51 protein-coding genes (1 of these 51 only partly in view) are annotated in these 56,754 nt (G+C 68.7%); 35 read left to right on the top strand and 16 right to left on the bottom strand.

All coding sequences use genetic code 11. The features are described 5' to 3' along the window. The 15 genes from atpA to V5F74_RS20700 form a co-directional block, all read left to right on the top strand. A protein-coding gene (gene atpA, locus V5F74_RS20770; RefSeq protein ID WP_250165366.1) for a F0F1 ATP synthase subunit alpha crosses the window boundary here: on the top strand, positions 1-562 show its end. Its footprint begins 971 nt before the window's first position; the window shows 562 of its 1,533 coding nt (coding positions 972-1,533); its start codon lies beyond the left edge, outside the window; it ends in the stop codon at positions 560-562. Between the two features lie 36 nt (positions 563-598). After that, positions 599-1,474: a F0F1 ATP synthase subunit gamma gene (locus tag V5F74_RS20765; RefSeq protein ID WP_029556132.1), complete on the top strand. Its 876-nt coding sequence runs from the start codon at positions 599-601 to the stop codon at positions 1,472-1,474. Between the two features lie 33 nt (positions 1,475-1,507). Then, the gene (gene atpD, locus V5F74_RS20760) at positions 1,508-2,944 is read left to right on the top strand and encodes a F0F1 ATP synthase subunit beta (protein ID WP_029556131.1); all 1,437 of its coding nucleotides are present in this window, start codon (positions 1,508-1,510) and stop codon (positions 2,942-2,944) included. Positions 2,945-2,971: 27 nt separating this feature from the next. Beyond that, a complete protein-coding gene (locus V5F74_RS20755; RefSeq protein WP_024276755.1) occupies positions 2,972-3,205 on the top strand; it encodes a hypothetical protein in 234 nt (77 codons plus the stop codon). A gap of 131 nt (positions 3,206-3,336) precedes the next feature. Next, a complete protein-coding gene (locus V5F74_RS20750; protein WP_029556130.1) occupies positions 3,337-3,759 on the top strand; it encodes a F0F1 ATP synthase subunit epsilon in 423 nt (140 codons plus the stop codon). A gap of 237 nt (positions 3,760-3,996) precedes the next feature. Then, positions 3,997-4,521, top strand: coding sequence for a nucleoside deaminase (locus tag V5F74_RS20745; protein ID WP_394009889.1), 525 nt, complete (start codon positions 3,997-3,999; stop codon positions 4,519-4,521). 80 nt (positions 4,522-4,601) lie between these two features. Continuing rightward, the gene (locus tag V5F74_RS20740) at positions 4,602-5,378 is read left to right on the top strand and encodes a Crp/Fnr family transcriptional regulator (protein ID WP_029556128.1); all 777 of its coding nucleotides are present in this window, start codon (positions 4,602-4,604) and stop codon (positions 5,376-5,378) included. Between the two features lie 169 nt (positions 5,379-5,547). Then, the gene (locus V5F74_RS20735; protein ID WP_029556127.1) at positions 5,548-6,978 is read left to right on the top strand and encodes an ABC transporter substrate-binding protein; all 1,431 of its coding nucleotides are present in this window, start codon (positions 5,548-5,550) and stop codon (positions 6,976-6,978) included. 146 nt (positions 6,979-7,124) lie between these two features. Continuing rightward, positions 7,125-7,949 carry an ABC transporter permease gene (locus V5F74_RS20730; protein WP_051679388.1) on the top strand — a complete coding sequence of 275 codons (825 nt, stop codon included), beginning with the start codon at positions 7,125-7,127 and terminating at the stop codon, positions 7,947-7,949. Positions 7,950-7,956: 7 nt separating this feature from the next. Next, on the top strand, positions 7,957-8,832 hold the full coding sequence (locus tag V5F74_RS20725; RefSeq protein WP_250165362.1) for an ABC transporter ATP-binding protein: 876 nt from the start codon (positions 7,957-7,959) through the stop codon (positions 8,830-8,832). A 314-nt stretch (positions 8,833-9,146) separates the two neighbouring features. Next, positions 9,147-9,482 carry a ferredoxin FdxA gene (fdxA, locus tag V5F74_RS20720; RefSeq protein WP_024276762.1) on the top strand — a complete coding sequence of 112 codons (336 nt, stop codon included), beginning with the start codon at positions 9,147-9,149 and terminating at the stop codon, positions 9,480-9,482. 7 nt (positions 9,483-9,489) lie between these two features. Next, positions 9,490-10,263 carry a ferredoxin--NADP reductase gene (locus V5F74_RS20715; RefSeq protein WP_394009888.1) on the top strand — a complete coding sequence of 258 codons (774 nt, stop codon included), beginning with the start codon at positions 9,490-9,492 and terminating at the stop codon, positions 10,261-10,263. Between the two features lie 85 nt (positions 10,264-10,348). After that, positions 10,349-10,906 (top strand): SH3 domain-containing protein, encoded by a 558-nt coding sequence (locus tag V5F74_RS20710; protein ID WP_197022944.1) that lies wholly within the window; start codon positions 10,349-10,351, stop codon positions 10,904-10,906. An 87-nt stretch (positions 10,907-10,993) separates the two neighbouring features. Next, on the top strand, positions 10,994-12,067 hold the full coding sequence (locus V5F74_RS20705) for a YeiH family protein (RefSeq protein WP_029876558.1): 1,074 nt from the start codon (positions 10,994-10,996) through the stop codon (positions 12,065-12,067). Positions 12,068-12,148: 81 nt separating this feature from the next. After that, positions 12,149-13,093 carry a LysR substrate-binding domain-containing protein gene (locus V5F74_RS20700; RefSeq protein WP_394009887.1) on the top strand — a complete coding sequence of 315 codons (945 nt, stop codon included), beginning with the start codon at positions 12,149-12,151 and terminating at the stop codon, positions 13,091-13,093. On the opposite strand, the gene V5F74_RS20695 is transcribed toward V5F74_RS20700, so the two are convergent. Beyond that, positions 13,062-14,939: an ABC-F family ATP-binding cassette domain-containing protein gene (locus V5F74_RS20695; protein ID WP_394009886.1), complete on the bottom strand. Its 1,878-nt coding sequence runs from the start codon at positions 14,937-14,939 to the stop codon at positions 13,062-13,064. The two genes, V5F74_RS20700 and V5F74_RS20695, sit on opposite strands and share 32 nt — an antisense overlap. Positions 14,940-14,993: 54 nt before the next feature. Then, positions 14,994-16,295: a ubiquinone biosynthesis hydroxylase gene (locus V5F74_RS20690; RefSeq protein ID WP_394009885.1), complete on the bottom strand. Its 1,302-nt coding sequence runs from the start codon at positions 16,293-16,295 to the stop codon at positions 14,994-14,996. A gap of 206 nt (positions 16,296-16,501) precedes the next feature. Here V5F74_RS20690 and tesB point away from each other — a divergent pair, with 206 nt between their 5' ends. The 9 genes from tesB (at position 16,502) to V5F74_RS20645 (ending at position 28,440) form a co-directional block, all read left to right on the top strand. Continuing rightward, positions 16,502-17,377 carry an acyl-CoA thioesterase II gene (tesB, locus tag V5F74_RS20685; protein WP_394009884.1) on the top strand — a complete coding sequence of 292 codons (876 nt, stop codon included), beginning with the start codon at positions 16,502-16,504 and terminating at the stop codon, positions 17,375-17,377. Positions 17,378-17,706: 329 nt separating this feature from the next. Next, positions 17,707-18,045 (top strand): P-II family nitrogen regulator, encoded by a 339-nt coding sequence (locus V5F74_RS20680; RefSeq protein WP_024276769.1) that lies wholly within the window; start codon positions 17,707-17,709, stop codon positions 18,043-18,045. Positions 18,046-18,074: 29 nt separating this feature from the next. Further along, a complete protein-coding gene (locus tag V5F74_RS20675) occupies positions 18,075-19,571 on the top strand; it encodes an ammonium transporter (protein ID WP_024276770.1) in 1,497 nt (498 codons plus the stop codon). 330 nt (positions 19,572-19,901) lie between these two features. Continuing rightward, positions 19,902-22,931, top strand: coding sequence for an isoleucine--tRNA ligase (gene ileS / locus V5F74_RS20670; RefSeq protein WP_394009883.1), 3,030 nt, complete (start codon positions 19,902-19,904; stop codon positions 22,929-22,931). 105 nt (positions 22,932-23,036) lie between these two features. Continuing rightward, positions 23,037-23,567 carry a signal peptidase II gene (gene lspA / locus V5F74_RS20665; protein ID WP_024276772.1) on the top strand — a complete coding sequence of 177 codons (531 nt, stop codon included), beginning with the start codon at positions 23,037-23,039 and terminating at the stop codon, positions 23,565-23,567. 52 nt (positions 23,568-23,619) lie between these two features. After that, positions 23,620-24,354 carry a hypothetical protein gene (locus V5F74_RS20660; RefSeq protein ID WP_051678871.1) on the top strand — a complete coding sequence of 245 codons (735 nt, stop codon included), beginning with the start codon at positions 23,620-23,622 and terminating at the stop codon, positions 24,352-24,354. Positions 24,355-24,481: 127 nt separating this feature from the next. Further along, a complete protein-coding gene (locus tag V5F74_RS20655) occupies positions 24,482-25,891 on the top strand; it encodes a M16 family metallopeptidase (protein WP_051460529.1) in 1,410 nt (469 codons plus the stop codon). 113 nt (positions 25,892-26,004) lie between these two features. Beyond that, positions 26,005-27,297, top strand: a complete 1,293-nt coding sequence (locus tag V5F74_RS20650) for a M16 family metallopeptidase (protein WP_250165352.1) — start codon at positions 26,005-26,007, stop codon at positions 27,295-27,297. Between the two features lie 282 nt (positions 27,298-27,579). After that, complete coding sequence (locus V5F74_RS20645) at positions 27,580-28,440, top strand: hypothetical protein (protein ID WP_394009882.1); 861 nt, start codon at positions 27,580-27,582, stop codon at positions 28,438-28,440. A 76-nt stretch (positions 28,441-28,516) separates the two neighbouring features. Here V5F74_RS20645 and V5F74_RS20640 read toward each other — a convergent pair whose 3' ends face one another. Beyond that, positions 28,517-29,638, bottom strand: a complete 1,122-nt coding sequence (locus tag V5F74_RS20640) for a linear amide C-N hydrolase (RefSeq protein ID WP_394009881.1) — start codon at positions 29,636-29,638, stop codon at positions 28,517-28,519. A 310-nt stretch (positions 29,639-29,948) separates the two neighbouring features. On the opposite strand from V5F74_RS20640, the gene V5F74_RS20635 reads away from it, so the two are divergent. Further along, a complete protein-coding gene (locus V5F74_RS20635) occupies positions 29,949-30,341 on the top strand; it encodes an acyl-CoA thioesterase (RefSeq protein WP_250165349.1) in 393 nt (130 codons plus the stop codon). A gap of 66 nt (positions 30,342-30,407) precedes the next feature. Here the strand turns inward: V5F74_RS20635 and hrpB are convergent, their stop codons facing one another. Then, the gene (gene hrpB / locus V5F74_RS20630; RefSeq protein ID WP_394009880.1) at positions 30,408-32,909 is read right to left on the bottom strand and encodes an ATP-dependent helicase HrpB; all 2,502 of its coding nucleotides are present in this window, start codon (positions 32,907-32,909) and stop codon (positions 30,408-30,410) included. Positions 32,910-33,058: 149 nt separating this feature from the next. On the opposite strand from hrpB, the gene V5F74_RS20625 reads away from it, so the two are divergent. The 3 genes from V5F74_RS20625 to V5F74_RS20615 all read left to right on the top strand — a co-directional run bounded on the left by V5F74_RS20625 (position 33,059) and on the right by V5F74_RS20615 (position 36,180). Further along, the gene (locus V5F74_RS20625; protein ID WP_394009879.1) at positions 33,059-34,063 is read left to right on the top strand and encodes a WD40 repeat domain-containing protein; all 1,005 of its coding nucleotides are present in this window, start codon (positions 33,059-33,061) and stop codon (positions 34,061-34,063) included. A 147-nt stretch (positions 34,064-34,210) separates the two neighbouring features. Next, positions 34,211-34,960, top strand: a complete 750-nt coding sequence (locus V5F74_RS20620) for an acetoacetate decarboxylase (protein ID WP_374252801.1) — start codon at positions 34,211-34,213, stop codon at positions 34,958-34,960. A gap of 68 nt (positions 34,961-35,028) precedes the next feature. Then, positions 35,029-36,180 carry a patatin-like phospholipase family protein gene (locus V5F74_RS20615; RefSeq protein WP_029556109.1) on the top strand — a complete coding sequence of 384 codons (1,152 nt, stop codon included), beginning with the start codon at positions 35,029-35,031 and terminating at the stop codon, positions 36,178-36,180. Positions 36,181-36,208: 28 nt separating this feature from the next. On the opposite strand, the gene V5F74_RS20610 is transcribed toward V5F74_RS20615, so the two are convergent. Both V5F74_RS20610 and V5F74_RS20605 read right to left on the bottom strand, forming a co-directional pair. Continuing rightward, positions 36,209-36,997 carry a sulfite exporter TauE/SafE family protein gene (locus tag V5F74_RS20610; RefSeq protein WP_245279288.1) on the bottom strand — a complete coding sequence of 263 codons (789 nt, stop codon included), beginning with the start codon at positions 36,995-36,997 and terminating at the stop codon, positions 36,209-36,211. Between the two features lie 19 nt (positions 36,998-37,016). After that, entirely contained in the window at positions 37,017-37,667 is a 651-nt protein-coding gene (locus tag V5F74_RS20605; RefSeq protein WP_024276784.1) for a glutathione S-transferase family protein, read from the bottom strand. A 398-nt stretch (positions 37,668-38,065) separates the two neighbouring features. On the opposite strand from V5F74_RS20605, the gene V5F74_RS20600 reads away from it, so the two are divergent. From V5F74_RS20600 to V5F74_RS20585, 4 genes are all read left to right on the top strand, one after another. Then, complete coding sequence (locus V5F74_RS20600; RefSeq protein WP_029556107.1) at positions 38,066-39,283, top strand: polyhydroxyalkanoate depolymerase; 1,218 nt, start codon at positions 38,066-38,068, stop codon at positions 39,281-39,283. Positions 39,284-39,527: 244 nt separating this feature from the next. Beyond that, the gene (locus V5F74_RS20595) at positions 39,528-40,772 is read left to right on the top strand and encodes an MFS transporter (protein WP_394009878.1); all 1,245 of its coding nucleotides are present in this window, start codon (positions 39,528-39,530) and stop codon (positions 40,770-40,772) included. A 241-nt stretch (positions 40,773-41,013) separates the two neighbouring features. Then, positions 41,014-42,444 (top strand): homospermidine synthase, encoded by a 1,431-nt coding sequence (locus V5F74_RS20590; protein WP_250165343.1) that lies wholly within the window; start codon positions 41,014-41,016, stop codon positions 42,442-42,444. Positions 42,445-42,481: 37 nt separating this feature from the next. Next, the gene (locus tag V5F74_RS20585; RefSeq protein WP_374252796.1) at positions 42,482-42,820 is read left to right on the top strand and encodes an MmcQ/YjbR family DNA-binding protein; all 339 of its coding nucleotides are present in this window, start codon (positions 42,482-42,484) and stop codon (positions 42,818-42,820) included. An 80-nt stretch (positions 42,821-42,900) separates the two neighbouring features. Here V5F74_RS20585 and V5F74_RS20580 read toward each other — a convergent pair whose 3' ends face one another. Beyond that, entirely contained in the window at positions 42,901-43,455 is a 555-nt protein-coding gene (locus V5F74_RS20580) for a GNAT family N-acetyltransferase (protein ID WP_394009877.1), read from the bottom strand. A gap of 271 nt (positions 43,456-43,726) precedes the next feature. Then, on the bottom strand, positions 43,727-44,857 hold the full coding sequence (locus tag V5F74_RS20575; protein ID WP_029556102.1) for a type III PLP-dependent enzyme: 1,131 nt from the start codon (positions 44,855-44,857) through the stop codon (positions 43,727-43,729). Positions 44,858-45,686: 829 nt separating this feature from the next. Here V5F74_RS20575 and hemA point away from each other — a divergent pair. Beyond that, a complete protein-coding gene (gene hemA, locus V5F74_RS20570) occupies positions 45,687-46,970 on the top strand; it encodes a 5-aminolevulinate synthase (RefSeq protein ID WP_029556101.1) in 1,284 nt (427 codons plus the stop codon). Between the two features lie 58 nt (positions 46,971-47,028). On the opposite strand, the gene V5F74_RS20565 is transcribed toward hemA, so the two are convergent. The 7 genes from V5F74_RS20565 to V5F74_RS20535 all read right to left on the bottom strand — a co-directional run bounded on the left by V5F74_RS20565 (position 47,029) and on the right by V5F74_RS20535 (position 53,465). Next, entirely contained in the window at positions 47,029-47,853 is an 825-nt protein-coding gene (locus V5F74_RS20565) for a phosphodiesterase (RefSeq protein ID WP_394009876.1), read from the bottom strand. Between the two features lie 3 nt (positions 47,854-47,856). Then, positions 47,857-48,897 (bottom strand): ABC transporter ATP-binding protein, encoded by a 1,041-nt coding sequence (locus V5F74_RS20560; protein ID WP_394009875.1) that lies wholly within the window; start codon positions 48,895-48,897, stop codon positions 47,857-47,859. Further along, on the bottom strand, positions 48,894-49,685 hold the full coding sequence (locus tag V5F74_RS20555; protein WP_374252786.1) for an ABC transporter permease: 792 nt from the start codon (positions 49,683-49,685) through the stop codon (positions 48,894-48,896). The genes V5F74_RS20560 and V5F74_RS20555 overlap by 4 nt, the downstream gene beginning before the upstream one ends. 24 nt (positions 49,686-49,709) lie before the next feature. Next, positions 49,710-50,528, bottom strand: a complete 819-nt coding sequence (locus V5F74_RS20550) for an ABC transporter permease (protein WP_394009874.1) — start codon at positions 50,526-50,528, stop codon at positions 49,710-49,712. A 21-nt stretch (positions 50,529-50,549) separates the two neighbouring features. Then, positions 50,550-51,578, bottom strand: a complete 1,029-nt coding sequence (locus tag V5F74_RS20545) for an ABC transporter substrate-binding protein (protein WP_394009873.1) — start codon at positions 51,576-51,578, stop codon at positions 50,550-50,552. Between the two features lie 8 nt (positions 51,579-51,586). After that, positions 51,587-52,648 (bottom strand): substrate-binding domain-containing protein, encoded by a 1,062-nt coding sequence (locus V5F74_RS20540; RefSeq protein ID WP_394009872.1) that lies wholly within the window; start codon positions 52,646-52,648, stop codon positions 51,587-51,589. Between the two features lie 181 nt (positions 52,649-52,829). Beyond that, on the bottom strand, positions 52,830-53,465 hold the full coding sequence (locus V5F74_RS20535; protein WP_394009871.1) for a hypothetical protein: 636 nt from the start codon (positions 53,463-53,465) through the stop codon (positions 52,830-52,832). A gap of 199 nt (positions 53,466-53,664) precedes the next feature. On the opposite strand from V5F74_RS20535, the gene V5F74_RS20530 reads away from it, so the two are divergent. Together V5F74_RS20530 and V5F74_RS20525 are read left to right on the top strand one after the other, a co-directional pair. Beyond that, entirely contained in the window at positions 53,665-54,387 is a 723-nt protein-coding gene (locus V5F74_RS20530) for a response regulator (protein ID WP_394009870.1), read from the top strand. Next, positions 54,384-55,745 (top strand): ATP-binding protein, encoded by a 1,362-nt coding sequence (locus V5F74_RS20525; protein WP_394009869.1) that lies wholly within the window; start codon positions 54,384-54,386, stop codon positions 55,743-55,745. Before V5F74_RS20530 ends, V5F74_RS20525 begins: the two co-directional genes overlap by 4 nt. 42 nt (positions 55,746-55,787) lie before the next feature. Here V5F74_RS20525 and V5F74_RS20520 read toward each other — a convergent pair whose 3' ends face one another. Next, the gene (locus V5F74_RS20520) at positions 55,788-56,669 is read right to left on the bottom strand and encodes a 3-hydroxybutyryl-CoA dehydrogenase (RefSeq protein ID WP_029556091.1); all 882 of its coding nucleotides are present in this window, start codon (positions 56,667-56,669) and stop codon (positions 55,788-55,790) included. Between the last annotated feature and the right edge of the window lie 85 nt (positions 56,670-56,754).

Below are 56,754 nucleotides of genomic sequence, written 5' to 3'. Positions count from 1 at the left end.
CCTCCCGGTCATCGAGACCCAGGCGAACGACGTGTCGGCCTACATCCCGACCAACGTCATCTCCATCACCGACGGCCAGATCTTCCTTGAGTCCGACCTGTTCTACCAGGGCATCCGCCCGGCGGTGAACGTCGGCCTCTCGGTGTCGCGCGTGGGCTCCTCGGCCCAGATCAAGGCGATGAAGCAGGTCGCCGGCAAGATCAAGGGCGAGCTCGCCCAGTATCGTGAGCTCGCGGCCTTCGCCCAGTTCGGCTCGGACCTCGACGCCTCCACCCAGAAGCTGCTCAACCGCGGCGCCCGCCTGACCGAGCTTCTGAAGCAGAGCCAGTTCGCGCCGCTGAAGGTCGAGGAGCAGGTGGCGGTGATCTATGCCGGCACCAACGGCTATCTCGACCCGCTGCCGGTCTCCAAGGTCCGCGAGTTCGAGCAGGGCCTGCTCTTGGCGCTGCGCTCGCAGCATCCGGAGATCCTGGAGGCCATCCGCACGTCCAAGGAACTGTCCAAGGACACGGCCGAGAAGCTGACGAAGGCCCTCGACGCCTTTGCCAAGAGCTTTGCCTGAACGGCGCCTGTTCCTCGAACCTGACGGACGGGCACGATGGCGAGCCTGAAAGACCTACGAAACCGCATCGCCTCGGTGAAGGCGACGCAGAAGATCACCAAGGCGATGCAGATGGTCGCCGCGGCGAAGCTGCGTCGCGCCCAGATGGCGGCGGAAGCGGCCCGTCCCTATGCCGAGCGCATGGAGACGGTGCTGGGCAATCTCGCCGCCGGGATCATCGGCGGCGGGCAGGCGCCCGTCCTCATCGCCGGCACCGGCTCCGACCAGAAGCAGCTGCTCCTGGTCGCGACCGGCGAGCGCGGCCTGTGCGGCGCCTTCAACACCTCCATCGTCCGGCTCGCCCGCGAGCGGGCGCAGCAGCTGCTCGGCGAAGGCAAGGACGTCAAGTTCTTCTGCATCGGCCGCAAGGGCTATGACCAGCTGCGCCGGATCTATCCCGACCGCATCATCGAGCTGGTGGACCTGCGCTCGGTGCGGACGCTCAGCTTCAAGGATGCCGACGCCATTGCGTCGAAGATCCTTTCGCTGCTCGACCAGGGTGCGTTCGACGTGTGCACGCTCTTCTACGCCCAGTTCAAGAGCGTGATCTCGCAGGTGCCGACCGCCCAGCAGATCATCCCCGCCACCTTCGAGGCGCGGGACGCGGATGCGGCCGGTCCGGTCTATGAATACGAGCCGGCCGAGGAAGACATCCTCGCCGACCTCCTGCCCCGCAACATCGCGGTGCAGATCTTCCGCGCCCTCCTGGAAAACCAGGCGTCGTTCTACGGCTCGCAGATGAGCGCCATGGACAACGCGACGCGGAATGCGGGCGACATGATCAAGAAGCAGACGCTGATCTACAACCGGACGCGTCAGGCCATGATCACGAAGGAACTCATCGAAATCATCTCCGGCGCCGAAGCGCTCTGACCACGGCCTGGACGAGGACAAAGGACGACGAACATGGCGAACCCCACCGGACGCATTACCCAAGTCATCGGCGCCGTTGTCGACGTGCAGTTCGACGGCCATCTGCCGGAAATCCTGAACGCGCTCGAGACCACCAACCACGGCAACCGCCTGGTGCTCGAGGTGGCCCAGCATCTCGGCGAGAACACCGTCCGCACCATCGCGATGGATGCCACCGAGGGTCTGGTGCGTGGCCAGGGTGTCACCGACACCGGCGCGCCCATCCAGGTGCCCGTGGGTGATGCCACCCTCGGCCGCATCATGAACGTGATCGGCGAGCCGGTGGACGAGCTCGGCCCGGTGGTCGGCGACGGCCTGCGCGCCATCCACCAGCCTGCTCCGTCCTATGCGGACCAGTCCACCGAGGCGGAAATCCTCGTCACTGGCATCAAGGTGGTGGACCTGCTCGCGCCCTACTCCAAGGGCGGCAAGATCGGCCTGTTCGGCGGCGCCGGCGTGGGCAAGACCGTGCTCATCATGGAGCTCATCAACAACATCGCGAAGGCGCACGGCGGCTACTCCGTGTTCGCCGGCGTCGGTGAGCGCACCCGTGAGGGCAACGATCTCTATCACGAGATGATCGAGTCCAAGGTGAACGTGGACCCGCACGAGCATGGTGGCTCGGCCGCCGGCTCCAAGTGCGCCCTCGTGTACGGCCAGATGAACGAGCCTCCGGGCGCCCGCGCCCGCGTCGCGCTCACCGGCCTCACCGTCGCCGAGCACTTCCGCGACCAGGGCCAGGACGTGCTGTTCTTCGTGGACAACATCTTCCGCTTCACCCAGGCCGGCTCGGAAGTGTCGGCTCTGCTCGGCCGCATTCCCTCGGCGGTGGGCTACCAGCCGACGCTGGCCACCGACATGGGCGCCCTGCAGGAGCGCATCACCACCACCACCAAGGGTTCGATCACCTCGGTGCAGGCCATCTACGTGCCCGCCGACGATCTGACCGACCCGGCGCCCGCCGCCTCCTTCGCCCATCTCGACGCGACGACCGTGCTCTCGCGCTCCATCGCCGAGAAGGGCATCTATCCGGCGGTGGACCCGCTGGACTCCACCTCGCGCATCCTCTCTCCGCTGGTCATCGGCGAGGAGCACTACAACGTGGCGCGTCAGGTGCAGCAGACCCTCCAGCGCTACAAGGCGCTGCAGGACATCATCGCGATCCTGGGCATGGACGAGCTCTCCGAAGAGGACAAGCTCACCGTGGCCCGCGCCCGCAAGATCGAGCGCTTCCTCTCCCAGCCCTTCCACGTCGCGGAAGTGTTCACCGGCTCCCCGGGCAAGCTCGTGGACCTGAAGGACACCATCTCCGGCTTCAAGGGCCTCGTCGAAGGCAAGTACGACTACCTGCCCGAGCAGGCCTTCTACATGGTCGGCTCCATGGAAGAAGCCATCGAGAAGGGCAAGAAGCTGGCCGCCGAGGCGGCCTGATCCCAGCTACGCGGCGGAGCGATCGCGATGAATATCAAGATCGTCTGCCTCGTCCTCGGGCTGCTGGCCGGTGGCATCACCGGCTGGCTCACCCGGCCCCAGGTGGCGGAACTCCGCCTCCCGGGCATCGACATTCGCGTTCAGGGAGAGGGGCCGCGCGGCGGCCTCACCTCCGAGCAGACCCGCCACATCCTGCTTGCGGCCGTGGTGGGCGCGATCATCGGCCTGGGCGTCGGCTTCGTCGCCGAGCGCCGCCGCTGATCGGACCGAAGATTTCACGGAGCCATCCGGCTCCCACCGATGGCGGAGCCGTTCCGCCGGCCTGATCCTCCCGAGGGTAGCCGGCAGGCTCCCGCGGGACCCCCGGCGGGGACGACCCGGAGATTGAACAGATGGCGACCTTACCTTTTGAGCTGGTCTCCCCCGAGCGCCTCGTCTTTTCCGGCGCCGTGACCGAGGTGATCGTGCCGGGCGCGGAAGGCGAGTTCGGCGTGCTGGCCGGCCATGCGCCGTTCATCGGCATGCTCAAGCCCGGCATCCTCACCATCAAGGCCGATGGTGCCGCTCGCCGCTATTTCGTCCGCGGCGGCTTCGCCGAGGTGAATCCGGCCGGCCTCACCATTCTCGCCGAAGAGGCGAAGCCGCTGGAGGAACTGGACCTTGGCGCGCTCGCCCAGCAGATCCAGGACGCCCGCGAGGACGTGAACGACGCCACCGGCGACGATGCCAAGCAGCGCGCGTCCCGTCACCTCGCCGACCTCCAGCAGGTCTATGAGGCGCTGGAGCGCGACCGGACCGGCGCCACCACGCACTGAGCACCGATACCAGCGCGACATTTCGGGAGGGCCCGGGCCAAAAGCCCGGGCCTTTTCTTTGCCCGGACCTCTGCCTCGCGCGGTCTCGCGCCCGAGCCCGGTTGCCCTCGTCCATGCCGCGTGCTCAGCTTCCCCGAGGGGGGCGACACCATGACCGTCGGAGACGCGATGCGGACCGAACGACAGCCGGCCATTGCGCATGCCCCGAGCCGGCGGAGCGTTCTCGCAAGCCTCGCAGTGGCGGCCAGCAGCGTTCTGTCGCTCTTCCCATCCGAGTCGCGCGCCGAGGCGGTGCTGGGGCCGCCGCGGCCTGAGGACGAAGGGCTGATGCGCGAGGCCATCGCGCTCGCGGCCCAGTCCGACTTCCCGTTCGGCGCGGTGATCGCGCGGGGCGGGGAGGTTCTCTCCCGGGGACCGAATCTCGGCCGGCAGCTGAACGATCCCACCGCCCATGCCGAGATGGTCGCCATCCGCCGCTTCCTCGCCGCGCGGTCGGCGGACGAACTGAAGGGCGCGACCATCTACGCCTCCGCCGAGCCGTGCCCCATGTGCATGGGGGCGATTCTCTGGTGCGGGCTCAGTCGCGTGGTCTTCGGCGCCTCGCTGGAGCAGGTGGCGGCCAAGTATGGCCGGCAGCTGCAAATCGGAATGCCGGCGCTGGATGTGGCTCGGACCATGGCCGAGGCCGCGCCGTTCCTGAAGGTGGAGATCACCGGCGGCGTCCTTGCGCCGGAGGCCCTCGCCCTGTTCGACAAAAAATGAATTAATACGATCGATTTAATATCAAAAATGCTGGTATGCTTCTTGCCGCTTGGAAGCCGTCCAAACGGGAGATATCCAGCATGCAGACTGCCCCCCTGCACGCCAAACCAGTGCCCCCAGCCTCACCCCTTCTGGCCGGGTCCAACCCGGCGCAGGCGCTGCTCCTCACCGAAAATGCCGCGCTGACCAACGGGCCGCCGCTGCTGTTCCAGCGCCTCACGGCCAAGGAGCGGGAGGAGGTGCTGAGGGAAGGGCAGAAACGCGTCGTCTATCGCGGGAAGATGCTGTTCTCCCAAGGCACGCCGCACGATGGCATCTTCCTCATCGAGAGCGGTCGCATCCGGGTTTTCTACATCGCGCCGTCGGGCCGGGAGATCACGCTCGCCTACTGGAGCGCGGGGAATTTCGTGGGCGGGCCGGAGCTGTTCGGGCAGGGCCAGCATGTCTGGTCCGGGGTCGCGGCGACCAACAGCGTGGTGGTCCACCTGACCGGAAAGACCCTGCGCCGGCTGATCGCCCAGATACCGGGCTTCGCCATCGGCCTCATTGAGGGGCTCACCTTCAAGGGCAAATGCTATTCGGCCCTTGCCCAGATGCTGGGCACCCGATCCGTCACCGAGCGTCTCGCACACCTGCTCATCCATCTCGCCGACACCTATGGCGTGAAGGAAGAGGGCGCCATCGCCATCGGCTCGGCCTTCACCCACGCGGATCTTGCGCACATGGTGGGCGCCACCCGCCAGTGGGTGACGATTAGCCTCAAGCGCTTGCAGGAGCAGGGGGTTCTGAAAGCGGAGAAGGCCAAGATCGTGGTCTACGACCTGGACGCGCTGCACGTGATGCGCGGCGACCGGTGAGGCCGGGGGCCGTCCGGCGACCCGGAGATGTGCGGTTTGATGAAAAATCAGGCGGGTCCGCAAAGGAGGCAACTAATCGACACCTCGGCCGCATCTTCCTTTGAACGGATCGAACCTGACGCCTGAAGATCACCGTCGAGAGCCGTCTTAGCCCCGAGAGGTGGATCTGATGAACCCGTTTCGCCCGAACGTTCTTCGCAGCATTGCCGTCGCCCTCGCAACCTCCTGCGCCGTTGTTCCGGCCGCAGCCGAAACCATCAACATCGGCATCGGGACGCAGGACACCACGACCAACACGGTGACCACCGGCGTCGTCATCAAGGAGCTGAAGCTTCTCGACAAATATCTGCCGAAGGACGGCAAATATGCCGGCGCCACCTACAACATCGAGTGGCAGAACTTCACCTCCGGCCCGCCCGTCACCAACGGCATGATGGCCGACAAGCTCCAGTTCGGGGGCATGGGCGATTATCCGCTGGTGGTGAACGGCTACACCTTCCAGTCCAATCCCCAGTCCAAGTCCCAGCTCATCGCGGTCGGTGCCTACAACATCTACGGCTCCGGCAACGGCGTGGTCGTGAACAAGGAGTCGCCCTATTATGAGCTGAGCGACCTGAAGGGGAAGGTGGTGAGCGTGCCGTTCGGGTCGGCGGCCCACGGCATGATCCTCAAAGCCATGCAGGACAAGAACTGGCCGGCCGATTACTTCCGGCTGGTGAGCCAGTCGCCCGAGGTGGGTTCCACCAACCTCCAGGAAAAGAAGATCGACGCCCACGCCGATTTCGTCCCCTTCGCCGAGCTGCTGCCGTTCCGCGGCTTCGCCCGCAAGATCTTCGACGGCGTGGAGACCAACGCCCCCACCTGGCATGGCGTGGTGGTGCGCACGGACTTTGCCGAGAAGTATCCGGAGGTCGTGGTCGGCTACATCAAGGCGGTGATCGAGGCCAATGACTGGGTGCGCAAGAACCCGAAGGAAGCCGCCGAGAAGATCGCCAAGTGGACCGGCATCGACAAGGAAGTCGTCTACATCTTCCTCGGCCCGGGCGGCATCATGACCATGGACCCCACCATCAAGCCGCAGCTGGTGGAAGACGCCGCGCAGGACGCCGCGGTGCTCCAGAAGCTCGGCCGCATGAAGGAGTTCGACGTCAAGGCCTGGGTGAACGACACCTACGTCCGCCAGGCCTACAAGGAACTCGGGCTTGATTACGAGGCGCAGCTGAAGAGCCTCGCGAACTACGAGATCGCCGGCGACGACAGCTTCTGCAAGGTCAAGATTTCCGAGCCGCGCAAGGCGGGCGAAATCTGGGTGGATGGCGAGGGCATCAAGCCCTATTCCAGCGCCGCCTGCACCCTCGGGGCGCTCGCCGAGCTGAATGCGGCCGGCAAGAAGGTCAGCATGACCTATCTGTTCGACACCGCCCGCGGCATCAAGCTGTTCGCGACCGATGCCTTCTATGCCGTCTCCACCAAGGACGGAAAGACCGAGATCCAGCCCTTCATGCTGAAGGCCGATGCCGAGGCGGCCGCGGCCAAGGCCGGCGGCAAGGTGCTGCCCTTCACTGATGCGCTGAAGGCGGCGTCCGGGGCCCGCGGGTGAGCGCCATGAACAGCATTGCCATGAAGCCCGCGGCGAAGTCCGCGCCCATCGCCGCCCCGTTCCACCTCGCCGGCGACGGCGGGGTGCACCGGCCAGCCGCGCCCGGTCACATCGTGCTGCGGCCGGAGCGGGACGCGGTGGCGGCGATGCCGGTGCCGGACCGGTCCTTCGCCGGGCGCGCGCGGCGCTGGCTGAAGCTCAACGCCCACACCATCCGCGCCATGCTGCTCGGGGCGCTGGCCATCGGTCTGTTCATCCTCGCCTGGCATGTGGTGACGGTGAACCGCATGACCTTCTACGTGCGGTTCCTCAACGTGCCCTCGCCCGAGCAGGTGCTGGAGAGCGCCCGCACGGCGTTCTCCACGGGTGTTTTCCTCAACCACATCTACATTTCCTGCCGGCGCATCTTCATCGGCTTCGCGCTGGCCGCTGTGGTGGCGGTGCCGCTGGGCCTGCTGATGGGGCGCTTTCAGCTGCTGAAGGAATTCGTCTTCCCCGTCTCGGAAGTGCTGCGGCCCATCCCGGCCATCGCCTGGGTGCCCATGTCCATCATGCTCTGGCCGACCAACGAGGAAAGCATCGTCTTCATCACCTTCCTCGGCTCGTTCTTCCCCATCCTCCTCAACACGCTGCACGGCATGGCGAACGTGGATGAGGTGCTGGTGCGCGCCGCCCGCTGCCTCGGCGCCACCGAGCGGGCGACGTTCCGCGAGGTCTATTTCCCCGCCGTGCTGCCGCAGGTCTTCACCGGCCTCACCGTGGGCATGGGCGTCGCCTGGGTCTCGCTGATCGCGGCGGAGATGATCTCCGGCCAGTTCGGCATCGGCTATTTCACCTGGGAGGCCTATTCCCTGGTGCAATATCCGGACATCGCGCTGGGCATGATCACCATCGGCGTGCTCGGCCTCGCCTCCTCGTTTCTCATCCGCATCGCGGGCCGGGCCGTGACGCCCTGGTCGCGCGCCAAGTGAGGCCATTATGGCGATCCCCGCGACCGCGCCGACGAGGACTGGCCTCATCGAGGTCTCCGACTTCAACCTCGCCTACGATACCATCGACGGCGCCGTCATCGCGGTGCGCGATGCGGACCTCGTGGTGAATCCCGGCGAGTTCGTTTCCATCATCGGGCCGTCGGGCTGCGGCAAGTCCACGTTCCTCAATGCGGTGGCGGGCTTCCTCAAGCCCACGTCCGGCACGGTCACGGTGGATGGCGAGCCGGTGAAAGGCCCCTCCGCCGACCGGGGCATGGTCTTCCAGCAATATTCGCTCTTCCCCTGGAAGACGGTGCGGGAGAACGTGGAATTCGGCCTGAAGATGCGCGGCATGGGCAAGTCCGAGCGGGCGGTCGCCGCGCGAACGCTGCTCGGCCTCGCCGGCCTGTCCGCCTTCGAGGACCATTATCCCGATCGCCTCTCCGGCGGCATGAAGCAGCGCGTGGGCATCGTCCGCGCGCTCGCCACCGGGCCGAAGGTGCTGCTGCTGGACGAGCCGTTCGGCGCGCTCGATGCGCAGACGCGGGTCATCATGCAGCAGATCCTCACCAACCTCTGGCAGCGGCTGGGCATCTCGGTGCTGTTCGTCACCCACGACATCGACGAGGCGATCTTCCTCTCCGACCGCATCTACGTGATGACCGCCCGCCCCGGCACCATCAAGGCCGAGGTGACGGTGCCCCTGCCGCGTCCGCGCGATGCAGCCCTCCAGCTCTCGCCGGAATTCGTGCAGCTCCGGGCCGATCTGGGCGCGCTCATCCGCGAGGAAAGCCTGAAGGCCATGGGCGGCGAGCTGAACGAGGATGCGCTGAAAGGCCTCGCAGTGAACCTCAACGGCGCAAATCTGGCCGAGGTGGTGTGAGGCGGCGCGCTTCGGTGGGCGGGGTTAGGACTCGCGCGAGGATTTTCGCATTTGTCCCAATCGTCATGGCCGGGCTTGTCCCGGCCATCCACGTGGTCGGGCCGGGAGCATAACTCTCGGAGCCGCTCCGTCGGGTCGACGTGGATGACCGGGACAAGCCCGGGGATGACGGCAGGTAGATATGATGGAGCAGGTTCTCGATCCGATTACCCTTCCACAAAATCCGCAATTAATTGACCCTGCAAGGCCTTAGCGCTCAAAGCATCGTCCCTATCCGGCTAAAATAAAGATCGAACAACAACCGGACCTGCCCCATGGCCTACGTCGTCACCGACAAGTGCATCCGCTGCAAATTCATGGATTGCGTCGCCGTCTGCCCGGTGGATTGCTTCTATGAGGGCGAAAACATGCTCGTCATCAAGCCCGACGAGTGCATCGACTGCGGCGTCTGCGAGCCCGAATGCCCGGCGGCCGCCATCTCCGCCGACAGCGATCCGGCGGCCGCGCCGTGGATCGCGCTCAATGCCGAATATGCGGCCCTGTGGCCGAACATCGCCGAGAAGAAGGAGCCGCCGGCGGATGCCGCGCAGTGGATGAACGTGGACGGCAAGTTCGAGAGCGCCTTTTCCCCGGCACCGGCTGAGGCGTGAGGCGACCATGAGTAACCTGAACACCGAGACCGTGCTCGAGGTCCGCCACTGGACCGACCGCCTCTTCTCCTTCACAGCCACCCGCGACAGCGCCTTCCGCTTCAAGAGCGGCCAGTTCACCATGATCGGCCTCGACGTGAACGAGAAGCCGCTGCTGCGCGCCTATTCGCTCGCCTGCGCGCCGCACGAGGAGCAGCTGGAATTCTTCTCCATCAAAGTGCCGGACGGCCCGCTCACCTCCCGCCTCCAGATGCTGAAGCCGGGCGATCCCATCCTCGTCGGCCGTCGGCCCACGGGCACGCTGCTGCTGGACAATCTCAAGCCGGGCAAGCGGCTCTATCTGCTCGCCACGGGCACCGGCCTCGCGCCCTTCGTCTCCATCGCCAAGGACCCGGAGGCCTACGAGCGGTTCGAGCGCATCATTCTGGTCCACGGCTGCCGCGAGGTGGCGGAACTCGCCTATGGCGAGCAGGTGGTGGCGGATCTCAAGGCGCACGATTTCCTTGGCGAATACGCACAGGCCCAACTGCTGCATTATCCCACCGTCACCCGCGAGCCGTTCCGCAATCGTGGCCGCGTCACCGACCTCATGGAGAGCGGCCAGCTCTTCGCCGACCTCGGCCTGCCGGACCTCGACGCCGAGCACGACCGCGTGATGCTGTGCGGCTCGCCGCAGATGATCGCGGACACCAAGACACTGCTCGAATCCCGCGATTTCGTGGAAGGCGCGGGCAACCGGCCCGAGACCTACGTGGTGGAGAAGGCCTTCGCCGAGCGCTGAGCGTTGCACATTGCAAAATCGTGCAACGGGCCGGTAACGATCCGAAGCTAGGCTGTCGCGCCAGATCCCGATGATGGAGATGCTGGTGTCGATACGTGTCGAACTTGGATCGCGCCTGCGCGCAGTGGCCGGAGCGGCCGTCATGCTGGCCGGCGTCCTCGCCGCCGGCGCCGCCGCGGCGGCCCAGCCGGCGGTGGCCGTGACGAATGTGAATCTGCGGGCCGGCCCCAGCACCAGCTTCCCCACCGTTGTCACGGTGCCGGCGGGCGCGGCGCTCGCGACCTACGGCTGCCTTGCGGACTATTCCTGGTGCGATGTCGCGCTGGGCAACGTGCGCGGTTGGATGGCGGCGCAGTACATCAAGGTCGTGCCCTCCGCCGGCGCCTCGCCGGTGGTGATGACCGCTGCGGTCGCGGCAGGCCTCGGCATCGCCGCAGTGGCGTTCAACCAGTCCTACTGGAACACCCATTATGTGGGTCGTCCGTGGTATGGCCAGTGGAACCGCTATTACGGCCCCTACGCGCGCGGCCCGGTCGGGCATGTGGGTGCCACCCGCTGCTACAACGGCGCCTGCCGCCACGTGGGCGCGACGCGCGGCCCGGCGGGCAACACGGTGGTGCGGCGGGGCGTGGTGGTCCGATAATCGGATTCATCGATCAATTGTAGAAAAACAACTCGTTTGATCGATCCATGGCCGGGGGCCATCCTCGTTTCAAGAGGACCCCCTGCCATGACCGACAAGCACCTGACCGATCCCGCTCTCATTCCCCCCGCGCCCGCAGTGTCCGCGTCCGCCGCTGGCGGCCCGCTCGTGACGGCCTTCGGCGGCATCCTGCCGGGCCTCGCCTACACGGTGGTGATCGCTGCGGCGGCCTATGCCATCCGCCAGGTTCCGGGCATGGGGCTCGTCAGCCCGCTCATCCTCGCCATCGTCATCGGCATGGCGCTGCACAACATCTTCGGCACGGCGGCCATCATCAAGCCGGGCGTGAAGTTCGCGCTCCGGCGCATCTTGCGCTTCGCCATCGTGCTGCTGGGCCTGCAGCTCACCTTCGAGCAGGTGCGCTCGGTGGGCGTGGTAGGCTTCTCCATCGTCGCCTTCACCCTGTTCGCCACCTTCTTCGTCACCCGCTGGATCGGCCGCGCCATGGGCGTGGACCGGCAGCTCTCGGAGCTGATCGCCGCCGGTACCGCCATCTGCGGCGCCTCGGCGGTCATCGCCACCAACACGGTGACGCGCGGCTCGGACGAGGACGTGGCCTATGCGGTGGCCTGCGTCACCATCTTCGGCTCGCTTTCCATGCTGCTGATGCCGGCGCTGATGCCCTTCACCGGCTTCGACCCCCATGCCTTCGGCCTGTGGACCGGCGCCTCCATCCATGAGGTGGCGCAGGTGGTGGCGGCGGCCTTCCAGGGCGGCCAGCAGGCCGGCGAGTTCGGCACCGTGGCGAAGCTCTCGCGGGTGATGCTGCTGGCGCCCCTCGTCATCGGCCTCGGCGCGGCGGCGGTGATGCGGGCGCGCGGCGACAAGTCGGCCGGCCATGCCAGCCCGCCCATGCCGTGGTTCGTGTTCGGCTTCATCGCCATGGTGATGGTCGCATCCAGCGGCTATGTGCCGCCCGAGGTGAAGATGCCGGTGGCTACCACCACCACCTTCCTCCTCGCCGTCGCGCTGGGCGCCATGGGGCTGGAGACCGACATGCGCAAGCTGCGGCTGAAGGGCATCAAGCCGCTCCTGCTCGGTGCCGCCGCCTGGCTCTTCATCTCGGCGCTGAGCTTTATCCTCATCAAGACCTTCATGTGATAGCAAAGGCCCGAGAGCTTGCCTCCCGGGCCTTTTTCCAAGCCCGCGCGGCGTTTGAGCGGGGCGAGGTGATCGGGCGGGATGACGCTGGAGCAACTGAAGGTCTTCGTCGCCGTCGCCCGTGCGCTCCACATGACCCGCGCGGCCGAAACGCTGAACATGACCCAGTCGGCGGTCAGCGCTTCCGTCGCCGCCCTCGAGGCCTCCTGCGGGGTCGCCCTCTTCCATCGCGTCGGACGCCGCATCGAGCTGACCGAGGCCGGCCGCGTCTTCGTCCCCGAAGCGGAAGCGGTCCTGGCCCGCGCCGGGGCGGCCGAGACCATCCTTGCCGATCTGTCCGGCCTCAGGCGCGGCCGGCTCTCTCTCCACGCCAGCCAGACCATCGCCAATTACTGGCTCGGCCCGCTGCTCAACCGCTTTCACGAGCTTTATCCCGACATCGCGCTGGAAGTGGTGATCGGCAACACCGCGCAGGTCGCCGCCGCCGTGCGGGCGGGCGAGGCGGATGTGGGTTTCGTGGAAGGCGAGGTGGAGGAAGCGCTGCTGGCGCGGGTCGCGGTGCCCGGCGACCGGCTGGTGCTGGTGGTGGCGGCCCATGATCCGCGCGCCGAGCTCAAGGCGCTGACCCCGGCCGATCTCCTCGACATGCCCTTCGTGCTGCGCGAGCCGGGCTCGGGCACGCGGCAGGTGTTCGAGGATGCCCTGCGCGCTTCGGGCCTCGATCCGTCCCAGCTGAAAGTGGTGCTGGAGCTGCCGTCCAACGAGGCGGTGGTGAGCGCGGTCGCGGCCGGGGCGGGCGCGACGGTGATCTCCGATCTCGTCACCGCCTCGGGCCTCGCCATGGGCACGCTGAAACAGCTGCCGCTCACCCTGCCGGCCCGCCGCTTCTACGCTTTGCGCCACGCCGACCGCTACAATTCGCGGGCGGCGCAGGCCCTGCTGGCGCTGGTGCGCGAGCCGGAGGCGGTGCCCGGGATCGCGCCGGCCGCGCCCGTCAGCCGCCCGCGGCCTCGAGCTCGGCGCTGACCTCCAGCCATTCCTCTTCCGCCTGCGCCAGCTTTTCGGCCGCCTCGGCCCGCTCCTTGGCGAAGCGGGCGGCGTCCAGGGGCTTGGCGGCATGGAGGCCGGCGTCGGAGAGTTTCGTGTCCAGCCCCTCGATCTGCTTCGTCAGCTTTTCCACGGCCCCTTCCAGCTCGCGGATGCGCTTCTTGAGCGGGCCGGTGGCGATGCGGCGCGGGGCAGGGGTGGCTTCCGCCTTGGTCTCGGAGCGGTCCTTGCGCCCCTTGTCGGTCATGCGGTCGCCGTCAGAGCGGGAGAGGACCTCACTCTTGTACTGGTCGAGATCGCCATCATAGGCCTTCACCGTGCCGCCCGAGACGCGCCACAGCCGTTCCGCGCAGGCCTCCAGCAGATGCCGGTCGTGGGAGACGAGGATGACGGCGCCGGGGAAGTCGTTGATGGCCTCGATGAGGGCCGCGCGCGCCTCGATGTCGAGGTGGTTGGTGGGCTCGTCGAGGATGAGCAGATGCGGCCCGTGGAAGGTGGCGAGCCCCAGCAGCAGGCGCGCCTTCTCTCCGCCCGAGAGGGACGACACCTTGGTGTCGGCCGCCCCGCCGGAAAAGCCCATCTCCGCCGCGCGCGCCCGCACCCGCGCCTCGGGCGCGTCGGGCATGAGGCGCCGCACGTGCTGGGCGGGGCTGTCGCCGGGGATCAGTTCGTCGATCTGGTGCTGGGCGAGATAGGCGACTTCCAGCTTGTCGGCGCGCACCACCCGACCGCTTTCCTCCTTCAGCCGGTCGGCGAGAAGCTTGGCGAAGGTGGACTTGCCGTTGCCGTTGGGCCCGAGGAGGGCGATGCGGTCGTCCTCGTCGATGCGCAGATTGAGGTTCTGGAGGATCGGCCGGCCCGGCACATAGCCCACCGCCACCTTCTCCAGCACCACGATGGGCGGGGAGAGCAGCTTTTCCGGATGGCGGATGGAGATGGCCGCCGCCTCCTCGCTCACCTGCGCGGCCAGGGGCTCCATGCGGGCGAGGGCCTTGAGGCGCGACTGGGCCTGCTTCGCCTTGGTGGCCTTGGCGCGGAAGCGGGCGACGAAGGATTCCATGTGGGCGCGCTGCATCTCCTGCTTCTTGCGCGCCTTCTGGTCCAAAAGCAGCCGCTCGCGCCGCTGCCGGTCGAAGGAGGAGAAGCCGCCCTTGTAGAGGGTCAGCTTCTGCCCGGTCAGATGGAGGATGTGGTCGACGCTCTCGTCCAAAAGGTCGCGATCATGCGAGATCAGGATCACCGTGCGCGGATAGTGCGCGAGGTAGTCCTGGAGCCACAGGGTGCCTTCAAGGTCGAGATAGTTGGTGGGCTCGTCCAGCAGCAGCAGGTCCGGCTCGGTGAAGAGCAAAGCGGCGAGGGCCACGCGCATGCGCCAGCCGCCGGAGAATTCCGAGCAGGGCCGCTGCTGCGCGCTCTCTTCGAAGCCGAGGCCGGCGAGGATGGTGGCCGCCCGCGCCGGCGCCGCATGGGCGCCGATGTCGAGGAGCCGCATCTCGATCTCGCCCATGCGGTTGGGGTCCTGCGTGGTCTCGCGCTCCTGGAGCAGCTCGGCGCGCTCCGTGTCGGCGGCCAGCACGCGCTCGATCAGGCTGTCCGGCCCGGCCGGCGCCTCCTGCGCCACGCGGCCGATGCGGGTGCGGTTGGGCAGGCGGACGGCGCCGGATTCCAGCTCCAGCTCGCCAATGAGCGCCTTGAACAGGGTGGTCTTGCCCGAGCCGTTGCGGCCGACCACGCCCACGCGCGCATTCTCGGGGAGGGCGACGGAGGCGTGGTCGATGAGCAGGCGCCCGGCAAGGCGCAGGGAAATATCGTCGAGAACGATCATGCCGGGCTTTTCGCAGGCGGGGCCGGGCAGGGCAAGATGGGGAAGCGTCCCGCCTCAGAGCGTCTCGCCGCGCAGCAGCTTGGGCACCTCGCCGGTGAGGCCGGCCGCATCCTTGATGAACAGGCTCTTGAGGCGGGGCAGGCGGTCCACCAGCCCGAGGCCCACGTCGCGGATGGCGCGCAGGGCGTCGGAATGGTTGGAGAACAGGCGGTTGAGACCATCCGTCGCGACACCCATGGCCAAGGTGTCGAACCGCCGCCAGCGCTGGTAGCGCTCCAGCGTGGTGGGCGAGGCGAAGTCGAGGCCGACCCGCGCCGCGTCCGTCACCACCTCGGCGAGAGCCGCCACGTCGCGCAGGCCCATGTTCAGGCCCTGCCCGGCGATGGGATGGATGACGTGGGCGGCATCGCCCACCAGCGCGAGGCGGTCGCCGATGAAGGCGCGGGCCATGGCGAAGCCGAGGGGATAGGCGCGGGGCTTCGTCACCGGCTTCACCCAGCCCAGGCGATGGCCGAAGCGCTGCTCCAGCTCCTCCTGGAAGATGGCGGAGGGCAGGGCGAGGAGACGTTCCGCATCGGCGGTGCGCTCGGTCCACACCACCGAGCAGCGGTTGCCCGGCAAGGGCAGGATGGCGAACGGGCCGGCGGGCAGGAAATGCTCCTCGGCGCGGCCCTCGTGCGGGCGCTCGTGCTCCACCACGAAGGTGATGCCGCTCTGGCCATAGCCCCACGACACCGTGGAAATGCCAGCCATCTCCCGAATGCGCGAACGCGCGCCGTCGCACGCCACCAGCAGACCGGCGCGCAGCGGCACGCCCGAGGCGGAGGCCAGCTCGACCCCGCCGCCCTCGCTGCGGAAGGACGTCACCGCCTCTTCGCGCAGGTCGATGCCGGCGGAACGGGCGGCTGCCACCAGCGCCTGCTGCAAATCGAGGTTCGGCACCATGAAGGCGAAGGGCTCGCCCGGCTCCACATCGCCGTCGAAGGTGAGGAAGGTGGGCCGCGCCACGTCCTTGGTGCGGCTGTCTGTCACGACCATGGTGCGCATGGGCTCGGCCCTGGCGGCGATCTCGTGCCAGACACCGAGGCTGGTGAGCATGCGCCGGGCGCAGGCGGCGATGGCGGAGCAGCGCCCGTCATCGAGACCGGCGCGGGAAAGGGTCGGGTCGTAAAGGGCGATATCCGCATCCGGGCCGAGGCCTTGGCGCAAGGCGAGGGCGAGGCTCAGGCCCGCGAGGCCGCCGCCGACGATGGCGACATCAGCCCGCTCCGCTTGTGCCCGTTCCGGCGCGCGATCGGCCGCGGCCGGGTTTGCGGACCAGCCGGTCTCCGGAAGCGGTGCGTTCGGGGAGCCCATGACCTTCACTCCTGATGATCGTTCGTCGTTCTACGCTGCCGGGGGGCGATTGGCTCGCCTATAGGGGAGTCGGCTGACGTTTTGGGGTTGACGGTCGAGGCGTGGGCGTGGCGTCCTGCCCTCGACTGAACCGTGCGACCCGCATCCCGTTCCACCTTCTTTGATGCTGCCGCCCGCAGGGTGCGCAGCCATCGGCGAGCCCCTGAATGACCGCCCAGAATCCCGACGTGGAGAAGCTCCTCGGCATCCTTGACCTCGAACCGCTCGAGATCAACCTGTTCCGGGGTCGCAGCGTATCGCCCACCGGGGGACGGGTGTTCGGTGGCCAGGTGATCGCCCAGGCCCTCGTCGCCGCCCGCCGCACGGTGGAGGAGGCGCGCGTCACCCACTCCCTGCACGGCTACTTCCTGCTCGGCGGCGACCCCACCGTTCCGATCATCTACGACGTGGACCGCATCCGCGACGGCCGCTCCTTCACCACCCGCCGGGTGGTGGCGATCCAGCATGGCGAAGCCATCTTCAGCATGTCGGTGTCGTTCCAGAAGCAGGAGGAGGGCTTTACCCATCAGAGCCAGATGCCGGACGTGCCCCAGCCCGAGGATCTGCCCGGCGACGACGTGTGGCGCGAGCGCCTGCTGGCGCGCTTCCCCGGCGCCTCCGGCCGCGACTGGATGGCGCACCGGCCGCTGGAGGTGAAGCCCACCAGCCTGGACATGGCCTATCTCGGGTCGCCGGGGGCGCGGCCGAGCATCTGGATCCGCGCCCGCGGCCCGCTGCCGGACGATCTGCCCATTCATCAGGCGGTGCTCGCCTATGCATCCGACCTGTCGTTGCTGCAGGCGGCGCTTCTGCCCCACGGCAAGTCCGTGTTCGACAAGGACGTGCAGGTGGCGAGCCTCGACCACGCGCTGTGGTTTCACCGCCCGTTCCGCGCCGACGATTGGCTGCTCTACACCCAGGAGAGCCCCGCCGCCTCGGCCGGGCGGGGATTCTGCCGCGGCGAGCTGTTCACCCGTGACGGGATTCTGGTCGCTTCTGCGGCACAGGAAGGCCTCATGCGGCCGGTCACGCCGCGCGCCTAGGCAGGCCCCGCATTGCGCGCTGCAATGCGTCATCACGCAAGTGCGAACGAGATGTGTCGCTCTCGTGGGCGTTGAGATTAAAAAATAGGCACAAAAAGCGGCGAGCAGGCGGCGGAGCCCCTGCAAAGCGCGCCGTGGCGGAAAAATATGCACGGGACTCCCGGCATCCGCCGCAGTCCTCCTCTCTTGGCACGGTACTTGATTCCTCTGTCCGCAGGCTTGCCAGCCGCGGCGCGGATCTCCCCGACCCGCTCGGCGAAGCCGCCGCGAAAAACACCGCTCGGGCTTCATCGGGAAGCGCAGCGGCATCAGGGGACAGGGACCGATCCATGAAGATCGTCATGGCCATCATCAAGCCATTCAAGCTGGAGGAGGTGCGCGACGCCCTCACCGGTATCGGTGTGCACGGTCTCACCGTGACCGAGGTCAAGGGCTACGGGCGTCAGAAGGGCCACACCGAGATCTACCGCGGCGCCGAATATGCCGTGAGCTTCCTGCCGAAGCTGAAGATCGAGGTCGCTGTGTCCGCCGACCAGGTCTCCAAGGTGGTGGAGGCGATCACCGCGTCTGCCAAGACCGGCCAGATCGGCGACGGCAAGATCTTCGTCATCCCGATCGAGCACGCCGTGCGCATCCGCACCGGCGAGACCGACGCCGACGCCCTTTGAGCCTCATCTCTTTCACGGAGCATTCATCCATGACGTCCAAGACGTGGTCCCGCGTGGGGGTTCCCGCGCTTCTTCTGGCGCTGGCGGTAGCCGCGCCGGTACTGGCCCAGACGGCGCCGCCTGCGACTGATGCCGCAACCGCCGTTCCCGCCGCAGTCGCCGCCCCCACCGTGAACAAGGGCGACGTCGCCTGGATGCTCACGTCCGCGCTGCTGGTGCTGATGATGTCGGTGCCCGGCCTGTTCCTGTTCTACGGCGGCCTCGTGCGCGCCAAGAACATGCTCTCCGTGCTGATGCAGGTCGCCTACAGCGTGTGCATCGTCGGCCTCATCTGGGTGCTCTACGGCTACTCGCTCGCCTTCACCGGCGGCTCTCCCTTTGTCGGCGGCTTCTCCAAGGCGTTCCTCTCCGGCGTCACCGGCGAATCCCTCGCCGCCACCTTCTCGGTGGGCGTGGCCATTCCGGAGTGGGTGTACATCGCCTTCCAGATGACCTTCGCCATGATCACCCCGGCCCTCATCTTCGGCGCCTTCGCCGAGCGCATGAAGTTCTCCGCCGTGGTGCTGTTCGTGCCGCTGTGGGTCACCTTCGTGTACTTCCCCATCGCCCACATGGTCTGGTACTGGGCCGGCCCGGATGCGATCGACGCCGCTGCCAAGGCCCTCGCCGCCGCCACTGACGGCACCGCCAAGGCTGCCGCGCAGGCCGCGCTCGACGCCGTGAACGCGGACTCGGGCTACATCTTCCAGCTCGGCGCCATCGACTTCGCGGGCGGCACCGTGGTGCACATCAATGCCGGTATCGCCGGCCTCGTGGCCTGCATCATGGTCGGCAAGCGTCTGGGCTTCGGCAAGGAGGCGCTCTCGCCCCACTCGCTGACGCTCACCATGGTCGGCGCCTCCCTCCTGTGGGTCGGCTGGTTCGGCTTCAACGCCGGCTCCAACCTCGAGGCCAATGCCACCACCGCCCTCGCGATGATGAACACCTTCATCGCCACCTGCGCGGCCGGCATGTCCTGGATGTTCGTGGAATGGCTGGTGAAGGGTAAGCCCTCCATGCTCGGCCTCGCCTCGGGCATCGTCGCCGGCCTCGTCGCCGTGACCCCGCCGTCGGGCTTCGCCGGCATCATGGGCTCGCTGGTCCTCGGCCTCGTCGTGTCGCCGATCTGCTTCATCTTCTGCACCGCCGTGAAGAACGCCCTGGGCTATGACGACGCCCTCGACGTGTTCGGCGTGCACGGGATCGGCGGCATCGTCGGCGCCATCGCCACCGGCATCCTGGTGAGCCCCTCGCTGGGCGGCACGGGCATCTACGACTACACCACCGGTGCGGTCGCGGCCTACGACATGACCGCCCAGGTCATCGCCCAGCTCAAGGCTGTCGGCGTGACCGTGGTGTGGTCGGGCGTCGGCACCGCCGTCATCCTGTTCGTGATCTCGGTCATCGTCGGCCTGCGTCCCTCCACGGACGTGGAGCGCGAGGGTCTCGACATCAACGAGCACGGCGAGCGCGCGTACCACTCGTGATCCTGGCGGGGCGGCCTCGTCGCCGCCCCGTGGTTCTTTAAAAGAGGGGAACCAAGAAGAGCCCCGGCACCGTTGGTGCCGGGGTTTTTCTTTGCCCGCCGCAATCGGAGGGCGCTGGCGCTGCGCCGATCTGCGGGCTTTTCCCGGCCCTCCGCGCCTGATAGAAGCCGCACCATGAGCGGATTTTCTCATTATCGCGGGGTCCTGCCTCGCCGCAGCCGCCCCCTCGCGGCGCGAATTATCGGCCCGGCCCCCCGCCGGCGCGGCTGAGCGCGCGGGGGCTGCCGGGATTTTTCCGCCCCGACCCTGCCTTCATCCCCCGAGCGTTCCATGACCGAGAAGTCCGAGAGCAAGCCGTCCGCCGAGGCGTCCGCCCCCGATTATTCCAAGACCCTGTTCCTGCCGGAAACCGCCTTCCCCATGCGCGGCGGCCTGCCCCAGAAGGAGCCGGAGCTGCTCGCCCGCTGGGCGCGCATCGATCTCTACGGCCGCCTGCGCGAGGCCGGGCGCGGTCGCGACCGCTTCGTGCTGCATGACGGCCCGCCCTATGCCAACGGCAACATCCACATCGGCCACGCGCTCAACAAGATCCTGAAGGACGTGGTGACGCGCTCCCAGCAGATGCTGGGCTATGACTCGAACTACGTGCCCGGCTGGGACTGCCACGGCCTGCCCATCGAGTGGAAGATCGAGGAAGAGAACTACCGCAAGAAGGGCAAGCAGAAGCCCGACTTCTCCGACGCCGCCGCCATGGTCGCCTTCCGCCAGGAATGCCGCGCCTATGCCGAGCACTGGCTGAACGAGCAGCGCACCGAGTTCAAGCGCCTCGGCGTCGAGGGCGACTGGGATCATCCCTATACCACCATGGCCTTCATGGCCGAGGCGCAGATCGCCCGCGAGATCATGAAGTTCGCCGAGAACGGCCTGCTCTATCGCGGCTCCAAGCCGGTCATGTGGTCCGTGGTGGAGAAGACCGCCCTCGCCGAGGCGGAGGTGGAGTATCAGGATTTCACCTCGGATACGGTGTGGGTGAAGTTCCCGGTGGTGTCGGAAGGCGACCTCAAGGGCGCGACCGTCGTCATCTGGACCACCACCCCCTGGACCATGCCGGGCAACCGGGCCGTCACCTACGCGCCGAAGATCGCCTATGGCGTCTATGAGGTCACGGACGCCCCGGCCGACAACTGGGCCAAGGCCGGCGACCGGCTGATCCTTGCCGACAAGCTGGCCGACGACGTGTTCAAGGCCGCCCGTGTCACCGCCTTTGAGCGGCGCGGCGATGTTCCCGCCGATGTGGTGGGCAGCCTCATCCTCGCCCACCCGCTCGCGGACCTCGGGCTCGGCGGCTACACCTTCAAGGTGCCGCTGCTGGAAGCCGAGCACGTCACCGATGACGCCGGCACGGGCTTCGTCCACACCGCCCCCGGCCATGGCCGCGAGGACTTCGAGGCGTGGGTGAACCATCGCCGCTGGCTGGAGGAGCGCGGCATCAATCCCGCGATCCCCTACACGGTGGACGAGGACAGCTTCTACACGTCCCAGGCGCCCGGCTTCGAGGGCAAGCGCGTCATCACCGAGAAGGGCGAAAAGGGCGATGCCAATACCGCCGTCATCGATGCCCTCATCAAGGCGGGCAATTTGCTCGCGCGCGGCCGGGTGAAGCATCAGTATCCCCACTCCTGGCGCTCCAAGAAGCCGGTGATCTTCCGCAACACGCCGCAATGGTTCATCGCCATGGACCAGGACATCCGCGCCGCGGACGGCAAGGCGGCGCCCCGCCCGGCGACGCTCCCCGGCAACGTTCCTGACACCCTGCGCGCCCGCGCGCTCGCCGGCATCAAGACGGTGGAATGGGTGCCGGCAGCGGGCGAGAACCGCATCACCGGGATGATCGAGAACCGGCCGGACTGGGTGGTCTCGCGCCAGCGCGCCTGGGGCGTGCCCATCGCCGTGTTCGTGAAGGACAAGGGCGACGGCGAAGTCGAAATCCTCAAGGACGCCGCCGTCAACGCCCGCATCGCCGAGGCCTTCGCGGCCGAGGGCGCCGACGCCTGGTTCAAGGAGGGGGCCAGCGCCCGCTTCCTCGCCGAGCGTGCCGCCGAGGGCTGGCAGAAGGTGGATGACGTCCTCGACGTGTGGTTCGATTCCGGCTCCACCCACACCTTCACGCTGGAGGTCCGCCCCGACCTCAAGGCGGAGCGTCCGCCCGCGGGGCGCGACAAGGTGATGTATCTGGAGGGCTCGGACCAGCATCGCGGCTGGTTCCATTCCTCGCTGCTGGAGAGCTGCGGCACCCGCGGCCGCCCGCCCTATGACGTGGTGCTGACCCACGGCTTCGTCCTCGACGAGGACGGCCGAAAGATGTCCAAGTCGCTGGGCAACGTCACCTCGCCGCAGGACGTCATCAAGCAGTCGGGCGCCGACATCCTGCGCCTGTGGGTGTGCGCCTCCGACTATGCGGACGACCTGCGCATCGGCCCGGAAATCCTCAAGACCACGGCCGATACCTACCGCAAGCTGCGCAACACCATCCGCTGGCTGCTCGGCTCGCTGCACCATTACCGGCCGGAGGAGAAGGTGGCGGTGGCCGACATGCCGTCGCTGGAACGCTTCATCCTCAACCGCCTCGCGGAGCTGGACGGGGAGATCCGCGCCGCCTACCGCGCCTTCGACTACAAGAAGGTGCACGCGGCGCTCACCCAGTTCATGAACATCGAGCTGTCGGCCTTCTATTTCGACATCCGCAAGGATGCGCTCTATTGCGATCCCTTCTCCTCGCCGACGCGGCGCGCCTGCCTGACCGTGCTGGACGAGGTGTTCAACCGCCTCATCACCTGGCTCGCGCCCATCCTCGCCTTCACCTGCGAGGAGGCCTACATCGCCCGCACGGGGGATGAGGAGGGCTCGGTGCATCTCCTCGCTTTCCCGGAGACGCCCGCCGCGTGGCGCGACGAGGCGCTGGCGGAGCAGTGGCGCAAGGTGCGCCTCATCCGCCGCGTGGTGCTGGGCGCACTGGAGGTGGAGCGCGCCGCCAAGCGCATGGGCTCCTCGCTGGAGGCCGCCCCCGAGGTTTATGTGACCGACGATGCGCTGGCCGAGGCCCTGTCCGGCCTCGACCTCGCCGAGATCGCCATCACCTCGGATGCGAAGCTGATCCGCGGCGAGGGGCCGGCCGATGCCTTCCGCCTGCCGGACGTGCCCGGCGTCGCCGTGGTGCCGGCCCGCGCGGAAGGCACCAAGTGCGCCCGCTCGTGGAAGGTCTCGCCCGCGGTGGGCACCGACCCGGAATTCCCTGATGTCACGCCGCGCGATGCCGCCGCGCTGCGGGAGTTCTATGCCGCCCACGCTGCGGCGGAGTGAACCGAACCCCGCCCGCCCTCGCGTTGCCGGGGCGGGCGGCCTCGTCTATGAACGGCGGATCGCGTCCGGCCATCGGCCAGAGCGGCCGTTCCTGAGAGAGGCCCCTTGCAGCGCCGTCCCATCTTCTTCGGTCTTCTCGTCGCTCTCGCTGTGCTGGTGGCGGATCAGGCCTCCAAGGGCCTCGTGCTCGCCTGGTCGGCGTCCTGGGACGGGCAGATCAAGCCCGTCGCGCCCTTCGTCGACTTCGCCGCGCTGTGGAATTACGGCATCAGCTACGGCCTGTTTCCGCAGGGCGAGACCGGGCGCTGGGTGCTGGTGGCCATCAAGGTGGCGGCGGCCATCCTGTTCGCCGTGTGGCTGGCCCGCGCCCGCAGCCGTTTCGAGGCGTTCGCGCTGGGCCTGCTCATCGGCGGTGCCATCGGCAATGCGGTGGATCGGGTGGTCTATGGGGCGGTGTTCGATTTCGTGTCGCTGCACGCCTTCGGATACCGCTGGTACGTGTTCAACCTCGCCGATGTGGCGGTTGTTGTCGGCGTGGGCCTGCTTCTTTACGATGCATTTCTCGGCGGCGCCTCAAAATCGCCGCCCTCGGCCGCGCCAATGGCGCCCCGGTCCGAAGCTGAGCGCGAGCCGTGAGCGCGCACGCTTTGAGAACGCATCAGAGGATGGCATCGAGGACGTGAGACCCATGCGAGAGATTTCCCTTTTCCCGCATAGCGCTGATGCCGCGCCGCGCGCGGCCGGCACCGTTCTGTCCCCCGCACTTCGCCTCATCCCGCTGCGCTTCGGGGGCGGCGCGCTGCTCGCCGCCTTTGCCCTGACGCTCGCCGCGCCCGCCCCGGCCGCCGCGCAGAACCTCGACGGCAGCACCAATATCTTCGAAAGCGCCATGCAGATTCTTGGGCTGAAGGAGGAGGACGAGAAGCCGGAAATCGACTACCGCGAGCGCGCCCCCCTCGTGGTGCCGCCGCGCGTGCCCGATGCCCTTCCCCCGCCGCAGAAGAGCGCTGCCGAGGCCAATCCCAACTGGCCCAAGGATTACGACCTCCAGCGCCGCGCCGCCGCGGCGCAGGCGGCGAAGGCGCCGATCGTGCGCGACGATCCGGGCCGGCCGCTCATGCCGTCCGAACTCAACCGCGGCAAGAAGCGGGCGGTGGGCAACAGTTCCTCGCCGACCGAGCCGGTCGGCGCGGGCTCCCAGCGCGACGTGCTGCTGCCCAGCCAGCTCGGCTCCTCCGGCTTCCCCGGGCTCGGCGGCCTGACCGGCAAGCAGGAACAGCTCACCTTCAACGGCGAGCCCACCCGCGAGAACCTGATCCAGCCGCCCACCGGCTACCAGACGCCCGCCCCCAATGCTCCCTATGGCGTGGTGGAGGAGAAGAAGGAACCCTGGAAGCTGCCGACCCTGTTCGATCGCCAGTGACGGCGTCTGCGCTCCGGCGCAAGGGCGGACCGAGGGTGGGCACGGACGGAAACCGCAGTCGCCCGTCCTTTTCTGCGGCGGCGGGCACCCTATCTTTCCTTGACGGACGCGTCTTCGGGCGCGTCGAATGCCGAAAGATCGTCACGTGCAGATGAGCCGTCTCGCCATGGTTGCCATTCTCGCCGCTGGAGCGGCCGCATTTTCTCCCCGCCTTGCTGATGCGGCGGGCCCCGAAGTCACCGAATTCAAGCTCGCCAACGGCCTTCAGGTCATGGTCATCCCCGATCACCGGACCCCGGTGGTCACCCACATGGTGTGGTACAAGGTGGGATCGGCCGACGAGCAGCCGGGCAAGTCCGGCATCGCTCATTTCCTCGAGCATTTGATGTTCAAGGGCACCGATGCGCACCCGCAGGGCCAGTTCTCGGCCGAGGTGGCGCGCCTCGGCGGCCAGGAGAACGCCTTCACCTCGCAGGATTACACCGCCTATTTCCAGCGCGTGGCGAAAGAGCACCTCGAGACCGTGATGGGCTTCGAGGCCGACCGCATGCGCGGCCTCAAACTGTCCGACGAGGTGGTGCTGCCTGAGCGTGACGTGGTGCTGGAAGAGCGCCGCATGCGCACGGACAATGATCCCGGCGCGCGCCTCTCCGAGGTTTTGCAGGCCACGACCTACGTCAACCATCCCTACCAGCACCCGATCATCGGCTGGGAGCACGAGATCAAGGGCCTCAACCGCGAGGATGCCCTGGCCTTCTACCGCCGCTTCTACGCCCCCAACAACGCCCTGCTCGTGGTGGCCGGCGACGTCGATCCGGCCGAGGTGAAGGCGCTGGCGGAAAAGACCTACGGCAAGGTCGCCCAGGCCGATACCCCGCCGCGCAACCGCCCGCAGGAGCCCGAGCCGCGGGCCCACCGGCGGGTGTCGCTGGCCGACCCGCGCGTCGCGCAGCCGAGCTTGCAGCGCTCCTACCTCGTGCCCTCGGCCCGGACCGCTGCGCCGGGCGATGCGGAGGCGCTGGAAGTGCTCTCGCACATTCTCGGCGGTGGGCAGACCAGCCGCATGTACCGCACCCTCGTGGCCGAGAAGGGTCTCGCGGCCGGGGCTGGCTCCTGGTATCAAGGAACCGCCTACGACGCGACCCGCTTCGTCGCTTATGCGTCCCCGCGTCCGGGCGTGAGCCTTGAGACGCTGGAGGCGGCGGTGGATGCGGTGGTTGCCGAGCTGCAGGAGAAGGGCGTGGACGATCTGGAGCTGGCCCGCGCCAAGACCCGGCTCATCGCCGACACCATCTATGCGCAGGACAACCAGGCGACGCTCGCCCGCATCTACGGCGCCTCCTGGGCCACCGGCCTTTCCGCCAAGGACGTGCGCGAATGGCCCGAGCGGCTCAAGGCCGTGACCGCCGATCAGGTGCGTGACGTGGCCCGTCGCTACCTCGTCACCGACCGGGCCGTGACCGGCTACCTCAAGCAGACCGAGCCCAAGGCCGGCGACGCCGGTAAGGCGGACGGCAAGAAGGACAATCGCTCGTGACGGCGACCGTCACGGCTTTCGTGTTCCGTTCGCCGGCCCGTTCGGGCCGGCGCGCCTTTTTCGCGGGCGCGGGCCTTCGCCCTGCCGCCCGGCTCTTTCTTGCGATGGTTACGATGGCCCTTTCCCTTCTCGCCGCCGATACGGCGCAGTCCCAGTCGAGCCGCATCACCGAGGTGACGAGCCCCGGCGGCATCAAGGCCTGGCTGGTCCACGACACCACGCTCCCGCTCATCGCCTTCGAGTTCGCCTTCCTCGGTGGCGCGGCTCAGGACGGCCCCGAGCATGCCGGCCTCGCCAACCTTGCGTCCTCCCTGCTGGACGAGGGCGCCGGCGCGATGGATTCCGACGCCTTCCAGCGGGCGCTGGCCGATCATGCGGTGGAGCTGCATTTCGACGCCGGCCGCGACGAGATGCGCGGTTCCCTGCGCACCCTCTCGGAAAACCGCGACAAGGCCTTCGAGCTGCTGCGCCTCGCGGTGAACGAGCCGCGCTTCGACAGCGAGGCGGTGGAGCGCATCCGCGCCTCCCAGCTCGCCATGCTGCGCCGCCGCTCCACCGAGCCCAATGCCATCGCCAACGACCGCTGGTTCGCGCTCGCCTTCCCCGGCCATCCGTATGGCCGGCCGGTGGACGGCACGCTGGACAGCGTCGCCAAGCTGACCCGCGAGGACATCGCCGGCTTCATCGGCAAGACCTTCGCCCGCTCCAACCTGCGTGTCGCCGTGGTGGGCGACATCAGCGCCGAGGAACTGGGCAAGCGGCTCGACGAGGTGTTCGGCAAGCTCCCGGCCCAGGCGACGCTGACCCCCGTCGCCAATGTGACGCCCCAGAAGATCGGCACCGTGGAGGTCATCCCCCTCGACGTCTCGCAGTCGGTGGTGGTGATGGGCACCGGCGGCCTGGAGCGGCGCGATCCGGACTTCATCCCGGCCTATGTGCTCAACCACATCCTCGGCGGCAGCGCCTTCTCCTCGCGCCTGTTCAAGGAAGTGCGCGAGGCGCGGGGGCTGGCCTATTCGGTCTATTCCTATCAGGTGGCGCTCTCCCATGTCGGCCTCTGGTTCGCCGGTACGGCGACCAAGAACGAGCGGGCGGCGGAATCCATCTCCCTCATCACCCATGAGTTCGGCCAGATCCTGAAGGACGGGCCGACCGCCAAGGAGCTGGAGGAGGCAAAGAGCTATCTGATGGGCAGCTATGCCCTGCGCTTCGACACCTCGTCCAAGGTTGCCGGCCAGCTGTTGCAGATCCAGCTCGACGATCTCGGCATCGACTATATCGACCGTCGCAACGCCCTGATCGCCGCCGTCACCCTCGACGATCTCAAGCGCGTCGCCGGCCGGCTGGCCACGGCGAAGGACGCGCTGACGGTGGTGGTGGGCAAGCCGGTGGGCCTCGGAGGCTGATCGGCCTGCGGTAACCTTACTTTCACGGAGCCGGCGCCGGGGACCCGCAGGGGCGGGCGGGGAGTCCTCATGCCGGCTTCCCTTTGCTATAAGCGCGCGATCCAGGGCGCCCATGGAGTTGAAGATATGGCGGGTGCAACACGGACGGTCGCGCAGATCCGGGCCACCGACGGGCCCGCGATGGCAGCTTCACGCGTGTGCGCACCCCTGTCGTCTCTGACGGCGCGCCGCGGTTTCACGTTTTCCCGGCATTCCCTCGCGCGGCTTGTGCTCCCCGGCCTGATGGCGGCGGTCCTTGCCGGTTGCGCCGGTGGTGAAGGCCTCGACGGCTCCTTCGGCGCGCAGGATACGGGCGTCGCCGGCGGCACCGCCATTGCAACGCCGGTGGCGGGCGGCACCTCTGCCGGTGTGGTCAACAGTGCCAACTCCGGCTCGCTCGTCGTCGGCGCCGGTCCGGACCAGCTGTCCTATGACTGCCCCATGCTCACCGTGCGCACCGGCGCCGGCAGCTGGCAGGTCACGACCGGCGGTGGGCTGCGCTATCAGGCCACCATCGGCCGCCTCGCCCGCGAATGCACCATCGCCAACGGCATGATGATGGTGAAGGTGGGCATCGAAGGTCGCGTCCTGATGGGCGAAAAGGGCAGCCCCGGTCAGGTGAAGGTGCCCGTTCGCATCGCCGTGGTGAACGAGGGTCCCTCGCCCAAGACCGTCACCACCAAGTTCTTCGCCATTGCCGTCGACGTTCCGGCCGATCCGGGCCACGCGCCCTTCACCGTGGTGGAGGACCAGATCGCGTTCCCGCTGCTGAAGCCGAACGAGATGGAGCGCTACATCATCTATGTGGGCTTCGACCCGCAGGGCACGCCGGAAGTGCGCGAGCGGCCCAAGCCGTCCGCCTCGCGGCCGAAGCCGAAGCCGGCGCCCGCCGCCGCGCAGCCCGCCCCGGCACCAGCAGCCGCCAGCGCGCCGCCCCCGGCAAGCTCTTCGTCCTCCAGCTCGTCGTCTTCGGGCTCGAAGGACGTGTTCGGACCGCCCCCCTCCAGCGGCGGCACCAGTGGCGGCAGTTTTGCGCCACCCCCATCGAGCGGCGGTTTCGCCCCGCCGCCCTCCACCAACACCTTCGCGCCGCCGCCCAAGTAGGGGCGCGTCAACACGTAGGGGCGCGTCAACAAGTAGGGGCGCGTGACGATCCGCGCAGGCTCGCTCCGCGAGCGGCTCAGTCCAGCTTGACGGGCAGGAAGGTGAAGGGCTGCGCCGGCACGAACCGCGCGGCCGCGTTGCCGCCATAGACCTTGCCGCCGGTGAGATCGAGCTTCTTCACCGGCGCGCCCACCTTCAGGTCGAGGTCGGCGATGGGCACCCAGAAGGTGTTCGGGCTGGTGGCGGAATCGAAGAAATAGACCCTGTCCTTCTGGTCGCTCACCGTCCGCCACAGGGTGGAGGCGATGTTCGGCTCGCCCGGCGTCGAGAGACCGAGCGGCACGCTCACCGAGCGCATCACGCTGGCGACGCTCGCCACCGCCTGGTTGGCGTAGGTCTGGTCCGGAACGGCGGACAAAATTTCCGGCGCCGCCTTGGCGGGGATGGCCTTAATGAAGAAGCTGGCGCGGGCGAAGCGGTCCGCCGCGCGGTTGGTGCCGGGCAGGAACACCGTGCCGCCGATGTCCTGCCAATAGGCGTTGAGCGCCAGCTGCTGGTCGTAGCTGGGTGAGTTGGTCATCACCTGGTACTGGCGGCCGTGATGCACCACCAGCTTGCCGCCGAGATACTCGAAGATGGCGCTGTCGCCGGAGGGATCGGAGATGGCGAGGTGGAGCTGGGCGCCGGAGCCGTTGGGCAGGTTCGCCGTCACCACCACGAACGGCTCGGCGGAGAGCGCCGTGACCGCCTCGGCGACGGTGGCGAAATTGTCGAGCACGTATTGCGCCCACACGCTGATGGAGAGGGCCGGCTTGCCGTTGGGCTTCGCGTATTCGGATTCGGCGAGGTACAGCAGGTTGGCGACGAGGCCCTTCTCGTTCATGCCGTCGGCCGAGCCCACGTCATAGCCCGAGGCGATGACGCTGCCGTATTTCGACACCCATTTCGGCGTGTTGGCCCCCGCCGCCCCATCGCGCGCCATGCCGGCCGGGAAGGCCCACAGGTTGGTGCGCATGTCCTCCATCCAGTCCATGGACCGGCCGGTGATGACGACGCCGTCGGAGCCGAGATAGACCGCGCGGGTGCAGGCCTGCGCCACGGGTGCGAGCGCGGAGGCGAGCGCCCCGGCCAGCACTGTGGCGGCGAGGGCGCGGCGGCGGATGCGGGAGATGCGGCGTTCGGGACGGGTCTGGACCATGGCGGCCTCCGATGCGACCGGCCCAAAATGAAAACCGCCGGTAACGAGGTCAGCCTCGTTCCGGCGGAATCATGTGCCGGCCTTCTGAAAAGGTTCGGCTGAAAGAGATACCGGCTCCGCCCACACAGCAAGGCGGAGCCGGTCATCCATGCCCTGTCTGCCCCGAAAAGACATGGACAAGCGTTAGAAACCACACCCCCGGTCCCGATTCTCTGAGATGGATCAAATTTGGCGGCGCTGCGGCGAAATTTTGCTATCAGCTTCGGCGGAACGTTGCGCAGAGCACGCCTCAGGCGTGCGGGGAGAAGGGATGCACGACAAGGAGTCGCAGATGCCGGATGGCATTCCGGTCATCCGGACCATCGCCATGCCGGCCGATACCAATCCGAGCGGGGATATCTTCGGCGGCTGGCTGATGTCGCAGATGGACCTTGCCGCCGGAAACGTGGCGGCGCGCCGCTCGCGGGGCCGCGCGGCGACGGTGGCGGTGGAGGCCATGAGCTTCCTGTCTCCGGTGGCGGTGGGCGACGAGGTGAGCCTGTTCGCCAACATCGCGCGGGTGGGACGCAGCTCGCTGCGCATCGAGGTCGAGGCGTGGCGCCGGGCGCGCGAGAGCGAGCAGTCCACCAAGGTGACGGAGGCCGTCTTCACCTTCGTCGCCATCGACGGCGAGGGCCGGCCGCGGGCCATCCCGGCGGAGTAGCGGGGCGGGCCCCGAAGGGCGCGCACAGCCCGCGCGGCGCCTGAGCGAAGGCGGGAAACGCCCCCCTCACGTCCCGCGCGGCTTCGCCCGCGTGGTCGGTGGGGCGGCGGCGGGGTCTTCCGGCCAGGGATGCTTGGGGTAGCGGCCGCGCATGTCGGCGCGAACATCCCGCCACGAGCCGCGCCAGAATTGCGGCAGGTCCTTTGTCACCTGGATCGGCCGGTGCGCGGGTGAGAGCAAAGCGAGGGTGAGGGGCACCCGCCCGCCGGCGATAGCCGGATGGGCGGTGAGGCCGAACAATTCCTGTACCCGCACCTCCACCGCCGGCCCGCCCTCCGCGCCATAGTCGATGGCGAGGCGCGAGCCGGTGGGCGCGGCGAAATGAGTGGGCGCCTCCGCCTCCAGTCGGGCGGTGAGCTCATAGGGCAGCAAGGCGTGAAGGGCGTTGCCCACGTCCGCGCCCGAGATGTCGGCCAGCGACGTGCGGCCGGTGAGAAACGGCGCCAGCCATGTCTCCGCCGATGCGGCCAGCGCCGCATCGGAGAGGTCCGGCCAGGGCTCGCCCTCGGCGGCGCGCAGGAACATGACGCGTTCGCGCCATTGCCGGAAGGCGGCGGAGAAGGGCAGGCGCCCGATGCCCGCATCCGCAATGCCACGGGCGAGCGCGCGCGCCGTCTTCGCGTCCGCCGGAACCGGCTGGGGCCGTGCCGCGAGCACCAGCGCCCTGAGCCGCCGCACCTCCCGCGCCCGCACTGCCATGGCGGCGGGGTCGAACGCGACTTCGAGGCCGGAGGTGACGTCGTTGGCAAACAAGGCTTCCACCTCGTCCGCTGACAAAGCGGCCGCGAGGGTGATGCGGGCGCCCTCGGCGCGGCCGGAGGCTTCCGCCACCGCGAGGAAGGGCGCGCGGGCGAGCGGGGATGTCCCCTCCAGCACCGCACCGCGACCGTTGGCCATCAGGAAGCGCACCTGGGTCTCCCCGGCCCGGCCCTCGCGGGCCTTGGCCACCCGGTCGGGAAAGGCGAGCGCCAGCAGGGCGGCGGGGGAGGGAGGCGCACCGTCCGCCGGTTCTTCCGCCGTAGCCTCCCGCGCCGCCATCTCCGCCCATCGCCCGGCAAGGCGGCGGGACTCCTCCGCACGGCGGGAGCGGTCGCGGCGGAAGCCGTCGAGGCGGGCAAGCAGGTCCGCGCTGTCGCCGCCAAGCCCGCGCTCCACCAGCAGCGCGGCGATCTCCGCACCGAGACGGCCCACGCCGCGCGCCGCGCCGATGGCGACCATGTGGGCGAGGCGCGGCGGCAGAGGCAGGCGCGCCATGAGGCGGCCGAGCGGCGTGACCGCCTCATCACCGTCGAGCGCGCCGAGGAGGCGCAGCAGCGCCTTCGCCTCGGTCACGGCCGGTGCGGGGGGCGGATCGAGGAAGGGGAGGGAGGCAGGATCGCGCACCCCCACGCGGGCGAGGTCGAGCACGAGGCCGGTGAGATCGGCGGCGAGGATTTCCGGGGTGGCGAAGGCCGGCAGGCTCGCCGTCTCGCCCTCGCTCCACAGGCGACAGCAGACGCCGGGCTCGGTGCGGCCGGCGCGGCCCCGGCGCTGGTCGGCGGCGGCGCGGGAGACGCGGACGGTCTCGAGTCGCGTCAGCCCCACGTCCGGCTCGAAGCGGGGCACGCGGGCGAGGCCGCTGTCCACCACCACCCGCACACCCTCGATGGTCAGCGAGGTCTCGGCGATGGAGGTCGCCAGCACCACCTTGCGCCGCCCCGCCGGGGCCGGCAGCACGGCGCGGTCCTGCTCGGCGGCGTCCAGCGCGCCGAACAAAGCGACCACATCGACCTTGGGGTCGCGCACCTGTTCCAGCAGCAGCGCCTCGGTGCGGCGGATCTCCGCGGCGCCGGGCAGGAAGGCGAGGATGGAGCCGTCTTCCCGGTCCAGCGCGCGGCGGATGGCGTCGGCCATCTGGCGGTCGATGGGCGCGCGCGGATCGCGGCCGAGATAGGCGGTCTCCACCGGAAAGGCGCGGCCCTCGCTCTCGATGACAGGGGCCGGCGCGCCCACCCCCATCAAAGAGGCGACGCGGGCGCCGTCGAGGGTCGCCGACATGGCGAGGAGCCGGAGGTCGTCCCTGAGCCCGCGCTGGGAATCGAGGGCGAGGGCGAGGCCGAGATCGGCATCGAGGCTGCGCTCGTGGAACTCGTCGAACAGCACGGCCGTGATGCCGGAGAGTTCGGGGTCGTCCAGCACCATGCGGGTGAAGATGCCTTCCGTGACCACCTCGATGCGGGTGCGGCGCGACACCTCGGACGCAAGCCGGGTGCGGAAGCCCACGGTGCCGCCCACCGCCTCGCCGAGGGTCTGCGCCATGCGCCGGGCGGCGGCGCGGGCGGCGAGGCGGCGCGGCTCCAGCACGAGGATTTTTCCGCCCGTCGCCCACGGCTCGTCCAGCAGGGCTAAGGGCACGCGCGTGGTCTTGCCGGCGCCGGGCGGAGCCACCAGCACGGCGCAGGGGGTGGACGCGAGCGTCGAGCGGATGTCGCCGAGCACGGCGTCGATGGGGAGCTTGGTGTCGAACATGGCGGCGCCGCCCTTATGCGGCCGCGCCGCGCGCAGGCCAAGAGCATTGAAGGGATAGAGCGGAGGAGGGATAGGGCAGAGGGGGTGTTGCCAGCGGCCCGCATCGGTGCCTTAAGGAACGCCCCGTCCATCACCGGGATCAGAGCACCATGGTTTCCGCCCCGTCCAGCCTCACCAGCAAGGTCCGGCCGCTCGCCTTCGAGGCCGGCGTTGTCGCCCTCGCTTTCCTCGAGTCCAAGGCCGCCTTCGTGGGGACGGATGGCACGGCCTCCCTCATCGGGCTGGAGGAGGGCGCAGCGCCGGTTGTGGTTCCGGTTCACGACGGCGGCGTGCTTAGCGCGGCCTCCGACGGCAAGCGGCTGGTCACCGGCGGCGACGACGGGCGGGTGATGGAGACGCTGGCGGACGGCACCACCCGCGAACTGGCGCAGCAGAAGGGGCGCTGGATCGACCGGGTGGCGCTGGGGCCGGACGGGGCCGTCGCCTATTCGGCCGGCAAGGTCGCCCATGTGCTGCAGCAGAAGGGGGAGCCGAAGTCGCTGGAGGTGCCCTCCACCGTGGGCGGCCTCGCCTTCGCCCCCAAGGGCCTGCGCCTCGCGGTGGCGCATTACGGCGGCGTGTCGCTGTGGTTCCCCAATGCGGCGGGCGCCAAGCCGGAGGTCTATGGCTGGAAGGGCTCGCACCTTGGCGTGGCGTTCTCGCCGGACGGCCGCTTCCTCGTCAGCACCATGCAGGAGCCGGCATTGCACGGCTGGCGCGTGGTGGACGGCGCGCACATGCGCATGTCCGGCTATCCCTCTCGGGTGAAATCCTTCGCCTTCACCGCCGACGGCAAGTGGCTTGCCACGTCCGGCTCGGGCGAGGCCATCCTGTGGCCGTTCCAGGCCAAGGACGGCCCCATGGGCAAGGAGCCGGCCATGCTCGCGCCCTCGCCCACCTCGCGGGTGACTGTCGTGGCGCCCCACCCCAAGGACCCGGTCGTCGCCATCGGCTACGAGGACGGCATGGTGATGATGGTGCGCATCTCGGACGGCGCCGAGATCCTGCTGCGCGCGCCCGACACCGACCCGGTGACCGCCATCGCCTGGCACGGCTCCGGCGGGGCCGTTGCGTTCGGAACGGAAAAGGGTCAGGGCGGCCTGCTGGCCTTCTGAACCGCCGCGGTTTCGGTGCCGCGCACCAAGTCCTTAGCCGCACAGGAAACTCGTGCCGCGGGCGGCTTTTCACGGGCGCCCGTCCGCTCTACCTTGGCGGCGTCCATTCGCAGGTGCGAAACGGGACAAGCGCACGAGAGACTGCCGATGAAGATCGCTGACGTTCGCCGCACTGCCTACTCGATGCCGCTCACCAACCCCTCGTTCCCGCCGGGGCCCTACCGCTTCATCGACCGCGAATACATGATCATCACCTACCGGACCGATCCGGAGGCGCTCGCGAAGGTGGTGCCCGAGCCGCTCGAGGTCACCGAGCCGGTGGTGAAGTACGAATTCATCCGCATGCCCGATTCCACCGGCTTCGGTGACTACACCGAGACCGGACAGGTCATCCCGGTCCGTTTCAACGGCCAGGAGGGCGGCTACGTCCACTCCATGTATCTGGACGACGAATCCCCCATCGCCGGCGGGCGCGAGCTGTGGGGCTTTCCCAAGAAGTACGCCCAGCCGAAGCTCAAGGTGGAGACCGACACGCTGGTCGGCACGCTCCATTACGGCAGCGTCCTCTGCGCTTCCGCGACCATGGGCTACAAGTGGGTGGCCGGTGACAAGGAGAAGATCCTCGCCTCCCTGCTCACCCCGAGCTTCCTGCTCAAGATCATCCCGGACGTGGACGCCACGCCGCGCATCTGCGAGCTGGTGAGCTACTATCTGGAGGACATCACGCTGAAGGAATGCTGGGTCGGGCCCGGCGCCCTCGGCCTGTTTCCGCACGCCTTGTGCAATGTCGCGGCCCTGCCGGTGCTGGAGGTGCTCTCCGCCGTGCACATCAAGGCTGATCTCACCCTCGGCATGGGCAAGGTGGTCTACGACTACATGAAGGAAAACGGCGCCTGACGTCCGGCTTCCGGCGGCGTCCTGCGCGCCGCCGGTCGAGGGAAACAACTTCAAAGAAGGTGAGGGCGATGACCGACGCTGCCAACCAGCGCTCCAGCGAGCTGTGCGATATCATCGACGAGTACAAGCGCGTGGCGCTGGTGTTCCAGGGCGGCGGGGCGCTCGGCGCCTATCAGGCCGGCGTCTACGAGGCGCTGTCGGAGGTCGGGTGCGATCCGAACTGGATCTCCGGCGTGTCCATCGGCGCCATCAACTCGGCCATCATCGCCGGCAACGCGCCGCAGGACCGGGTGACGAAGCTCAGGGACTTCTGGGAGACCATCACCTCCCAGCGCATCCTGCCGATCAACCTGGAAGGCGACATCTTCCGCCAGTGGCGCAACCAGCTCAGCGCCACCCGGACCATTTTGCAGGGACAGCGCGGCTTCTTCACCCCGCGCTTCCCCAATCCCTGGCTGCTGCCCTCGGGCGCCGCCGGCGCGACCTCCTTCTACGACACCGCCCCCCTGCGCGAGACCCTGCTTCGGCTCGTGGACTTCGACCGCATCAATTCCCGCGAGAAGCGCTTCTCGGTGGGCGCGGTGAACGTGCGCACCGGCAATTTCATCTATTTCGACAATCAGGAACACAAGATCGCGCCGGAGCACATCATGGCCTCCGGCGCGCTGCCGCCCGGCTTCCCGGCGGTGAAGATCGACGGCGAGTTCTACTGGGACGGCGGCGTCGTCTCCAATACCCCGCTCCAGTTCCTGCTCGACCAGCCGGACCACCCCAGCGCGCTGGTGTTCCAGGTGGATCTGTTCAGCGCCCGCGGACAACTGCCGCGGGACATGTTCGACGTGTCGGAGCGCCAGAAGGACATCAGCTATTCCAGCCGCACCCGCTACACCACCGATGTGTTCCGGCGGGTTCAGGATCTGCGCTCGAAGCTCTACGACGCGCTCCAGCGCATTCCCGAGCAGCTGCGGACGGAAGAGGACATCGCCCTCATCGACGATTATGCCAGCTCCGGCCCGGTCAACATCTGTCACCTGATCTATCAGGAAAAGACCTACGAGCGGGAATCCAAGGACTACGAGTTCTCGCAGACCTCCATGCGCGAGCACTGGCAGACCGGCTACGAGGACACGGTGAAGACCCTTCGGCAGAAGGAATGGATGCGGAAGCCGGACGATTCCATCGGCATCGTCGTGCACGACATCCACCGCCTCTCCGAGTGAGCGGCGGCCGGCGTGCGCGGCGGCCGGCTCAGAGGAGGCCGCGCACCAGCATGTAGGTGCCGAGCAGGCCGAGGCCGGAGAAGAAGATGCGCCGGAACATCTGCGGCGAGGCCGCCCGGCGCACCATGGCGCCGAGCTGCATGCCGATGAAGGCCGGCAGCAACGCCGCCGCGGAGGCAAGCGCCGCGGCGGGATCGGCCAATGCCCCGCCACCGTCGCCGGGATGGAACAGCACCACGGCAAGCGCCGTGGTCGAGACGATGAAGGTGAGCCCGAGGGCCTGCACCAGATCATCCCGCGCCAGCCCCAGAGACTGGAGATAGGGCGCCGAGGGCATGACCGAGACGCCGGTGGTGCCGGTGACGAGGCCGGTGAGGAAGCCCATCACCGGGGACAGCCATGGCTCGTGCCGCTGTGGCACCTTCAACTGCACTGAGGACAGGCCCAGCGCGCCATAGGCCAGCAGCGTTGCACCGAGCACCGGCTGCGCGGCGGGCGAGGCGAGGCCGCCCAGGAGCAGGCCGCCGACGAGCGTGCCGGCCGCCACCATCACCATCATCCAGAAGAAGCGCCGGGCGATGCCGAGCACGTTTGGCCCGGTGAAGTATTGCCAGAAATTGGTGACGGTGGAGGGGAGGATCAGCAGCGCGGCCGCCTCGGGCGGGGCAAGGAACACGCTGAGCAGACCGATGCCGACCGTCGGCAACCCCATGCCGATGACGCCCTTCACCATGCCCGCCAGCACGAGCACGGCAAAGCCGACGGCGATCAGGCCCAGGTTCACGGAGGAGACGGCGGCGGCCGCCGTTTCGATCACAGGACTGGACCCGGCCGCATCAGAATTCGGCGTCCAGCTCTTCCAGCTCTTCCGGCTCGGAGATCGCGCCGTCGATCCACTCGCGAACCAGCGGCAGCGCCATGATGCGGGCGCGGTAGGCCTCGCATTCGGGGTCGAGCTTCACGTCGTAGGTGGTGAAGCGCGAGCAGACGGGCGCATACATGGCGTCGGCCAGCGTCGGCGTCGCGCCCATCAGGAACGGACCGCCATGGGCGGTGAGGCAGCCGCGCCAGATGGCGGCGATGCGCTCGATGTCCGCCTGCGCGCCGGCCCAGACCTTGAAGCCGGGATAGTGCGCCTTGATGTTCATCGGCAGCGCCGAGCGCATGTTCGCGAAGCCCGAATGCATCTCGCCGGAGATGGAGAGGCAGTGGGCGCGCACCGCGCGGTCGGCGGGCAGCAGCCCGGCCTCGGGGAAGACCTCATTGAGGAAGGAGGCGATGGCCAGCGTGTCCCACACCGTCACGTCCTCGTGCACCAGGCGCGGGACGAGGAAGGAGGGCGACAGCAGCAGCAGCTCCGCCTTGGCGTCGGGATCGTCGGTCGGCACCCGCTCCTCATCGAAGGAGAGGCCGGCCATCCTGCACAGCAGCCAGCCGCGCATGGACCAGGAGGAGTAATTCTTGCTGGAGATGGTGAGCGTCGCCATGCCTGTCCCGTGCCTCGGATTTGCGATCCCTGACCTGACCGTTCCCCTCGACCCTTCCGCCTTTGTTTGCTCTTGGCGCATGCTTGTTCTTGGCGCAGCCGGCGGCTTCGACTTTGGTCGGGCATCCGGCGCGGTCGCTCGGCCTTCGGCCCTGCTGCTAAGGATGCGTGTTGCAATGCACCACGCATAGCTCCAATATCAACTTAACAGGTACATCCGTTCAGGCTTGCTGCAAAGCGGAAAGCTGGGCCTGCGACAACTACTTAATGCTTCCGCCGGCCGTCGGGGGCCGGGCGTGGGGGACGCGGAGCAGAAGGACCTTTCGGCATCATGCTGCAGACTTCTTCCAGGTTCACTCCTCTGGCACCGCGGTGCCGGACGGTCCGGCGCACGCTGTCATGATGTACTCCGCCTATCAGGCCCAGGCCGACCTCATGAGCCCGATGAGGTTCTTCGCCAGCCTCGCGCGGCAGACCCTCAACGGCCCTCTCATCAATGGATACGGCCATCTCGGCTTCCGCCAGCTCGCGGCCGCCTACGAGCTCATCGAGCGTGCCGGCCTCTCCCATGGCCGGCCGTCTTTCGGCATCAAAACGGTTGAAGTCGGCAATCGCGAAGTTCAGGTGACGGAGGAAAACACCGCCGTCCTGCCCTTCGGCACCCTCCTGCGCTTCAAGAAGGACGTGGACATCGCCCAGCCGCGCGTCCTCGTGGTCGCGCCCCTGTCGGGTCATTTCGCGACGCTGCTCGTCAACACCGTGAAGACGATGCTGCCGGACCATGACGTCTACATCACGGACTGGCACAATGCCCGCGAGGTGCCGCTCTCGGCTGGCCCCTTCGGGTTCGACGACTATGTCGAGCACGTCATCCGCTTCCTGGAGGTCCTGGGGCCGGGCGCCCATCTCGTGGCGGTGTGCCAGCCGTGCGTGCAGGCCCTCGTCGCCGCGGCGGTGATGGGGCAGGAGAAGAACCCGGCGGTGCCGGCCTCCATGACGCTCATGGCCGGCCCCATCGACTGCCGCATCAACCCCACCAAGGTGAACGAGCTGGCGACCTCCAAGCCCATCTCGTGGTTCGAGAAGAATTTGATCTCGACCGTGCCGAAGGGCTTTGCCGGCTCGGGGCGGCGGGTCTATCCCGGCTTCCTCCAGCTCACCGCCTTCGTGAGCATGAATTACTCGCGCCATGTCAAAGCGCATCTCGACCTTTACAATGCCCTTTCGGAGGGCGACGAAGAGAAGGCCGAGTCCACCAAGGCCTTCTATGACGAATATTTCGCCGTGCTGGACCTTGCCGCCGAATTCTACCTGGAGACCGTGCGCTACGTGTTCCAGGAATACCGCCTGCCCAAGGGCGAACTGACCTATCGCGGCCGGCCCATCGATTTCCGCGCCATCCGCAAGACGGCGCTGCTGACGGTGGAGGGCGAGCGGGACGACATCTGCTCCATCGGCCAGACCATGGCGGCGCAGGACATCTGCTCGGCGCTGCGACCGCACAAGAAGCGCCACCACATGCAGGCGGGCGTCGGGCACTACGGCGTGTTCTCGGGACGCAAATGGGCCAGTCAGGTCTATCCCATCGTCCAGAACCATATCCTGGCGAGCGATTGACCGGCGGGCGGCTGAACCCAAGCAGCTGAACCGCAAGCATCTGAACGGCAAGCATTTGAACGGTTCGTGAGCGGACGTTGGGGCATGGGTTGCCAACCCCTGCCTGCAACGGTACGCGGGCAGGGTCCAAGGATCGTCCGGCCCACGGACGTGCCACCGCGCGGATCTGCCCCGTGATTTGCCCGTCACCTCGCCCGTCAACCTGCCTGCCGACATCTCCCCCGCGCCGCCCCCAGATGCAGCCGTGACCGCGGCCGCATCTTCAGCCGGGATACGGCTTCGGGATCATCCTGCCTTCATCCTGTTCTGGATCAGCCGGGTCTGCTCGGCCCTCGCCTTCCAGATGCTGGGAGTGGTGGTGGGGTGGCTGGTCTACAGCCTCACCGGCAGCGCCGCCGCCCTCGGCCTCGTCGGCCTCGCGCAGTTCCTGCCGATCCTGTGCCTGACCCTGCTGGTGGGCCATGTGGCCGATACCTTCGACCGGCGGCGCATCGTGCTGGCCTGCCAGACGCTGTCGGCGCTCACGGTGGGCGCCCTCGCCCTCGCGGAGGGCTCCGGCCATGCCGGCCTCCTGCCGATCTATGCCGCCGTCGTCACCATCGGGGCGAGCCGCGCGTTCGAGGCACCCACCATGGCGGCGCTGCTGCCCCGCCTCGTGCCCGGGGAGGTGCTGCCGCGGGCGCTGGCGGTGGCCTCCTCCGCCATGCAGATGGCGACCATTGCCGGCCCGGCGGTGGGCGGCTTCGCCTACATCTTCGGGCCCGCCGTGCCGCTGACGCTGGCGGCGGTCTGCTATGGGGTGGCGGCGGTTGCCATGGCCTTCATCCGCCATGTCCATGCGCCGGGGCCGCGCAGCGCCATGACGCTCGAGACCCTGCTGTCGGGCCTCGCCTTCATCCGCCGCAGCCCGGTGGTGCTGGGCTCCATCTCCCTCGATCTGTTCGCGGTGCTGCTCGGCGGCGTCACCGCGTTGCTGCCCATCTATGCCGGCGAGATCCTGCATGTGGGAACGCAGGGCCTCGGCGCCCTGCGCGCCGCGCCGGCGGTGGGGGCGGTGCTCATGTCCATCGTGCTGGTGCGCCGGCCGCCGACGCGCCAGGTGGGACACGTCATGTTCGCCGCCGTAGCGGTGTTCGGGCTGGCGACGGTGGTGTTCTCGCTCTCCTCCAGCTTCCTTTTGTCGCTGGGCGCGCTTTTCGTGCTGGGCGCCGCGGACAATGTGAGCGTGGTCATCCGCTCCTCGCTGGTGCAGCTCTCCACGCCGGACGAGATGCGCGGGCGGGTCAGCGCGGTGAATTCCCTGTTCGTCGGCACCTCCAACCAGCTCGGCGAATTCGAGTCCGGCATGGTTGCCGCGCTCATCGGCGCGGTGGGCGCGGGGGTCGTGGGGGGCGTTGGAACGCTCATGGTCGTGGCGCTCTGGACGCGGCTTTTTCCCGCGCTCTTCCACGTCGATGCCATGCCGGTGAAAGTCGAGACCCGGCGCTGAGCCAAGCCCTGCCGCTGCTTGGTTTGCCGGCTTTGCTCAAGCTCTTCGGTTGACGCCGGGCTGCGCTTTTCCCATGGTGCGCCCGCCCGCGCTTGCGCGCGGCGTCTACACCCACGCCGCGCCCTTGCGCGGCATCGTTTCCACGCCGCGCCGATCCCACGGGTTCCCCCGTTTTCGCGCGTCCTGTGACTTTCGCGGCGCCGTAACGAGCCGGCGCCGCCACCCCGAGGAGTGTTTCACCATGAGCGACTGGCCGGTCCACGCAAAGATCGACGGCCCCATCGTGATGATCGGATTTGGCTCCATCGGCAGGGGCACCCTGCCGCTCATCGAGCGCCATTTCGATTTCGACCGCGAGCGCATGGTGGTGATCGATCCGGTGGCGGACCACCGCAAGCTGCTCGATTCCCGGGGCATCCGCTTCGTCCAGTCGGAAGTCACCGCCGAGAACTACCGCGACCTGCTGACCCCGCTGCTCACCAACGGCGCCGGCCAGGGCTTCTGCGTGAACCTCTCGGTGGACGTGTCCTCCATCGCCGTGATGGAGCTGTGCCGCGAACTTGGCGTCCTCTATGTGGACACCGTCATCGAGCCCTGGAAGGGCTTCTATTTCGACGAGGCCATGCCCACCGCCGCGCGCACCAATTATGCGCTGCGCGAGAGCCTGCTAGCCGCCCGCCGTCGCAATCCGGGCGGCACCACCGCCGTGTCCACCTGCGGCGCCAATCCGGGCATGGTGTCCTGGTTCGTGAAGCAGGCGCTCCTCAACGTCGCCGCCGATACCGGCCTCGACCGGCCCGAGCCGAAGACCCGCGAGGAGTGGGCGCAGTTCGCCCGCAGCCTCGGCATCAAGGGCATCCATATCGCCGAGCGCGACACCCAGCGCGCCCGCGAGCCCAAGGTGATGGGCCAGTTCTGGAACACCTGGTCGGTGGAAGGCTTCGTCTCCGAGGGCCTGCAGCCCGCCGAGCTGGGCTGGGGCACCCACGAGAAGACCCTGCCGCCGGACGGCCGCACCCACGAGGCGGGCTGCGGCGCGGCCATCTACCTGCTCTCCGCCGGCGCCGCCACCCGCGTGCGCTCGTGGACGCCGACCCCGCAGGCGCAATACGGCTTCCTCGTCACCCACAACGAGGCCATCTCCATCGCCGACTACCTCACGGTGCGCGACGGCGATCAGGTGGTCTATCGCCCGACCTGCCACTACGCCTATCACCCCTGCAACGACGCGGTGCTGTCGCTGCACGAGATGTTCGGCAATGGCGGGCATTTCCAGGACAGCTGGAAGATCCTCGACGAGCACGAGATCGTCGACGGCATCGACGAACTGGGTGTGCTGCTCTACGGCCATGCCAAGAACGCCTACTGGTTCGGCTCCCAGCTCTCCATCGAGGAGACGCGGGAACTCGCCCCCTACCAGAACGCCACCGGCATGCAGGTGACGTCCGCCGTGCTCGCCGGCATGGTGTGGGCGCTGGAGAACCCCGAGGCGGGCATCGTCGAGGCCGACGAGATGGACTTCCGCCGCTGCCTCGAAGTGCAGACGCCCTATCTCGGCCCGATGATCGGCACCTATACGGACTGGACGCCCCTCACCGGACGCCAGAAGCTGTTCCCCGAGGATCTCGACCTCGAGGATCCCTGGCAGTTCAAGAACATCATCGTGCGGTGAGGCCTGCGGAGGCCTCCCGCTGAAAGGGAGGCCTTCCATGGCTGTCGATGCCGCCCGTGTCCGGGAGATGGCCCTCGCTCTGCCCGAGGCGAGCGAGGCGCCGCACGTCGATCGCAAGGCGTTCCGCACGCCGCGCAAGATCTTCGCGACGCTGGGGCCGAGCGGGCTCGACCTCAACCTGATGTTCGATCCCGACCTGCGCGATTTCTACTGCGAGCAGGTGCCCGAGGCCTTCGCGCCGGTTCCGGGCGGATGGGGGCGGATGGGCGCCACCCGCTGCGACCTCACCGTGGTGGACGAGGCGACGCTCGCCTCCGCGCTCCAGGCGGCCCACCGCCTTGCCGCTCCAAAACCGAAGCGGCCTCGGAAGGGCTGACCTGATCCCGGACCCCGAAACAGAAATCCCCGGCGCGACGGATCGAGCCGGGGATTTTCATGTGTCGTCGCGCGATCGGATCAGGCGGACTTCAGCAGTACCGGCGCCAGAAGCTCTTCCAGCGAGGGCAGGGCGATGCGGGCACCGGTGGGGCTGATGAGGCCGCGGGCGCCGTCCAGCGCGCCGGCCTTCAGCTCCAGCGCCAGCAGGCGGTTGCGGTCGTAGGCGCCGGGCATCCACAGCTCGCCGGTCTTCTCCGCGGAGAAGCCAAAGCGCTCGTAATAGGCCGCATCGCCCACCAGCAGGATGGCGCCGTGGCCCTTGGCCCGCGCCGCCGCGATGGAGGCGCGTATCATGGCGCCGCCGAGCCCGTGGGCGCGGAACCAGGGATGGACCGCGAGCGGGCCGAGCAGCAGCGCCGGACGGGCGGGGCCCGCCGTCACGTTCCACAGCCGCACGGTGCCGGCCAGACGGCCGTCGGGGCCGTGGGCGGAAAAGGCGAGGCCTTCCGCCGGCAGGCGGCCCTCGCGCAGACGCTCGGAGGACTTGGCCTTGCGCCCCTCGCCCATGCACAGGTCGAGCAGGGCCTCGCGGGGGGCCACATCTTCCACGGATTCAAGCACGATCTCGGTCATCGGCAGCTCCTTGCGCCAACGTGAGAGGTGAAGAAGCCCGTCCCGGCTGCATCACAGCCAGGGAATACCTTCGGGGCGAATGCCTTCAGGGACGGGTGCGGAAGACGAGGGGACACGTCCCCTCCTCATGCCCCGGACGGCGTCATGCCAGTGCCGGGGGACCTTCTGCGGCCGGGTCGCGGAATACGCTCGGGCGCCGCGCGGGCGGGTTTCCGCGTGGCTCCGATCAGGGGGCCACGGGAGCTTGGATCTTCGGCGGCTGAAGCCGCCCTCAGATCACGTAGGACTTCAGCGGCGGGAAGCCGTTGAACGCCACCGCCGAATAGGTGGTGGTGTAGGCGCCGCACGCCTCGATGATGATCTTGTCGCCGATCGAGAGCGAAAGCGGCAGCTCGACCGGGGTCTTCTCATACATCACGTCCGCGGAATCGCAGGTCGGGCCGGCGAGAACGCAGGGGGCGGTGTCGTCGCCGTCGCGCGGGGTGCGCAGCGGGTAGCGGATCGCCTCGTCCATCGTCTCGGCGAGGCCGCCGAACTTGCCGATGTCGAGATAGACCCAGCGCATGGCATCCTGCTCGGACTTCTTCGAGATGAGGACGACCTCGGTCTCGATCAGGCCGGCATTGCCCACCATGCCGCGGCCCGGCTCCATGATGGTCTCCGGAATCGCGTTGCCGAAGTGGCGGCGCAGGGAGGCGAAGATCGCCTCGCCATAGGAGATGGCGCCCGGCACGTCCTGCAAATAGCGGGTGGGGAAGCCGCCGCCCAGGTTGACCATGGACAGCGAGATGCCCCGCTCGGCGCAGGCGCGGAAGATCGCGGCGGCAGAGGCGAGCGCGCCGTCCCAGGCGTGCACGTTCTTCTGCTGCGAGCCCACGTGGAAGGACACGCCATAGGCGGCGAGGCCGAGGCGATGGGCGTGCTCCAGCACGTCCGCGGCCATCTCCGGCTCGCAGCCGAACTTGCGGGACAGGGGCCACTCGGCGCCGGCACCGTCGCAGAGGATGCGGCAGAACACCTTGGCGCCGGGGGCGACGCGGGCGATCTTCTCGACTTCCTCGTAGGAATCGACGGCGAACAGGCGAACGCCCACCTTGAACGCGCGCTCGATGTCGCGCTCCTTCTTGATGGTGTTGCCGAAGGAGATGCGGTCGGCGCCCGCGCCGGTGGCGAGCACCATGTCGATCTCGCCGGTGGAGGCGCAGTCGAACGAGGAGCCCAGCTCCTCCAGCGCCTTCAGGATGGCGGCATCGGGGTTGGCCTTCACGGCATAGAACACGCGGGTGTCCGGCAGCGCGCGGGCGAACGAGAGATAGTTGGTGCGGACCACGTCGAGGTCCACCACCACGCAGGGGCCATCCTCTCGCCGGGTACGCAGGAATTCGCGGATGCGATCGGTCATGGATACCTCCCCGTGACCTGAAGCCAGTGAAGCGCAGGGAACTGCGCGACGACAGGACGGACGCTCCTTTAAGGGAGAGCCCGGGGCACGCGCTCGCATTCGCCCGGCGATGTGGACACGCCGACCGTCTGCGGGCCGTACCCGCTTCGCCGGGGCTTTACCCGGCCGCATCATCGGACCGAACGGCAGCAGAACCGCCCGCTTGGCCGCAAGGCAAAGCAGGAGCGAGGACGACTGCGCACGATTGGAGAGGGAAGTCCCGCTCCGCACGGCCGGCAAGATGTAGTGCCTCTTTAGTAACGCCGACCTTTGGAGGGCCGACCGAGACCAAAAAAGCCCTTACGTCGTTGCTTCAAGTCACGTCCCCCGCATTGAGGAGCGGGGTGGGCCGGTTCCCTCCGGCTTGTCGATCGTCCTGGCAGCTTTCCGGCCTCTTGTCCGGAGATCCTACCGACCGACACGCGACCACAGGCACGTGCGAATTTGGGCAACGCGGATTTAGGGGATTCGGTCCGCCCATGCAAGGGGCAATTTGATGAAGATCAGTGCAGCGGCGCAGGGCAGGTCTGAGCCGCTCGCAATGCTCTCCGGGCCGGCGGCCCTCGCCGCTCGTTTCCAGGTGCCAACCTCGGGCGAAAGCTTGCCGTCACTCTCTTCCGCGCCGCCTGCTGCGCTGCGGCATTTGTGCAGCTCTGGCCGTGGGTTGCGCCGGATCGCCGCGCGTCGCCCTCGGCTCTTGATTGGCATCAATACAAGGAGCAAGGTTGCAGCATAATCTTAGAACAATGAGGATCCACCCGCGATCCCGTCTGCCGCCGCAGGGTTCGGAATGATCTACGATACCTTCTTCGCCGACGCCATTGACGCCCTGCGCAAGGAGCGCCGCTATCGCACCTTCGCCGAGATCGAGCGCGACGCCTCGCACTTTCCGCGGGCGGTGTGGCACTCGCCGGGTGGTCCGCGCGACATCGTGGTGTGGTGCTCCAACGACTATCTCGGCATGGGCAGCCATCCCGACGTGGTCGCCGCCATGTGCGACGCGGCCAAGGCGCGCGGCGCCGGCGCCGGCGGCACCCGCAACATCTCGGGCAACAGCCATGAGATCGTGATGCTGGAGCGCGAGCTGGCCGACCTGCACGGCAAGGAGTCCGGCCTCGTCTTCACCTCGGGCTACATTTCCAACGCCACCGGCATCTCCACCATCGTCAAGCTGATCCCCGACTGCGTGGTGATCTCGGATGAGCTGAACCACAATTCCATGATCGAGGGCGTCCGCCACGGCGGCCGGCAGAAGGCCATCTTCCGCCACAACGACCTCGACCATCTCGAAGAGCTGCTGAAGGCCGCGGGCGACCGGCCCAAGCTGGTGGTGTTCGAGAGCGTCTATTCCATGGACGGCGACATCGCCCCCATCGGCGCCATCTGCGACCTCGCCGAGCGCTACGGCGCCATGACCTATCTCGACGAGGTGCACGCGGTCGGCATGTATGGCGAGCGCGGCGGCGGCGTTGCCGAGCGTGACGGCGTCATGCACCGGGTGGACGTGATCGAGGGCACGCTGGGCAAGGCCTTCGGCGTGGTCGGCGGCTACATCACCGGCAAGCGCCTCGTCATCGATGCCGTGCGCTCCTACGCGCCGGGCTTCATCTTCACCACGGCGCTGCCGCCGGCGATCGCCGCAGCGGCCACCGCCTCGGTGCGCCACCTCAAGAACTCGCAGGCCGAGCGCACCGGTCAGCGCACCCAGGTGGCCAAGGTCAAGGCGGCCCTCGCCGCCGCCGGCCTGCCGCAGATGGAGACGCCGACCCACATCGTCCCGGTGATGGTGGGCGACGCCAAGGCCTGCAAGATGGCGTCGGACCTGCTCCTCGCCGAGTACGGCATCTACATCCAGCCCATCAACTACCCCACCGTGCCGCGCGGTGCCGAGCGCCTGCGCATCACCCCCACTCCGTTCCACGACGACGCGCTCATCGCCCATCTGGCGACCGCCTTGTCGGACGTGTGGGAGCGGCTCGAGCTGCCTTACGCGGACCGGGTGGCGCAGCACACCGCCTCGCGCAGCACTGCGGCCGGCCCGGCGCCGATCCCGCTGCCGGTGGCCGGCGGCTGACCTGATCTCTCCCCGATTGAAAAGCCCCGGCTCTGCCGGGGCTTTTTGTTTTGGAGCCTCAGGCGGGCGTGCCGATGGCCTTGCCGTCCGGCCCAAAGAAGGGATGCGGGCCGGAAAAGCTGCCGATGAAGCTGCGGTGGGTCACGAGCCGTCCCTCCGCGAACAGGTGCAGCGAAAGGCTGGGCGGCTCCATGTGGAAGGTGGGCGGCGCCTCCGGGTCCAGCGCCAGGCTGACCGAATGGGCCGGGGCCGGGGCGATGGTGGCGGCGATGCCGGCGAAGGTGGTCGTCACCGCCCGATGCACATGGCCGCAGGTGAAGCCGACAACCTGCGGATGCCGCCGCAGCACCGCCTCCAGCGCCGCGGCGTCGAACAGGTTCTGAACGTCCATGTGGCGGATGCCGGTGAGGAACGGCGGATGGTGGGCGCAGACGAATGCCGGCCGGTCCGGCGCTGCCGCCAGCGTCGCATCGAGGAAGGCGAGGCCCTCTTCGCCCAGCGTGCCATGGGGGCGGCCGTAGACTGTGGAATCGAGCATCACCAGCCGCAGCGGGAAATCCTCCACCACATAGTTCACCCGTCCGCCCGCGCAGCGCGCGGCGATCTCCGGGAAGGCCTTGAGCAGCCCGCCGGAGCTGTCGTGATTGCCGGGCACGGGAAACAGCGGCAGGTCGAGGGGCGCGACGATGGCGCGGAAGCGGGCAAATTCCTCCGGGTCGTCGAAATCGGTCAGGTCGCCGGTGACGATCACCGCATCGGGCCGGGGATCGAGCGCGCGGATGTGGGCCACCGCCGCTTCCAGATAGGTCGCGGTGTCCACCACCCCATAGGCAAGCGTGCCGGGGCGGCGGATGTGGGTGTCGGTGAGCTGGGCGATCAGCATGGGTCAGGCCAGAGTGTAGCGGTTGGCATCGAGGGCAAGGCCGATGGCCGCGCCGGCAGCGAGGTCGAGGTCGGCGGGCGCCTCGGCGATGATACGGGTTCCGTCGCCGGCATTCAGCGTTACCCGCTGGCGCGGGCCCTGGAACTCCACCTGCGCCACCTGGAACACCAGTGTCGCCTCGGCCGGGCTTACGAGGCGCACCGCCTCGGGGCGGAACAGCAGGTGCGCCTTGGTCCGGTCGGGGGCGGCGACGGGCAGGATGCCGGCGGCGGTCTCGAATCGGCCGTTGCGCACGATGCCCTCCAGCCGGTTGGTGATGCCGACGAAGCCGGCGACATAATCGTCCGCCGGCCGGAAGTACACCTCCCGCGGCGTGCCCACCTGAGCGATGGCGCCGTTCTTCATCACCACGATGCGGTCGCCCAGCGCCAGCGCTTCCGCCTGGTCGTGGGTGACATAGACGGCGGTGATGGCGAGGCGGCGCAGCAGCGCGTCGATCTCGCTGCGCAGATGCTCGCGCAGGGCGGCGTCCAGGGCGGTCAAGGGCTCGTCCAGCAGCAGCACGCGCGGCCGCACGGCGAGTGCGCGGGCCAGGGCGACGCGCTGGCGCTGGCCGCCGGAGAGCTGGTCGATGCGCCGCTCGGCCAGAGCCTCGATGCGCATCATGGCGAGCACCGAGGCCGCCTGCGCCCGCCGCGCGGCCGTCGCCACGCCACGCACGCGCAGGCCATAGGCCACGTTGTCGATGACGCTCATGTTGGGGAACAAGGCGTAGGACTGGAACACCATGCCCACGTTGCGCTTCTCGATGGGCAGGGCCGTCACGTCCGCCCCGTCGAAGGCGATGCGGCCGCCGGCGTCGGGCGTCTCCAGCCCGGCGATGAGGCGCAACAACGTGGTCTTGCCGCAGCCGGAGGGGCCGAGCAGCACCAGAGTCTCGCCGGCCTTCACCTCCAGATCCACCGGCGAGAGCGCCCGCGTGCCGTCCGGATAGGTCTTGCCGCAGCCGGCGATGGAGATGGCGGCGCCGGTGGGTGCGGTCATCGCGCGCTCCCGGTGGTGCGGCCGAACACTTGGAGGGCGAGGAGCAGGGGCACGATCATGACGAAGAAGACCAGCGTGTAGGCGCTCGCGATTTCGAGGCGCATGGAGGCGTAGCTGTCGGCGAGGCCCACCGGCAGCGTCTTGGTCAGCGGCGTGTGCAGCATCCAGGTGAGGTTGAACTCGCCGATGGAGAGCGTCACCACCATCAGCGCCCCGGCGAGGATGCCGCCCTTCGCATTGGGCAGCACCACATGGAAGAAGCGCTGCAGCGGCGAGGCGCCCAGCGAGGCCGCGCCTTCCTCCAGCGAGCGGATATCGACGGCGGCGAGCACCGCCATCACCGCGCGCAGCATGAAGGGCAAAGTGTAGAGCACGTGCCCGGTGAGGATGAAGGCCGGGCTCATGCGGAATTCGCGGATGGCGCCATAGGCGAGGATGAGCGCCAGCGCCAAGGCAAGGCCGGGCACCGCCACCGGCAGCGTCACCACCTCTTCCACGATTCGGGCAAGGCGCGAGGGGCGTCGCACCAGCGCCCAGGCGGCGGGCACGGCGAGGACGAGCGTCGCCGCGAGGGTGCCGAGCGCGATGCCGATGGAAAGCCAGATGGTGTCGGAATAGAGCGCCAGCACCTGCTTCACCCAGTCCAGGGTGAGGCCGGAGGAGACGCCCCGGAAGTAGTTGGCGGTGAAGCCGGCAAGGATGGAGGCGCCGGCCGGGACCATGAGGAAGGCGGCCGCCAGCAGGGTCACGAACAGCTGGAAGGCGAAGGTGAGGCGGTGGGTTTTCATGGCGCGCGTTTTCATGGATAGCCCTCAGCCGGCCGCCGCCACGCCGTTACCGGCGAGGTTGCGCGAGAGGGCGAGCACCGCCCAGGTGATGAGGCCGAGGGCGATGGAGAGGGCCGCCGCGGTGGCGAAGTTCGCGTTCAGGGTGAACTCCGTATAGATGGTCATCGCCAGCACATCGATGCGCGTCGCCAGCGTGAAGGCGGTGCCGAACGCCCCCATGGCGGTGGCGAAGGCGATGGCGCCGGAGGCCATCAGCGCCGGGGCGATGCCCGGCAGGGTCACGTCGCGCAGCACCTCGAACCGGCCGGCACCCAGCGAGCGGGCCGCCTCCTCCAATGCCGGATCGAGCTTCTCCACGGCCGCCATGAGCGTCACCAGCACGCGCGGCAGCGAGAAATAGACATAGCCCGCGAACAGGCCGGCCATGGAATAGGCGAACACCCATCGCCCCATGCCGAGGCCCATGGACAGGCTGGAAAGCAGCCCCTGCCGGCCGGCGAGCAGGATGACCATGAAGCCCACCACCACGCCGGGAAAGGCCAGCGGCAGGGTGAGGCACGAGACCAGCAGCGGCCGGCCCCAGAAGCGGTTGCGGGCGAGGAACAGGGCGACGACGGTGCCGATGGCGAGGGTCGCCGCCGTCACCGCCGCCGAGAGGGCGAGGGTCGCCACCAGCGTCGCGAAGTGCCTCGGGTTGGTGAGGATGGCGACATATTCCGCCATCCCGTTGGGGCCGGACCCCGCGACGCCGACGAGCCGCACCATGGGCAGCAGGAAGAAGGCCGCCACGAACAGGAACAGCGGCAGCAGGAACAGGCGGGCGAGGCGATCGGCGCTGTGCATGGCTTCAGGCGAATGCCCGCCTCACTTCACGTTGTTGAGGTAGGCGTCGGAGAAGGCCTTCTGCGCGGTCTCCATGCGGGCATAGTCCACCGGCTTGGCGCGGGCATAGTCCGAGGCCGGCAGGAAGCGGCTGGCGATCTCCGGCGGCAGCGTGATGTTTCGGGCGGGGCGCAGGTAGGCCTTGGCCCACATGGCCTGTCCCTTGTCGGAGAGCACGTAGTCCAGAACCTTCTTCGCCGCCTCGGGGTGCGGCGCGCCCTTCACCATGGTCATCACATAGGGGACGACGACGGAGCCTTCGCAGGGGATGACGAAGGCGAAATTGCCCTTCTCGTTGTACTTCGCGCGGTAGGCGTTGAAATCGTAGTCGAACAGAATCGGGATCTCGCCGGAGACCACGCGGGCGTAGGACGTCTGCTTGGGCACGATGGGCTGGTTGGCCTGGAGCTTCTTGAAGTATTCGATGCTCGGCTTGAAGTCGTCGAACGAGCCGCCCATGGCGCCGTTCACCGCCACAGCGCCCACATAGCCGACGAAAGCGGAGGTGGGGTCGAGATAGCCGACGAGGCCCTTGTATTCGCTCTTCAGCAGGTCGGCCCAGCAGGCCGGCACCGGGGCGCCGCCCAGCGCATCCTTGTTCACGAACAGGCCGAGCGTGCCGGAATGGATGGTGAACCAATTGCCGTCCTTGTCCTTCAGGCCGTCAGGAATGTCGGCGAAGCCCTTGGGCTCGTAGGGCTGAGTGACGCCGGCATCCTTCGCCTTGATGCCGAAGGTGACGCCGAGATAGGCCACGTCCGCCACCGGGCTCGCCTTCTCGGCCAGGATCTGGGCGAGGGACTGGCCGGAGTTCTTGTTGTCCTGCGGCACGTCGATGCCGGTGTCGGCCTTGATGGCCTTCAGCATGGCACCCCAGTCGGCCCATTCGGGCGGACAATTGTAGCAGATGGCATCCGCCGCCGCGGCCGGGCGAGCGGGGGCGATGGCTGCCACGGCGGCGAGCGCAAGAGCGGAAAGCGTCACGGCGGAAAGTGTCTTGAGGGGACGCATGGCGGGCCTCACGGGTTGGGTGGGGTCGGCGGGGTGGGTTCCTGTCGGCGGGTTCGCTTCGACGCGGCGGCAAGGGTGCCGCCGGACCGCAGGCTGAAGGGCAGCCGCTCCACGCGGGGGGCGGCGCCGGTCTCGATCATCTCGAACAGCAGCTCCACGGCCCGCTCGCCCATCAGGCGGGTGGGCGTGTCCACGGTGGCGAGGCTCGGGCTCATGGCCCGGCCGAGGGCGATGCCGTCGAACCCGGCCACCGACACGTCGTCCGGCACGCGGATGCCGAGGTCGCGCAGCGCGCCGATGACGGAGAGGGCGAGCAGATCGTTGGAGCACAGCGCCGCGGTGGGGGCGGAAAGGCCGCCGAACAGACCGGCGAGCGCGGCGGCGTGGCTCGGCGCGTCGCCCAGATAGTCGAGTTCCAGCGGCGCGACGGCATCGAGCCCGGCCGTCTCCATGGCCGCCCGATAGCCCTCATAGCGCCGGAGCGAACGGTCGGAGGTGGCGAAGCGGCCGGCGAGATAGGCGATGTTGCGGTGCCCGGCCGCGATCATCGCTTCGGTGAGGGCGCAGGTGGCCGCCGCATTGTCCACGCAGACGGCGGCGCGGGCATCGGTGTCCGGCTCGTTGTGGACGAGCACGAAGGGGATGCTCTCGGCCTCCAGCAGGTCGAGGGTGGCGTTGTTCTCGGCGCAGGCGACGGTGAGTACGAGGCCGGCCACGTTCTGCGCCACCAGCGTTTCCACCAGCTCCGCCTCGGCGGCGGGGTCGTAATCGGTGGCGGTGAGGAGCAGGGTGTGGCGGCGCTCGCGGGCGGCCGCCTGCATCCCCGCCACGGAGGCGGCGAACACCGGATTGGTGAGGCTCGGGATCAGGACGCCGAGGGTGCGGGTCTTGAGCGTCTTCAGCGCCCGGCCGATCTCGCTGGGGCGGAAGCCCAGCTCGTCGATGGCCGCACGGACCCGGGCCTCAACTTCGGCGCTGGTCGGCGCCGAGCGGTTGATGACGCGGCTGACCGTCGCGATGGAGCAGCCTGCGCGCTCGGCGACGGTCCTGATGGTGACGATGCGCGGCACGTCCGACCCCGGTGGGCTCCAATGGAGCGTGAAACCGTTTTCAGATCAATAGGTGCAACGCGCGACAGGCGTGTGACGGGCCCGGACGGGGCCTGAAATGCGGACAGCGGGCGTGCCGAGGCACGCCCGCTGCGGGGAAGGGAAGATCAAGGGCGGCGAGATTCCCTTCCTTCTCGTGACCTCACGGACGCGCAGGGGGCGGCGGGAGGTGATCGGGGTGGCTGCGGGGCGGCGCGCCGGGGGGCGGCGGAGGCGGCGGCAGGAGTGCGAATTCGAGGCGGCCCAGCTTCTCGATCTGGTCGGGCGAGAGGCGCGTCTTCAGGGCGTCCACGGCCTTGAGGAGCCGGGTACCGGCCTTGCCGGCCTCCTCGCTGCGCGCGCCGAACGCGGTGACGAGGGAGAGCGGCGCGGCGCCGGGCTGAGGCGGCGGCGGCGGGGGCGGCAAGGCCTCCTGCAGCGCATCGGTGAAGTCGCGCCAGGCGTCGAGCTGGTTGGTGCGGATGCCGAGGGCGGCTTCGGCGGCGGCGAGGTTGCGGGCGAGGCCCATGGGGCCGGGGGGAGGAAAGGGGCCGGGGGGAGGACCGCCAGCGGGGCCACGGGGCGCGCCGGGAGGACCGGGCGGACCGAAGGGCATGGCCGGAGTGTCCGGCCCGGCCGCGAACTGGTCCTGCGGGGGCATGTGGTCGTCCACCTTGGCGTATCCCGGCGAGGACACGATGAAACCCGCGACGGCCAGAATGCCGAGGGTCGCCCCGGCGAGGATGAGGGCCCGGAAACTCTGGCGCGGCGTCTTCGGCATCGGCGTGTTGCACGTCATGGCGTGCCTCCTGTCCATCAGGTTGACGCGAGGATGGAGGCGGCTCGTAGCCAAATGAGGTCAGGGAGGTATCGTTAGATGTCCTGCCCGGCGGATTTTGTAACGCAATGTTGCCAGCCGCCCCGTGGCAACGCTGGGAAGCACGGATGCGTGCGGCGGCCGGGGAGGCGGGCTAGCATCGGCCCGAACGGAGGAACCGGTGCAACAGGACGGTCCGCATATTCTCGTCGTCGACGACGATCTCGAAATCCGCAAGCTGCTCAGCCGCTATCTCGCCGCGCAGGGCTTCCGCGTGACGGCGGCCGGCGACGGGCGGGAGATGGAAGAGAAGCTCACCACCCAGCGCATCGATTTCGTGGTGCTGGACCTGATGCTGCCCGACGCCTCCGGCCTCGATTTGTGCCGCGCCCTGCGCGCCCGTTCGCGGGTACCGGTGATCCTGCTCACCGCGCTGAAGGAAGACGTGGACCGCATCATCGGCCTCGAGATCGGGGCGGACGACTATCTCGGCAAGCCGTTCAATCCGCGGGAGCTGGTGGCCCGCATCCGCGCCGTCCTCCGGCGCACCAGCGTCACCGATCCCGCCTCCTCCGCCGTCCGCGCCTATGGCTTCGCCGGTTTCCGTGCCGAGCCGGACCTGCGCCGCGTCACGGCGGCGGACGGCGCGGAGGTGCCCCTCACCGGGGCCGAGTTCGACCTGCTGATGGCCTTCCTGGAGCGGCCCGGCCGCATTCTCTCGCGCGACCAGCTGCTCGACATCACCCGCGGGCGGGAGGCCGGCCCCTTCGACCGTTCGGTGGACGTGCTGGTCAGCCGGCTCAGGCGCAAGCTCGGCGACCAGGGCGCGTTCCAGATCCTGAAGACATTGCGCAACGGCGGCTACCAGCTCTCCGTGCGGGTGGACATCGAGGAGGCGCCGTGAGGACCCTGCGCGCCCAGGTCTCCGCCATCCTCGTGGTGGCGGTGCTGGTGGTGATCGCGCTGGCCAATGGCGCCTCCTTCTTCGTCGCGCGCCCGCTCTGGCCGCCGTTCGGCGATCACGGCACCCATGCGGCGGACCTTCTCATCATGGCCGATCTGGCCGCGGCCGTTCCGCGCGGCACCGAGGTCCGGTCACAATCCGGCGAGGCGCTGCTGCGTCCGGTGCCGCCCGCGGGTGAGATCGATCCGGAAGAGACCCGCCTCATGAGCGAGGCGCTGGCAAGGCTCGGCTCGACCTTGCCCGTCCGGGTGTTGCGCCGCCCGCCGCCCTCCGGAGCGCCGGATGGGCCCGGTTCCGCGCCCCCCGGCGGGCCGACGGGCGTGACCGCCCTGGCGCTGCCGGACGGGCGCTGGCTGGTGGTGGATGGCCGCCGTCAGCCGCTGCCGCCGCCCGGCCCTCCGGGCGGCACCTTCGGCTTCGCCGCGTGGCTTGCCTTCATGGTCGCCGGGGTCACGGTGGTGGCGGTGTTCGCGGTGCGCCGGCTCACCAAGCCGCTCTCGCTCATCGAGGAGGCGGCGCTCCGCATCGGTCCCGACGGCGAGCCGCCCGTGCTGCCCGAGCGGGGGCCGACCGAAGTGCGCGCCGCGGCGGTCGCCATCAACCGGCTCTCCGCGCGGCTGAAGGCCTCCATGGACAGCCGCATGCGTATCGTCGCCGGCGCGGCCCATGATCTGCGCACGCCGCTCACCCGCATGCGCCTGCGCGCGGAATTCATCCCGGACGAGGAGGAGCGCGCCCAGTGGCTCTCCGACCTCGCGGAGCTGGACCGCATCGCCGACAGCGCCATCCGCCTGGTGCGCGAGGAGGTGGAGGGCGGCACGCTGGAGACGGTACGGATGGACCGTCTTGCCGCCGATGTGGCGATGGAACTGAAGGAGATCGGGCTCGCTGTCGTTCTCCTCGCCGCATCCCCGGCGTGCGTCGCGGGTCGGCCGCTCTCGCTCAAGCGCGCGGTGCGCAACCTCGCGGTCAATGCCGCGACCCACGGCTGCGGCGCGCGGCTCGCCGTCAGCGCGGATGCAGCGCGGGTGGTGCTGGTGATCGAGGATGATGGCCCCGGCATTCCCGAGGCGCTGATGGGGCGGGTGTTCGAGCCGTTCTTCCGGGTCGATCCGGCGCGGCAGGTGAAGATTCCCGGGGCGGGCCTTGGTCTCGCCATCGCCAACGAGATCATCGTCCGCCATGGCGGACAGCTCATCCTCTCGAACCGGCCCGGGGGCGGTCTTTTGCAGCGGGTGGAACTGCCCGCCGCCGCAGCCGGCGATGACCAGGAGCCCGGCGACGCTGGGCCGGGTTGATCCGCGGGGAGGCCGGGGTGCCCGACCTCTCCGCCGGATGCCTCAGCGGGTGGGGACGGGCTTCTCGCCGCGATAGTCGTAGAAGCCGCGCTGCGTCTTGCGACCGAGCCAGCCGGCCTCGACATACTTCACCAGCAGCGGGCAGGGCCGATATTTGGAATCGGCGAGCCCCTCGTGCAGCACCTGCATCACCGCGAGGCAGGTATCGAGGCCGATGAAGTCGGCGAGCTGGAGCGGACCCATGGGATGGTTCGCGCCAAGCTTCATGGCGCGATCGATGGAATCCACCGAGCCCACGCCCTCATAGAGGGTGTAGATGGCCTCGTTGATCATCGGCAGGAGGATGCGGTTGACGATGAAGGCCGGGAAGTCCTCGGCCACCGCATAGGTCTTGTGCAGGCGGGTGACGAAGGTCTTGGAGGCCTCGAAGGTCTCGTCGTCGGTGGCGATGCCGCGCACCAGCTCGACCAGCTCCATCAGCGGCACCGGATTCATGAAGTGAATGCCGATGAAGCGCTCCGGCCGGTCGGTCGCGGCGGCGAGGCGGGTGATGGAGATGGAGGAGGTATTGGAGGCGAGCAGCGTTTCCGGCTTCACCACCTGGCAGAGCCCGGAGAAGATCTTGCGCTTCACCTCTTCCCGCTCGGTGGCCGATTCGATCACGAGGTCGCAGTCGGCGAGGTCCTCGGTCTTGTCCGCGGCGACGATGCGGGCGAGGGCTTCCTGCCGGTCGGTCTCGGACACGGTGCCCTTGGCCACCTGCTTGGCCATGTTGCCATTGATGGTGGCGAGGCCGGAGCGGATGCGGTCGGGGTCCGCGTCGTTCAGCGCCACGTCGTAGCCGGCGAGCGCGCACACGTGCGCGATGCCGTTGCCCATCTGGCCTGCGCCGATGACCCCGACCTTCTTGATCTCGAGCGGCATGATTCTCTCGTTTCGCCTTGTTGCCGGTGACCGGGGCGGGCCTCCCCGAAACTGCGGCCGGTGGTGGTCCGGCCGCAGCCAGAGT

The organism is Xanthobacter aminoxidans (assembly GCF_043193615.1).
Classification (GTDB): domain Bacteria; phylum Pseudomonadota; class Alphaproteobacteria; order Rhizobiales; family Xanthobacteraceae; genus Xanthobacter; species Xanthobacter aminoxidans.
This window is presented reverse-complemented; position numbering and strand designations above follow the sequence as displayed.

What these genes read in the sequence shown, in the direction of transcription:
- V5F74_RS20765 (WP_029556132.1), top strand. Translation starts at nt 599, where the DNA reads ATGGCGAGCCTGAAAGACCTACGAAACCGCATCGCCTCGGTGAAGGCG.
- atpD (WP_029556131.1), top strand. Translation starts at nt 1,508, where the DNA reads ATGGCGAACCCCACCGGACGCATTACCCAAGTCATCGGCGCCGTTGTC.
- V5F74_RS20755 (WP_024276755.1), top strand. Translation starts at nt 2,972, where the DNA reads ATGAATATCAAGATCGTCTGCCTCGTCCTCGGGCTGCTGGCCGGTGGC.
- V5F74_RS20750 (WP_029556130.1), top strand. Translation starts at nt 3,337, where the DNA reads ATGGCGACCTTACCTTTTGAGCTGGTCTCCCCCGAGCGCCTCGTCTTT.
- V5F74_RS20740 (WP_029556128.1), top strand. Translation starts at nt 4,602, where the DNA reads ATGCAGACTGCCCCCCTGCACGCCAAACCAGTGCCCCCAGCCTCACCC.
- V5F74_RS20735 (WP_029556127.1), top strand. Translation starts at nt 5,548, where the DNA reads ATGAACCCGTTTCGCCCGAACGTTCTTCGCAGCATTGCCGTCGCCCTC.
- V5F74_RS20730 (WP_051679388.1), top strand. Translation starts at nt 7,125, where the DNA reads ATGCCGGTGCCGGACCGGTCCTTCGCCGGGCGCGCGCGGCGCTGGCTG.
- V5F74_RS20725 (WP_250165362.1), top strand. Translation starts at nt 7,957, where the DNA reads ATGGCGATCCCCGCGACCGCGCCGACGAGGACTGGCCTCATCGAGGTC.
- fdxA (WP_024276762.1), top strand. Translation starts at nt 9,147, where the DNA reads ATGGCCTACGTCGTCACCGACAAGTGCATCCGCTGCAAATTCATGGAT.
- V5F74_RS20715 (WP_394009888.1), top strand. Translation starts at nt 9,490, where the DNA reads ATGAGTAACCTGAACACCGAGACCGTGCTCGAGGTCCGCCACTGGACC.
- V5F74_RS20705 (WP_029876558.1), top strand. Translation starts at nt 10,994, where the DNA reads ATGACCGACAAGCACCTGACCGATCCCGCTCTCATTCCCCCCGCGCCC.
- V5F74_RS20700 (WP_394009887.1), top strand. Translation starts at nt 12,149, where the DNA reads ATGACGCTGGAGCAACTGAAGGTCTTCGTCGCCGTCGCCCGTGCGCTC.
- V5F74_RS20695 (WP_394009886.1), bottom strand. Translation starts at nt 14,939, where the DNA reads ATGATCGTTCTCGACGATATTTCCCTGCGCCTTGCCGGGCGCCTGCTC.
- V5F74_RS20690 (WP_394009885.1), bottom strand. Translation starts at nt 16,295, where the DNA reads ATGGGCTCCCCGAACGCACCGCTTCCGGAGACCGGCTGGTCCGCAAAC.
- tesB (WP_394009884.1), top strand. Translation starts at nt 16,502, where the DNA reads ATGACCGCCCAGAATCCCGACGTGGAGAAGCTCCTCGGCATCCTTGAC.
- V5F74_RS20680 (WP_024276769.1), top strand. Translation starts at nt 17,707, where the DNA reads ATGAAGATCGTCATGGCCATCATCAAGCCATTCAAGCTGGAGGAGGTG.
- V5F74_RS20675 (WP_024276770.1), top strand. Translation starts at nt 18,075, where the DNA reads ATGACGTCCAAGACGTGGTCCCGCGTGGGGGTTCCCGCGCTTCTTCTG.
- ileS (WP_394009883.1), top strand. Translation starts at nt 19,902, where the DNA reads ATGACCGAGAAGTCCGAGAGCAAGCCGTCCGCCGAGGCGTCCGCCCCC.
- V5F74_RS20660 (WP_051678871.1), top strand. Translation starts at nt 23,620, where the DNA reads ATGCGAGAGATTTCCCTTTTCCCGCATAGCGCTGATGCCGCGCCGCGC.
- V5F74_RS20655 (WP_051460529.1), top strand. Translation starts at nt 24,482, where the DNA reads ATGCCGAAAGATCGTCACGTGCAGATGAGCCGTCTCGCCATGGTTGCC.
- V5F74_RS20650 (WP_250165352.1), top strand. Translation starts at nt 26,005, where the DNA reads ATGGCCCTTTCCCTTCTCGCCGCCGATACGGCGCAGTCCCAGTCGAGC.
- V5F74_RS20645 (WP_394009882.1), top strand. Translation starts at nt 27,580, where the DNA reads ATGGCGGCGGTCCTTGCCGGTTGCGCCGGTGGTGAAGGCCTCGACGGC.
- V5F74_RS20640 (WP_394009881.1), bottom strand. Translation starts at nt 29,638, where the DNA reads ATGGTCCAGACCCGTCCCGAACGCCGCATCTCCCGCATCCGCCGCCGC.
- V5F74_RS20635 (WP_250165349.1), top strand. Translation starts at nt 29,949, where the DNA reads ATGCACGACAAGGAGTCGCAGATGCCGGATGGCATTCCGGTCATCCGG.
- hrpB (WP_394009880.1), bottom strand. Translation starts at nt 32,909, where the DNA reads ATGTTCGACACCAAGCTCCCCATCGACGCCGTGCTCGGCGACATCCGC.
- V5F74_RS20625 (WP_394009879.1), top strand. Translation starts at nt 33,059, where the DNA reads ATGGTTTCCGCCCCGTCCAGCCTCACCAGCAAGGTCCGGCCGCTCGCC.
- V5F74_RS20620 (WP_374252801.1), top strand. Translation starts at nt 34,211, where the DNA reads ATGAAGATCGCTGACGTTCGCCGCACTGCCTACTCGATGCCGCTCACC.
- V5F74_RS20615 (WP_029556109.1), top strand. Translation starts at nt 35,029, where the DNA reads ATGACCGACGCTGCCAACCAGCGCTCCAGCGAGCTGTGCGATATCATC.
- V5F74_RS20605 (WP_024276784.1), bottom strand. Translation starts at nt 37,667, where the DNA reads ATGGCGACGCTCACCATCTCCAGCAAGAATTACTCCTCCTGGTCCATG.
- V5F74_RS20600 (WP_029556107.1), top strand. Translation starts at nt 38,066, where the DNA reads ATGATGTACTCCGCCTATCAGGCCCAGGCCGACCTCATGAGCCCGATG.
- V5F74_RS20590 (WP_250165343.1), top strand. Translation starts at nt 41,014, where the DNA reads ATGAGCGACTGGCCGGTCCACGCAAAGATCGACGGCCCCATCGTGATG.
- V5F74_RS20585 (WP_374252796.1), top strand. Translation starts at nt 42,482, where the DNA reads ATGGCTGTCGATGCCGCCCGTGTCCGGGAGATGGCCCTCGCTCTGCCC.
- V5F74_RS20580 (WP_394009877.1), bottom strand. Translation starts at nt 43,455, where the DNA reads ATGACCGAGATCGTGCTTGAATCCGTGGAAGATGTGGCCCCCCGCGAG.
- V5F74_RS20575 (WP_029556102.1), bottom strand. Translation starts at nt 44,857, where the DNA reads ATGACCGATCGCATCCGCGAATTCCTGCGTACCCGGCGAGAGGATGGC.
- hemA (WP_029556101.1), top strand. Translation starts at nt 45,687, where the DNA reads ATGATCTACGATACCTTCTTCGCCGACGCCATTGACGCCCTGCGCAAG.
- V5F74_RS20565 (WP_394009876.1), bottom strand. Translation starts at nt 47,853, where the DNA reads ATGCTGATCGCCCAGCTCACCGACACCCACATCCGCCGCCCCGGCACG.
- V5F74_RS20560 (WP_394009875.1), bottom strand. Translation starts at nt 48,897, where the DNA reads ATGACCGCACCCACCGGCGCCGCCATCTCCATCGCCGGCTGCGGCAAG.
- V5F74_RS20555 (WP_374252786.1), bottom strand. Translation starts at nt 49,685, where the DNA reads ATGAAAACCCACCGCCTCACCTTCGCCTTCCAGCTGTTCGTGACCCTG.
- V5F74_RS20550 (WP_394009874.1), bottom strand. Translation starts at nt 50,528, where the DNA reads ATGCACAGCGCCGATCGCCTCGCCCGCCTGTTCCTGCTGCCGCTGTTC.
- V5F74_RS20545 (WP_394009873.1), bottom strand. Translation starts at nt 51,578, where the DNA reads ATGCGTCCCCTCAAGACACTTTCCGCCGTGACGCTTTCCGCTCTTGCG.
- V5F74_RS20535 (WP_394009871.1), bottom strand. Translation starts at nt 53,465, where the DNA reads ATGACGTGCAACACGCCGATGCCGAAGACGCCGCGCCAGAGTTTCCGG.
- V5F74_RS20520 (WP_029556091.1), bottom strand. Translation starts at nt 56,669, where the DNA reads ATGCCGCTCGAGATCAAGAAGGTCGGGGTCATCGGCGCAGGCCAGATG.